Below are 57671 nucleotides of genomic sequence, written 5' to 3'. Positions count from 1 at the left end.
AATCGACGTCGTCCAGCTCGACGGGCACGCAATCGTCCACGCTCAGGCCGAAACGCAGGTACAGCAACTGGTTCAGGCCCAGGCGGAACGCGTTCCACTCGTCGATGTCGGCGCACGGCGGCAGGTCCAGCGCGCCCTGCTCCAGCGCGCTGCGCACGGCGCCCTCGACGGCGGCGCCCAGCGCCGCCAGGTCGACGCGGCCGTCCGCTTCCGCCGCGAGATACAGGTCGAAGCGCTTGCCGGCCGGCGCCGGGTCGAGCGGGTCGATGGCGAACGTGGTGCGCAGGCCGATCTCGGGCGCCTGCGCGAACGGGACGATGGCGATCGTGTACGGCCCCGGGTGGAACGCCCACGCCAGTTCGCCGGGCCGCAGCTCGACCTTCTTGCCGGGCGGCGTGGTGGCGCGGCGCGGACGGCCGTCGGCGTCGACGATCACGATGGGGCAGCCCGGCGGCGTGCCGCAGCCGGGCTGCAGGGGCACCGCGACGGCCGTGCGTCCGAGGCTGCACGCGTCGTGGGCGGGTGCGGCGCGCTTGAAGAATGGGATCATGGTGTGTCCGCCTCCAGCGGTTCGACGGTGAAGCGGGCGCCGTGCGCCTGCAAATGGTCGCCCGGCGCGGCCGCGAACGGCCACGGGGCCTCGCACTCGCCGTCGGCATCGAGTTGCGCGGCCAGGATCGTGGCGCCGGCGCCGTCCGCCACGCGCAGCGGCGCGCGCGCCACCAGCAGCGCTTCCGCGAACGGGGCCTGCGGCGCCAGTTGCAGGATCGCGCGCCAGGCGCCGCCGGCGTCCACGAAATGGAGCGTCCACCAGCCGTCTTCGGTGACGAGGGCGGCCGGCGTGCCGCTGCTGGCCGCGCGCAGCACGCCGCGGCTGCCGCGCCATGCGACGGCCGCCGCGCGCCGTTCCAGCGCCAAATGGCGCAGCCGGCGCGCCGTCAGCGGCGACGCCTGCAGCGCGGCCCGCTCGCCCGCCGTCAGCGGCCGGCTGCCGTCCAGCGCGGCGGCCAGCGTGGCGTCGTCCAGCATCAGCCGGTCGCCGGCCCTGCGGCGCTCCAGCAGCAGGGCTTCCTGCAGCCGGCGGGAGGTGGTGTCGTCGCTATGCATCGCTTCCTCGCTTGTCGTTGATGGCCGCGCCCAGGCGGGCGATGGCCGCGTCGCGCCGCTTGCGCAATGTCGGCAGCGAGACCTCGGCCAGCGCCGCCAGCTGCTGCATCGTCGGCAGCGCGCCGGTGGCCGGGTCGCGCCACGCGTCCGGATAGACGTCGTCGTCCTGCCCCAGCAGCCGCGCGAACACGGCGAGGCGCACGGGCAGGCCGTCGGCGGCCAGCAGGCGCGCGACCTGGCCGTCCGCCGGCGCGGCCGCTGCCGCCTCCCGCAGATAGCCGGGGGGCAGTGAAACGCTCAGCGCCAGCGTTTCCAGGCGCGGGTCGGCCGGAGCCTCGGGGGGCACGGGGTCCGGTTCCGGTTCTTCCAGGTCGAGCGCGTCCTGGCGCGCCTCGAGGATGCGGTCCGGGCCGGGCGTGGCGGCGCTGTCCGATTCCTGCAGCACGCGCCAGTAATCCTCGACCCAGGCCGAGGCGTCGTCCAGGTCCTGCAGCCAGTCCTGGTCGCGGTTCGCGGACAACTGTTCGTAGTCGCCGATCTCGCGCAGCATGGCGGCGATCTTGTCGGGGCTCGTCTTCAGGCTCGCGAAGCGCTTGGAGCGGGTGTGCAGCGGCCCGGGGCCGCCGCCGAACGCTTCCAGCGACGCGCTCCAGCGCAGCACCCACTCGGGCCGGCAGTCCGCGATGGTGCGCAGCTGGCGCACTTCGATGGGCGCGGCGCCGTCGTCGATCGCGCGGCCGAGGATGGCGCCGACCTGCGCCCGGTGCGCGCGCCAGCCGGCGAACAGGCGCGCGACGTCGTGGTAGGCGGTATCCAGCATGCGGTAGGCGTACATGCGGTTCGGGCTGCAGGGGCGGCCGCAGGCGGCCTGGTAATTGTCGGCGTCGACGCGGTCGCGCAGCACGGCAAACATATCGTTCACCTTCTTGCGCAGCAGCGCGTCGCCCGCGGGTTGGCCGGCCAGCGCGGCGCACAAGGCGTCCCAGTCGGCCGGACGGGCGCGCAGTTCGACGACGAGGGCCACGGCCAGCTCGTACACGGTGTCGCCGTAGCCGTTGGCGGGCGCGCGGGCGCGGGCGCCGTGGCGCTGGGCCAGCAGCTGCGCGGCCATGCACTCGACGTAGTCGTCCAGCCGGTCCGGGCGCGCGCCGCCCTCGCCGCGCAGTGCGGCGAGCGAGCACTGTCCCAGCAATTTGCGCACTTCCTCCCACCCCGGTTCCTGGTACCGGGTCCCCGGCAAACGCATAAATCCTCTTCGATGGCTCGATCCCCAATGACAGGACCGTAATAGATGATGCCATAGAAACACACCGGGGAGGCGCCCAGCTGAGTGGAAAATACCCCTTAATTCAACGCGTTGGCGGATTCCGGCGGGCCAGCGCGCCCAGCACGGCCGCCGCGACGGGCGCCGCGTGCGCGCCGCCGGTCGCTTCCGAGCGGCTGACGAAGACGGCGACGGCCAGGCGGTGGTCCTGCCCCGGCACGCTGTGCGGCTCCAGCCAGCCCGTGAACCAGACCGTGGCGAGCGTGCCGTCGCCCACCGGCGCCGTCCCCGTCTTGCCGGACAGGCCACGGCGGATGCCGGCCAGTTCCGGGGCACGGAACGCGCCGGATGCGGTGCCTACGTCGACGACGCCCTTCATGCCGGCGCGGATGCGGTCCAGGCGCACGCCCAGCGCCGGCCCGGCGACGGGCGCCGCCGCGACGCCGTCGAGCTCTCCCAGCAAGTGCGGCACGATCACCCGCCCCTGGCCGACGGCGCCCGCCGCGAGGGCCATCTGCAGCGGCGTCGCCTGCATGCGCAGCCCGATCGCCATCTGGCGCAGCTCGTGGCGCGTGTGGATCGGGTCGATGCCGGCCGGCGTCGCCTGCAGCGCATCCCATGCCGACCACGGGTAGTCCGCCGGCAGCAGCCCGCCGTCGAGGCGCAGCGCCTGGCCGAAGCCGAGCCGGCGCGCCATCGCGACGATCGGCCGCACCGCATCCAGCGCATCCGGCGCCAATGGCTGCAGGTCGGGAACGCCGCCGTCGGGCCGGCCGCGCAGGCTCCGGTCCGACAACTCGCCCATCCATGCGAACCACGTGTTCAGGCTGTACGTCAGCGCCTGCGCGACGCCGAGCCGGCCGTCGTGCGCGCGCCGGTCCAGCCCCTGGTCGCGGAAGTTCGTGATGTGGGCGCGGCCGTCCAGCGGATAGGTGGGCGCGTCGGTGCGGAACGCGAAGCCGCGCGCGCGCGCCACGGCGTTGATGCCGGCCAGCGGCAGGCCGTCCAGCAAGGCGTCCAGTTGCTGGTCGGAGCGCGCCGCAAGCTCCAGGCCGAGGGCGCTGACGATCTTGAACGTCGACCCCGGCGCCCGTTCCGCGCCGCCGTCGTGCTGCAGCGCGGGCAGGCGCAGCGGGCTCGCGGCCGGGTCGACGCGGTCGAAGTCGCGCGCCTCGCGCCAGTTCGCGGCATCCACCGCCGGCATGCCCGCCCCGGCCGCCGCGAGGATGGCGCCCGTCTCCGTGTCGAGCAGGACGACGCCCGCCTGCCGCCCGGCCGGCACGGCGCCGGCGCCGCTGCACGCCGCGCCGTCCCACCGGCCGCGGCGCATGGCGATGCACTCCAGCGCGGCCTGCGCGGCCGCCTGCAGGCCGGCGTCCAGCGTGAGGCGCGCCGCGTGATGGGCACCCGGAAGCCGGCCCAGCATCGCGGCGACGCTGCCGGGCTGGTTCGCCCGCACGCCCAGCAAGGTCGCCAGGCCGGCCGCGCGCGCCGCATCGGTCGGGGCGCCGGCGCGCCACAGCGGGACGCCGGCGCGGTCGGCCAGCACGACGTCGGCCAGTGGCGCCGGCGCGCGGGCCGCGGCCGGGCCGAGCGCCTGCCAGGCGAGGCGGCCGGCGCGCACGACGAGGTGGCGGTAGCGCGCATCGCCCGGCGTGGCGAGGGCCGCGGGCGGCAGCGGGTCGGCGTCCAGCACGATCTCGCCGGCGCCCGCGTCCGGCAGCAGGTCGAGCACCTGCACCTCGTCGGGCGCACCGCACGCGCGGCCGTCGCAAGCGGGCTGCGGATCGCTACGCAGCCGCGCGCCCGCCACGTGGCGCAGGCGGCCCGCGAGCATCAGCCGGATGCTGTCGCCGGCACGGGCCGGCGCCGCCAGATGCAGGTGCACGCGCGCAGCAAAGGCGCCCGCCGGCCACGCGTCCACGCGCTGCCACGGGGCCCAGCCCTGCGGCAGCCGCGCGAACAGGCGCGCCATCGAGGGCGGCATGTCGTCCGCCAGCGGCACCGGCGCCGTCGTCGCCGCCGTTGCCGCGCCCAGCACGGCGTCGGCGCGCCAGGTGCCGGGCATCCTCGCGGCGTCCGCGCCGGGCACGCGCCAGGCGAGCAGGCGCCGTTCGGCATTGAAGATGCGTACCTGCTCGCGCACGAAATCGCCGTCGGCGCGGCGGTACAGGCGCTCCAGCAGGCGCAGCGCGTCGCCGTCGAGCGTGACGCCATCCCACGGCGTCTTGCCGGCCGCGCGCCACGCGGCCAGGTCGGGCGGGGCCAGCTCGGCCAGGCCGTTCGCGCCGAGGCGCACGAGGCCGCGGGCGCTCAGTTGCGCGAACAACTGCTCGTCTTCCAGCGCCGGCGCGGACGCCGCCGGCACGCGATAGTCGCCCGGCGCCAGCAGCGCCTCGACGGCCGGGCCGTCCGCAGGCAGCGCGACGACGAGGGCGCGCCGTGCGGGCGCCGGACTATAGGGCTGCACGAGCAGTTCGCCGGCCAGCGGACACGCGCCGCTCGCCCGGCGCTGCAGGCGCAGCGCGCCGCCCTGCCACGTCAGCCAGCCGTCGCCGCGCAGCGCGGCCTGGCCCGTCGCCCCGCCCACCGGCCCGGCGCCGGCGGCCAGCCACTGCGCCTGGCCGTCCCAGCGCAGGCTCAGGTCGGGCGCATCCGGCGCGGCGCGGCCGTCGATGCGCACGCGCGGCATCGGCCGGTCGGTCAGCAGCACGTTGCGCGGCGCTTCGAGGCCGGCCAGGTCGGCGAACGTCCAGCCGATACGCAGCGGCAGCAGGCGGCCGGGGCGCGTGCGGTCCGCGAGCTGGCCGCACAGGTCGACGCGGTGCACGGGGCCGGCGCGCATGCCGGACAGGATGAGCAGCGCCGCCGCGCCGCGCGTGCGCACCGTTGCGCCCTCGGCTTGCGGCACGGTGAACGCGAGGCCCGGCAGCACAGACTGGAAGCGCGCGGCGCCGTCACCGGGCGCAATCGCGCCGGCCGCGGCCAGCCAGCGCGCGTGCACGACGATGAGGACGGCGCCCGCCGCGGCCATCAGCACGCAGCCGGCCGTGAGCCAGCGCAGCGGTGCCGGGCCGGCCACGCGCGCCCGTGCGCGCGCGGGCGCCGGCGGGCGCTTGGCGGCGCGCAGGTTGCGCGCGCGCCGCCAGCGCGTCCGGTTTGCCGCAACGGCCTCGACGAGCGCTCCGATCATCGGTATTCCCCCTCTGTTGTGCCCGTGCGCACCTAGCCGGGGGCGGGTGAAAGGAACGGCACGCCGGTCGCGATTTCGTGCGCTTCATCCCGCGTTTCTTGCGGTCCGTCGCACGCCGCTGGAGACCGGGAAGCCTTGTGGCTACAGTACACACATCGACAAACGCTTCATCCACCCACCACCCCGAGGAGAACATCATGAACGTCATCAAGCACATGGAAGCCGCCTTCCTGGTCGCACTGAGCCTGGCCGGCGTCGCGAGCGTCGCCGCCGACAGCGTCAAGCCCGCGCAAGCGACCGCCCCGGTCTACGCGACGACGGCCGGCATCCCGGTCGTGCACGTCACCGCCAAGCGCCTGACGCCGGTCGAAAAACAGCAGATGCTGGCGCTGGAACGCGTGCGGAGCCGCGCATGACGTGCACCGTGGACGGCCGCGCGCCCGCGCCGCCGTCCGCACGTTCCTCGACGTAATCTGTTTCAGATGTAAGCATCTGCTTCAACTGCTGAATCCAGCAGCACCCCGCGCTATATTGGTTTCATCCGCAGTCCGGATTGGAGACCAACATGAAACACCTCACTCTTGCCGCCCTGATCGCCATCGGCGCCGCCGCAGCACCGCTCCCTTCGATGGCTTACAGCAACGTCAGCCTCTACATCGGCACCGCGCCGCCGGCCCCGCTGTACGAACGCGTCCCCGCGCCGCGCCACGGCTATGTGTGGGCGCCCGGCCACTGGGAATGGAACGGCCGCCGCCACGTCTGGGCGCCGGGGTTCTGGGTGGTCGAGCGTCCGGGCTATGTCTACCGCGCACCCGCCTGGTATCAAGGCAATGGCGGCTGGTATATGCAGCCGGCCGCGTGGGCGCCATACGGCCGTGACCGCGACCGCGACGGCGTGCCCGATCGCTTCGAGCGCCGCGGCGACCGCTACTACGGCGACCGCGCCTACTACCGCGACCGCGACCGCGACGGCGTCCCCGACCGCTACGAACGCGGCGGCCGGCGCCACGACGAAGACCGCGACGGCGTGCCGAACCGCTACGACCGCGACCGCGACGGCGACGGCGTGCCGAACCGCCGGGATCACCGGCCGGACAATCCCTACCGCCGTTGATGCACCATGAAAACAGCACCGCCCGGTGCTGTTTTTCTTCGCGGACACGACGTCAGCGAAAAGCAGGTATCCTCACGGCATGAACGACTTCCCTGACCTGGACCGGATCGCCTATAAAGCCGAGCGCGCCGCCAGCCGCCGCCTGGCGCGCGCCGCCGGGTTGCCGGCCGACCAGGCGCTGCGCCGCACCCTGGAAGCAGCGGCCGGCACCCAGGGCCTCGCCGCCCTCGTCGCCGCGCGCACCGGCATGCTGGCCGCCCAGGCGGCACGCGACGCCGCCCGCGCCGCCGGGAAAGCCGCCGCCGACGCGCGCCGCGCGGCCCGCCACGACGGCCCGCCCAGCGCCTGGCGCGGCTGGTTCGACGGCTCCGCCAAGCCGAACCCGGGCCGCTGCGGCATCGGCGCCCGGCTCGACGGGCCCGCCGGCATCCGGGTCGAGATCGCCCGCCCGGCCGGCCACGGCAACAGCAGCGAGGCCGAATACCGCGCCCTGATCGCCCTGCTGGAAGCGGCCGTCGCGCACGGCGCGCGCGACCTCACGATCCATGGCGACAGCCGGGTCGTGATTGACGACGTCGCCGGCCCCGACCTGTACGCCGCGCCGGCGCTGGCGCCCTACCGCAGCCGCGTGCATGCCCTGCTCGCCGGCCTGCCCGACGTGCGCCTGCGCTGGGTGCCGCGCCACAAGAACACCGATGCGGACGCGCTGTCGCAGCGTGCGCTCGCGAACTTTTCCTTCGACGAATCCGATGCAGACGACGCACTACGAACGCCCTCCTGAACTCGCTGCCTGGCAGGCGCGCCTGGCCGCGCTGGCCGCCGCCGCGGTCGCGGAACAGGGCCCGGACGGCGCCCACGACCTGAACCATTTCGAGCGCGTGTGGCGCAATGCGCAGGCGCTGCTGGCGCATTACCCGCAGGCGGACGCGCTCGTCGTGCTGGCGGCCTGCTATCTGCACGATCTCGTCAACGTGCCGAAGGACGATCCGCGCCGCAGCGTGGCGTCGCGGCTGTCGGCGGAACTGGCCGGCGAGAGATTGGCCGCGCTCGATTTTCCGGCCGATAAACTGGCGGGCGTCGCCCACGCGATCGAGGCGCACAGCTTTTCCGCCGCCGTGCCCGCGACGACGCTGGAGGCGCGCATCGTGCAGGACGCCGACCGCCTGGACGGCCTTGGCCTGGTCGGCCTGGCGCGCATGTTCTACATCGCGGGCCGGATGGGCAGCAGCCTGGCCCACGGCAGCGATCCGCTCGCGCACGACCGTCCGCTCGACGACAAAGCCTATGCCCTCGACCACATCGAGGCCAAGCTGGCGCGCCTCCCGGCCATGATGCAGACGGTGGCCGGCCGCACGCTCGCCGAGGCGCGGCTGGCCGCGTTGACGGACTTCCGCGGCGCCTTCGCCCGCGAATGGAGCGGCATGCCGCAGGCCGGCGTTTGACGGGACGGCCGGTGTTGCCGGCAGGGCAATCGGTGCTACCATAAGCGCTTTCCGCTTCATTCCGGGAAGGCCATGACCAGCAGCACGACTCTTGCCAGGACCCCGTCCGGCAACCTGAATTTCGTCCTGATCTGCGTGTTCATCGACATGCTCGGCATCGGCCTCATCGTGCCCGTGCTGCCGAACCTCGTCGGCACATTCGTCGCCGACCGCGAGCAGCAGGCGCTGTGGTACGGCGTGCTCGGCTCCACGTTCGGCCTGATGCAATTCCTGTTCATGCCGCTGGTCGGCGCGCTGTCCGACCGCATCGGACGCCGTCCCGTGCTGCTGTATTCGATGGGCGGCATGTGCATCAACTTCCTCGCCACGGCGTGGGCGCCGAATCTCGCCTGCCTGTTCATCGGCCGGATCATCGGCGGCGCGTCGTCGGCCAGCATGTCGGTGGCGTCGGCGTACGCGTCGGACGTGTCGACGCCGGAGAACCGCGCGAAAAGCTTCGGCAAGATCGGCGCGGCGTTCGGTTTCGGCTTCATCTGCGGCCCGATGCTGGGCGGCCTGCTGGGCAATATGGGACTGCACCTGCCGTTCTACCTGGCGGCCGCGCTGTCCGCCGCGAACTTCGTGTACGGCTGGATCGCCGTGCCGGAATCGCTGCCGCGCGAACGCCGCACGCCGTTCCTGTGGGCGCGCATCAATCCGTTCGGCGCCCTGCTGCGCCTCGTGCGGCGGACCGACATCCGGGGCCTCATCGTCGTCTACGCGCTCGTCGCCTTCGCCCAGATGACGCTGCAGACGACGTGGGTCCTGTACACGACGTTCCGGTTCAACTGGACCCCGGGCGACAATGGCATCGCCCTGTTCTGCGTGGGCGTGTGCTCGATCGTCGTGCAGGCCGGGCTGCTCGCACGGCTGATCCGGCGCTTCGGCGAAGTGCGGCTGTCGCTGATCGGCCTCGCATCCGGCGCCGTCACCTATTTCCTGTACGCGGTCGCGACGCACGGCTGGATGATGTACGTCTTCATCGTGTGCAACCTGCTGTCGTTCGCCGCCGGCCCGGCGCTGCAGGGCATCCTGTCGAAATCGTCGTCGCCGCGCGAACAGGGCGAGTTGATGGGCTCCCTGCAATCGGTCAGCAGCATCGGCCTCGTCATCATGCCCCTCGTCGGCACCGAGCTGCTGCGCGCGGCGAGCCACCTGCCGCCGCTGGACTGGCGCATGGGCGGGCCGTTCTTCCTGTGCGCGGCGATGCAGGCCGCGGCGCTGCTGGTCGCGCACCGCTACTTCCGTCGCCACGGCATACCGGAGACGGCACCGGTCGCCGAGCAGGCGTGACGCCGGACGCCGCCATCGCCTGGCGGCCGTCGCCCTCATCGCCTGCGGGGCCGTCGCGATGCGGCTGGCCTGAAGTCGTGAATTCGGGGTCAGAGCCCTTTTTCGAGACTTTGCTCGCAGGCCATGCCGCTTGAAATTCCAGTCAAGCTATTGCTCAAAAACGGGCTCTGACCCCGGTGGTCAAGCGGGATGGCGTCATCACGATATGCATGTCAGAATGGCAAAAAATAGCACGGCCGCCATTGTCCACCAGATTTCCGACGCATTGTTGCCTAAGCGTAAATATTTTTGATATGCATAAGCGAAGCATTCCGGCCACTTTGCCGAATAATTAATGCTTTTTGGCAAAACCATTTTCGCGAACGCCCGCGCCGCTATAATGGCGCGTCTTTATTTCGAGGTTCACCGTGTCCGATCGCCTGAAAGTCCTGCCCCAGTATCTGCTGCCGAAGAGGCGCCTCACGACCTTCGCCGGCCGCGTGGCCGGTGCCAAGGGCGGCACGATCACGACGCGCCTGATCCGCTGGTTCGTCGCCAAATATGGCGTCAACATGGCCGAGGCCGAGAATGCCGATATCGCGAGCTATAAAAGCTTCAACGAATTCTTCACGCGGCCGCTGAGGGAAGGCGTGCGTCCGCTGGCCGACGCCGACTTCGTCTGCCCGGTCGACGGCGCCATCAGCCAGTTCGGCGCCATCGACGACCACCACATCCTGCAGGCGAAAGGCCACCGCTTCACGACGACCGAACTGGTCGGCGGCGACGCCACGCTGGCAAGTCAATTCCGCCACGGCTGCTTCGCCAACCTGTACCTGTCGCCGAAGGATTACCACCGCCTGCACATGCCGTGCGACGGCAAACTGATGCGGATGATCTACGTGCCGGGCGCCCTGTTCTCCGTCAACCCGACGACGGCGCGCGGCGTGCCGAACCTGTTCGCGCGCAACGAACGCGTCGTGTGCGTGTTCGAATCGCCCGAGCACGGCCCGTTCGCGCTGGTGCTCGTGGGCGCGACGATCGTGGGCAGCATGGCGACCGTCTGGCACGGCGTCGTGAATCCGCCGCGCATGCAGAAGGTGACGGAATGGACGTACGCGGACCGCGAGATCGTCCTGAAAAAAGGCGAGGAAATGGGCCGCTTCCTGCTCGGCTCGACGATCGTCATGCTGTTCCGTCCCGGCACGATCCGCTTCAACCCGGACTGGGCGCCGGAACGTGCCGTGCGCCTGGGCGAGATGATGGGCAACCGGCCGGCGTAAAAAAAGATATTGTACTGACAACTGTTTCGTGTCAGCATGGCATTTCTCTTTCACGGAGCACGCCATGCACGCCACGCCATCACCGCCTCCCGCCTCACTGACGTTCGCCGCCGCGCAGCAGGACATGCGCACGGCCTACCTGGGCGGCGCGCCCGGCCTGTTCGTGTCCGGGTCGGTCTGGGCCATCGCCGGCGCCGTCTGCCTGACGCGCTCGCCGCAAGCCGCCGTCTGGGCGCTGTACGCGGGCGGCGTACTGATCCATCCAGTCTCCGCGCTGCTCACGCGCGCGCTGGGCCGCTCCGCGCGCCATGCGGCCGGCAACCCGCTGGGCATGCTGGCCTTCGCGACGACCATCTGGATGATCATGATGCTGGCCCTCGTCTACGGCATCTCGGTGTGGCGCATCGATCTGTTCTTCCCCGCGATGCTGTTCGTGATCGGCGGCCGCTACCTGACGTTCGCCACGCTGTTCGGCCGCAAGCTGTTCTGGGTGTGCGGCGCCGTGCTGGCGCTGGCTGGCTATGCGCTGGCCGCGCGGCACGCGCCGCCGGCCGCCGTCGCATTCACGGGCGCGGCCGTCGAGATCGTGTTCGGCTGCATCCTGCTGGCCGGCATGCGCGGCACGAAGGGCACGGCGCACGTATCCGCCTGACGCTCAGGCCGGCTTGTCCTGGTCCTTGCAGAACATCTCGTCCATCATGTCGAGGAACGCCCGCGTCTTCGCGGGCATCAGGCGCCGGCCCGGAAACACGGCCCAGCCGGTCGCGACCGGCATCTCCCATTCCGGCAGCACCCGCACCAGCTCGCCCCTGTTGACGTGTTTCGCCACGATGAAATCCGTGCTCGCCGCAATGCCGACCCCGCTGCACGCGATGCGCGCCAGCAGCTGGGGTGAATTGGCCGTCAGCCGCGCCGTCAGTTCCTTTTCCCACCGCACCTTGCCGCGCTGCAGGACCCACGGCGCGGCGCCGCCCGTGCGGCTGAGGATGCACAGCAGGTCGTGCCGCAGCAGATCGTCCGGCTGTTCGGGCAGGCCGCGCCGCGCGAGGTAGGACGGCGCCGCGTACAAGCCGAAACGCTGCAGGGCGATGCGGCGCGCGGCCAGGGTCGAGTCTTCCGGCAGGTCGCCCATGCGGATCGCGATGTCGAAGTTCTCCGCGACGAGGTCCACGCGCCGCGGCGACAGGTCCAGTTCCAGCGACACGGCCGGATAGCGCTCGACGAAGCGCGGAATCATCTCGACCATGACGACGTTGGCGAAATCCTGCGGCATCGAGATGCGCAGCTTGCCGCTGGGTTCGGCCTGGCGGTGCTGCGCCAGCGCGCCGGCCGCCTCCACTTCTTCCGCCACCTTGCGCGCGTGCTCCAGCAGGCTCGCGCCGAACTCCGTCAGCATCAGGCGGCGCGTCGTGCGCTGCAGCAGGCGCTCGCCCACGCTCGCCTCCAGCATCGCGATGCGGCGCGAAACCGTCGACTTGGGCAGGTCGAGGCGCTGCGCCGCCATGCTGAAACTGCCTGCCTCGACGATGCGGGCGAACAGCAGCAAGTCGTTCGGTTCGACGTTCATGGTGTTGATTGTTCCATCGGTTGAATAATGTTATCCATTCTACCGCCTTCCGCTCGATATATGGACCCGCTAAAGTGACTCCATCGCAACACAAACCGACACGAAGGAATACCACCATGAACATCCTGCAGATCAACTCGAGCTTGCGCGGCACCCAATCCGAATCGACCCGCGTGGCCAACGCGATCGTCGCCAAGCTGGCCGCCGCCAATCCGGGCGCGACGGTCACGGTGCGCGACGTGGGCGCGAACCCGCATCCGGTACTGGACGAAGCGGCGCTCGGCGCCCTGTTCACCCCGGCCGACCAGCGCACGGCCGCCCAGGCCGCCCGCGTGGCCCTGGACGACACGCTGATCGCCGAAGCGCAGGCCGCCGACGTGATCGTGCTCGGTGCGCCGATGTACAACTTCGGCATGCCGATCCAGCTGAAGGCCTGGTTCGACGCGGTTGCCCGCGCCGGCGTGACGTTCCGCTACACGGAGAACGGTCCGGAAGGCCTGCTCAAGAACAAGAAAGTATACGTGGCCACCGCGCGCGGCGGCGTCTACCCGGCGGACGCCGACCCGCAAGTGCCGCACATCCGCATGCTGCTGAACTTCCTGGGCCTGGCGGACCACGCGTTCATCTACTCGGCGGCCCAGGCGATGGGCCCGGAAGCGGCCGCGCAGGGCCAGGCCGACGCCGATGCCGCAGTGGCGGCCCTGGCCTGAACGCTTTCATATCCCGGGAACGCGCACCGTAAGGAGAACATCATGACCCAGCAAGTGCAAACACAGACCGTGGCCACGAGCCGCGGTGTCGAACGCCTGGTCGGCGGCCAGTTCGTCATGGACGGCGCGGGCGTCAAGATCAACCGCGTGCTGACGCAGCCGCTGCAGCGTCGCCTCGACCCGTTCCTGATGCTGGACGCCTTCGGCAGCGACAAGGCGGGCGACTACATCGCCGGCTTCCCGGAGCACCCGCACCGCGGCTTCGAGACCGTCACCTACATGCTCGAGGGCCGCATGCGCCACCGCGACAGCGCCGGCCACGAAGGTTCGATCTCGAGCGGCGGCGTGCAGTGGATGACGGCCGGCCGCGGCGTGGTCCACTCGGAGATGCCCGAGCAGGACGAGGGGCTGATGGAAGGCTTCCAGCTGTGGCTCAACCTGCCCGCGCAGGACAAGATGCGCGCGCCCTGGTACCGCGACATCCCGGCCGCGGACGTGCCGCGCTTCACGCTGGCCTCCGGCGCGGCCGTGCAGGTGATCGCCGGCAGCACGCACGGCGTCGACGGCGCCGTCCGGCGCGACGTCACCGAGCCGCTGTACCTGGACATCGAGCTGCCCGCCGGCGCCGCGTTCGACCAGCCGCTGCCGGCCGGGCACAACGCCTTCCTGTACGTGTTCCGCGGCGACGTCATCGTCGAAGGCAAGGCGGTGCCGCAGGCGCGCATGGCCATCCTCGACAACGCCCGGGATGCCGACGGCGTGCGCATCAAGGCCGGCGCGCCCGCCCGCCTGCTGCTGATCGCGGGCCGGCCGCTGAACGAGCCGATCGCACAATACGGCCCGTTCGTGATGAACACGCAGGCCGAGGTGTTCCAGGCCGTCGAGGATTTCCGCAACGGGAAGTTCACGGACAGCACGGCGGCTGCTGCGGCGGCGGCTTAAAACCTGTGCCGGTTGGGTGGGCACCCCGTGCCCACGCGGACGCGTGCGAACCACGTGCGTTACGCGTGGGCGCGGGGCGCCCACCCTACGGCTTGTGCCTATGCGGACGTTCGCGCACCATGTGCGTTACGCGTGGGCGCGGGGCGCCCACCCTACGGTTTGTGCCTATGCCGACGTTCGCGCACCATGTGCGTTACGCGACGGCGCGGCGCGCCCACCCCACGGTCTGTGCCTATGCCGAATGTCCCGGTAGGGTGGGCACCCTGTGCCCACGCGGACGTTCGCCCACCGCGTGTGTTACGCGTGGGCGCGGGGCGGCCACGCGACGGCCGCGCGTTTCCGCTTCTTGGTCTACACTAGCGGGATCGCACTTCGCCTTTCATCCACGATGCCGCTGCTTCCCGTCCTGTCGTCCCTGCTGTCCCGCGCCAGCCGCGCACTCGGCCTGGAAAGCGTCGACGCCTTCCCGCCCGGCCACCGGTACGCCCGTACGCGCTGGGACCGCGCCTATTTCGACATCGCCTCCGACCTCAAGCCCGAACAGATGGAGACGGCGATCTGCGAAGCCATCGCCAACACGCCTACCGTCTTCGCCCACATCACCCACCCGACGCCGCGCATGCAGCGCGCGCTGCTCGGCGTGATCCACGCGCGCCTGCGCCGCGGCGGCACGGCGCCGACGGACCTCGTCGCCATGCTGATCGACGCCTGCGACAGCCCGCACACGCCGGAAGCCCTGCCCGGCCTGCGCGCCGCGCTGGCGTCGACGGCGGGCTACGACCCGTCGATGCGCATCGCCCACCTGCAGGCATGGCTGGCCGACATGCCGGTCGCCTTCGACGTCATCGAAGCGCCGGTGCGGGTACGGGGCTGAGCGCGCTGTCCCACCGTGCGAGCAGCCGCATGAACGGCGTCTCGACGCAGACGAACAGCAGCCACCCGGCCAGCAGCGACGCCAGCAGGCACGCGGCGATCGTGGCCCCGTCCCCGGCCCCGAAGCCCGCGCGCGCCATGCGCCCCGCGACGAGGATGCTGACGGATTTGTGCGTGAGGTAGATCGCGTACGACCACAGGGCGAGGCTGGCCGCGCCCGGCACCCGCACGCGGTGCAGCAGCGAGTCGGGCGCCAGCGCCGCCAGGATCAGCAAGGAACAGCCGAGGGCCAGCAGCGGATAGCCGGCAACGGTCTGTGCGAGGCCATAATGATCGCCGAGGAACCACGCCCAGGTTCCGGCGGTGACGCACAACCCGGCCGCCAGGAGCGCATTGCCGTGCGCGAGGAGGCGCCGCCACGATCCGGGCGCGCGGCGCCTGAGCAGCGCGAGCGCGACGCCCGCCAGCAATTCGTCGCAGCGGCACCAGCTCGAGTAATAGATGTACTGGTAGTAGTAGCCGAGCCGGTTCGCGGCGTGCTGCCCGTCGTGCCAGATCGTCGCGCGGGCCAGCATCCCGCCCGCGACGGCCAGCAGCAGCGCGATCCACGCCCAGCGCAGGCGCACGCCCGCTCGTCCGAGCGCGGCGCCGGCGATGGCGGCGGCCGGCAGCAGCATGTAGAACTGCTCCTCGATGCACAGCGACCACGCATGCGAAAACGCGGTGCCCGGCTGCAGATGGATATTCTGCGTGAAGGTCAGGTACTGCCACAGCGGGAGCATGGGCGTGGCGCCGCGCCAGGCCGGCCACAGCGCGTACAGCGCCAGCACGACCCAGAAGTTGGGGAGCGTGCGCAGCAGGCGGCGCGCGTAAAAGCGTCCGAGCCCGAATCCGCGCGCGCTGCCGAGCGCCCCGAAGATCTGGTTGCCGATCAGGTAGCCCGACAGCGCGAAGAACAGGTCGACGCCCGCCCAGCCCATCGTGCCGATCCAGCCGAAAGTCGGGGCGTCGCTGACGAACAGCGTGTAGTGGTGCAGCACCACGAGCGACACCGCGAGGGCGCGCAAGGTGTCGAGGCCGTGGATGCGCGGCGGGCCTCCCGTATTGACGCCGTCCATGTTGGCATTCTTTTACGAAAACACGGATGATGCCACGCCGGGGGCCGGCACGCTACAATGCCCGCATTCATTTTTTTTGGAACAAGACGCATGATCCCCGCCAGCCAGCTGCACTTCAAGTCCGTCAACTACACCGGCCAGGGCGCCGGCCCCAACGTCATCATCATGGGCGCCACGCACGGCAACGAGAAGTGCGGCACCCAGGCCATCCAGCGGATCATGGCGGAGATCGACGCCGGCACCCTCCGCATCGTCAACGGCGGCGTGACGTTCGTCCCCATCGTCAACCCGCTGGCGTACGCGAAAGACACGCGCTCGGGCGACCGCAACCTGAACCGCGACCTGTCCCCGAAAGCGGAACCGCACGACTTCGAGGACCATGTGGCCAACTGGCTGTGCCCACTGCTGGCCCGGCACGACGTCCTGCTCGACCTCCACTCGTTCAATGCCGCGCACGGCGAGCCGTTCGTGATGGTCGGCCCCCTCGACAACGACGGCCCCCTCGAACCCTTCGCGCACATGCGGGCCGAACGCGCGCTGGCGCGCCGCCTCGGCGTGCGCCGCTTCGTCACGGGCTGGATGGCCGCGTACGGCGGCGGCGTGCAGCGCCGGTCGCGCGGCAACGCGGCGGAACTGGAAACCGTGCTGCGCTACGGCATGGGCACGACGGAATACATGCGCAGCACGGGCGGCTATGCGCTGACCCTCGAATGCGGCCAGCACCTCGACCCGCGCGCGCCGGACGTCGCCTACACGGCCATCATGAACACCCTCGCCTTCCTGAAGATCATCGATGCGCCGGAACCGCAGCCGGTGCCGTTCGACGAGATGGAAGCGCTGCAGATGGTCGTCGTGCACGACAAGCTGCATGCGGACGACCGCTTCACGCGCCAATGGGCCAGCTTCGATCCCGTCGCGGAGGGCGAGCAGATCGGCGTGCGCGCGGACGGCACGCCCGTCGTCGCGGAATTCGCGGGCCGCATCCTGTTCCCGGACGTGAACGCCGCGCCGAACCACGAGTGGTACTACCTCACGCGCCCGAACCCGGCTTTCGGACGCGAATAACGCGGCGGCCTGCGGCGCGGCCGGGACGGTGCTACGATGTCCGGCACCGTCCACCACGCCGCCGCACCGACCGCCATGACGCCGAACACCCTGCTGCTCATCCTGAGCATCCACGCACTGGCCCTGATCTCGCCCGGGCCCGACTTCGCGGTCGTGACGCGCACCGCCATCGTCTCCGGCCGCCGCGCCGGCCTGTGGGCCGCCGCCGGCGTGGCGACGGCAATCGGCATCTATGTGCTGATCTCCGTCCTCGGCATGTCGCTCGTGCTGGCGGCGCTGCCGGGCCTGTCCCGCATCCTGGCCGTCGTCGGCGCGCTGTACCTCGCCTGGCTGGGCATCCAGTGCCTGCGCTCCAAGGGCCAGCTGCCGGACGCGCAGGCGGCGCAGGGCGGGGGCAGGACGTTCGTCAGCGGCTTCCTCACGAACCTGCTCAATCCCAAGGCCATGCTGTACTTCGGGTCGGTGCTGTCGCAGGCGCTCAAGCCGGGCCTGGCGGCGGCCGACGTCGCCCTCCTCTGGACCCTGCTCGTCGCCGAGTCGCTGCTGTGGTTCGCGCTCGTGGCGCTGCTGTTCTCGTCGCGTCCGGTGCTGGCCTGGCTGCGGGCGCGGCTCGTCTGGCTCGACCGGACGGTGGGCGCCGTGCTGCTCGTGCTGGCCGCCAAGGTCTCGATCCTGGCCGTGCGCTGACCATGCGCTGACCATGCGCTGACGCGCCCCGCCGCCGCTCACTCCGTGCGCAGCGCGTCGGCTGCGCGCGCGCGCCGGATCAGCTGCAGGTTGCGCAGGTAGATCGCGACCGCGATGCCCTGTCCGGCGACGAACACCGGATCGCGCCGGTGCAGCGCGTAGACGAGCAGGACCAGTGCGCCCACGATGCTCAGATACCAGAACGACACCGGGATCACGCTGCGGCGATAGCGCTCGCTGGTTATCCACTGGATGACGAAACGGCCCATGAACACGGCCTGTCCGCCAAACCCCACCAGCAGCCACCCGTCCTCGTCAGCCATCGTTCCTCCGTTGCTGATCGCGCTGATCGCGCTGTACGCGCTGCACGAGCCGGGCGACGCCCAGCCGGCCAGCCCACCAGGCCCGCGCCATCCCCACCGCCCGGGCCAGCGCGGCGCGCCACGGCGGCGCCTGGGCCGCGTACGGCGCCGTACCGCGCGGCGCAAGCGCCCCGGCGCCGCGCATCCGGCCCAGGCAGCGGATCTCCCACGCGCCCCACGCGAGGCAGACCGCCGCGACCAGGCGCTGCGCCGGCATCACGGCCGGGATGCCGATGTGGCGGCTCACCAGCAGGCTCGCCGTCACGGCCAGCAGCACGGCGCCGGCCAGCCGGCCGCCCCGTCCCGCCGTCGGCCAGCGCCAGCGCGCCTGCAGTGCGAGACCGGACCATGCGCCCAGCCAGCCGCCCGCCATGCCCCAGACGACGTCGAGCGGCCAGTGCACGCCGATCATGATGCGCGACAGCCCGACGAGCCCGGCCAGCACGAACAGCAGGCCGCGCCACGGCCGCCGGCCCTCGACGCCCAGGATCCAGATGCCGGCCAGCGCGAACGCGGCCGCGGCGTGGCCGGACGGGAACGACACGTGGCGATAGGCCGGCCCCGCCAGGTGGAAGGCGCCGGGCGCGAACACGGACAGCGGCCGCGGCACGTCGATCACCTGTTTCGTGCCCTGGGTCCAGAGGCCCGCCACGACGGCCGCCAGCAGCGCCGCCCAGAACAGGCGCGGCGCCCGCCGGATGCAGGGCAGCACGAGCGCAAGCGCCATGGCCCCGTCGCCCAGCATGGTCAGGTGGAACCAGACGAGATCGCCGACGGCATGGCCGCCATGGTTCAGCCACAGGAACAGCGCGCGGTTGCTGCCGGTCGCGAGGATGGCAGCCACGAGCACCAGTGCGGCCGCGGGCGGCAGCCAGGCCCAGGGGGAACGGAGCGAAGCCGGCATGACGATTCACCCGCCGATGCGGACCAGCAGCACGCCGCCCTCGCGGAACAGCACGCGCGCCGGCGGCAGGCTGTCCAGCGCATCGCTGCGGGTGAGGATGACGTCGCCCGCGCGCGGCACGTCCGCCGCCGGCGTGACTGCGGCGCGGTACACGGAAAAACTGGGCGCGTCGATGCGCCAGCTGCGCACCGGCCACCCGGCCTGCCTGGCCAGCAGCGCGGCACGCTTGACGGGCCCTTGCTGGAGCTCGGCCGCGGCCGGCAGCAGCAGGCCGCCGAGCGCGTACGAGCAGGCCAGCGCGGCCGCGGCGAGGCGGGGCCAGGCACCTTTGCCGGCGTCCGCGGCGGCGCGGCGGACGGGGTCGGCGTCCGTCCATGGCGCCGGCGCCGCGCCGGTGCAGCCGGTACGCGGCCGACCGGGCCACAGCACGAGCGCCAGCACGGCGGCGGCCGCCACGAGCGCCTGCGCCTGCCATGCCGGACCAAGGACGTCGCCCCTGGACAGCGCCTCGCGCACGTACGCGTTGCGCGCGCCCGGCGCGGCATGCCGCAACACCAGCGGCAGTGCGGCGACGGCGCCGCACGCGAGCAGCGCGGGCAACAGGGCCCACACCCGGAAGTGCAGCGCGTGGCGCCGGCGCGCCATCAGGATGAACAGGGGCGTCGCGCCGTACAGCAGGTAGTGCGGCAGCTTCGTGCCCGCCAGCGTGAAGAAGCCGAGCACGAACAGGAACCAGCACCACAGCAGCGTGTCGAGGGGCGTCGCGCGCAGCCGGCGCAGTCCGGGCAGCGTGGCGAGCAGCAGCCCCGTGTACGGCAGGACGAGCAGCAGCAGCGCCGGCAGGTAGTACAGGGCGCTGCCCCCATGGCCCTGCAGCGGGACGAGGAAGCGCTCGACGTTGTGGCGCATGAAGAAGCCGGCCAGGAACGCGTCGCCCTGCCGCGCGTACTCCAGGACGTACCACGGCCCCGCGACGGCGAGCAGGATCAGCCAGCCGACCGGATCGCGCACGGCGCGCCACCAGCCCGCCATGCGCCGCTGCAGCAGGAACGCGATGGCGCTGGCGGCGCCCGGCACGAGCAGCGCGACGGGGCCCTTGGTCAGCACGCCCAACGCAATCCAGAGAAAGGCGCGGCGGCGCCAGCGCGGGCGCGGATCGACGAGTTCGCGGTAGACGTCGAACATCGCCAGCGCCAGGAACAGGTTCAGCAGTGCGTCGGCGATCGCGCCGCGGCCGATCACGACGACGCCGGCGCTCGTGGCGGCGATGAAGGCGGCGGCGCGGGCCGTGCCGCGGTCGACGGCGCGGCGCGCGAAGGCGTGGATGGCGCCGATCCAGGCCGCGGCCGCGAGCGCGGACGGCAGCCGCAGCGCGAACTCGTCCAGGCCGAACAGCCGGATGGACGCGGCCTGCAGCCAATAGGTCAGGATCGGCTTGTCGAAGCGCGGCTGGCCGTTCAGCCACGTCGATACGTAGTCGCCGCGGGCCAGCATTTCCCGCGTCGCTTCGCCGAACGCGCCCTCGTCCACGTCGAACAGCGGGATCGCGCCGAGGCCGTGGAACAGGCCGAGCCAGACCGCCGCCGCGAGCAGCAGCGGCCACGTCCACGGCGTCAGCGCGGCACGCAGGCGCGACCAGCGCCCGGGCGCCCCCTGCGCGCGCAGCTGTGCCGTCACCTCGGCATCCGGTCCGCTGCGCGCGGTGCTCATGGGCGCTCCCGCACCGCGCGCGGGCGCCGGTGGGACGGCGCGCCGTCGTCGTCGCCGCCGCCACCGCCGACGGTTTCGCCCACGAGATAGGCGGGCGCGGCGCCGGCCTCGAACCAGGTGCGGGCGAGCATCTCGGTCAGGATGCCCGTGCAGACGAACTGCACCCCGATCACGACGAGCAGGATGCCGAGCAGCAGCAGGGGCCGGCCGGCGATGGCGGCGCCCTCGCCCAGCTTCAGCCAGCTGAGCCAGGCCAGTACGAGCAGCCCGCCGCCCCCGCACGCGAGCCCGATGCGCCCGAAGAAATGGCCGGGACTGGCGCGGAAGCGCACGAAGAACGCCATCGTGAGCAGGTCCAGCAAGACCTTCACGGCCCGCGACAGGCCGGACGCGCCGTATTTCGACCGCCCGTGGCGGCGCGGATAATGGCTGACTTCTTCCTCGGCGATGCGGTCGAGCGACGTCAGCGTGGCCATCCAGCTCGGGATGAAGCGGTGCATCTCGCCGTACAGCCGCACCCGCCGCAGCACGGCGGTGCGGTAGACCTTGAGCGTGCAGCCGTAGTCATGCAGCGGCACGCCCGTCAGCACGCCGATCAGGCGGTTGCCCAGCCGCGACGGCAGCCGCCGCAGCAGCCCGTCGCGACGGGCGCGGCGCCAGCCCACCAGCAGGTCGAGGTCGTCGTCGAGCAGGCGGCGCACCATGCGCACGATGTCGTGCGGACTGTTCTGCAGGTCGCCGTCGAGCGTGGCGATGACGGTACCGCGCGCGAGGTCGATGCCGGCCTGCATGGCGGCCGTCTGGCCGAACCCGCGCCGCAGGATGGCGCCGCTCAGGTGGCGGGGACTGGCGGCCACGGCTTCGCGGATGCGCTCGCCGGTGCGGTCGCGGCTGCCGTCGTCGACGAGGATCAGTTGCCACGGCCACGGCGCGCCGGCCAGCGCCGCCTGTACCTGGGTCGCCAGCGGCAGCACGTTGTCTTCCTCGTCGCGCAGCGGCACGACGACGGACAGGAAGTGCCCGTCGGACTCATGCATGGCAAGCCTCCCGGCCAGTCGCGCTGATGACCATCATCCCATTCTCCTTGTCGGTGCCGGCCGCGCCGGACTGGCAGCGGTATCTTCGCGTGCGGACGGGATGCGACGACGATGCAGGTCAAACGTGCGCGGGTACGCGCCCGTTGCCGAATCGACACGCGGCCGCGCCCGGTTGGGAAAACGGGGCCGGATCGTGCGACAATCGGCCCCTGGCACGAACGACAACAACAACACCAATGGGGAAATACGCAAGAACGGTGCGCTGCGCGCTGCTGGCGCTCGCGTTCGCGGGCAGCGGCGCACGGGCGCTGGAAGTCCGCGTCGCGTCGCAGGAAGTCCTGGAACCCAAGTGGATCCATGAGGACGGCCGTGTCACCGGGATCTGTCCGGACATCATGGCCGCGATCGAACGGATCGAACCGCGCCTGCACTTCACCGGCTACCGCCACAGCAGCCGCTCGCTGTCGGGCATCGAGGCCGGGCTGGAGACCGGCTCGCTGGATGCCGCCTGCGGCCTGGTGTCGTCGCCGCACCGGCTGGCCATCGGAGAGCCGGTGGGCAAGCCGATCTATCTGGTGCGCCACTACCTGGTGGTGCGCAGGAACGACCCGGTCACGATCGAGTCGACCGAAGACCTGGCCCGGCTGGGCGACCTCGTCACGTCGCAGCGGGCATCGGTGTTCACGGAGCGGCTGCGCGACGCCGGCGTGCGCGTCGACGACGCGACCGACGACAACCGCGTGAACCTGCGCAAGATCCTGGCCGGCCACGGCCGCTTCGCCTACATCAACGACCTGACCGTGCGCTACCTGATCCGCAAGGACGGGCTGGAAGACCGCGTGCGCGTGCTGCCGGTCGTCCTGGCCGACGAGCCGACGTATTTCTGGGTCGGCCGCCGGGCCGATCCCGCGCTCGCGCCGCTGCTGGGCGCCGCGCTCGACAAGCTCAAGGCCAGCGGCGAACTGGATCGCATCCACGTGCGCTGGGCCGAGATGCCCTGATCCGGCATCCGGCCGCTACCCAACCCTCCAGTATAGCATCAGCGCCGCCCGGTCACGCCGGCAGGCGGAAATCGCGGCGTCCTCTGCAGGATTTCCGGCGCTGCTTTAAGATGCCCTCTCTTCGCCGCGACAGTGCGGCGGACCAACGAGAAACAGGAGTACCAATGACGACTTTGTTTGACCCGATCAAGGTCGGCAGCCTCGAACTGCCGAACCGCATCATCATGGCGCCGCTGACCCGCTCGCGCGCCGTGGGCGCAGGCCGCGTGCCGAACGCCCTGATGGCCGAATACTACGCACAACGTGCGTCGGCCGGTCTGATCCTGTCGGAAGCGACCTCGGTGACGCCGATGGGCGTGGGCTATGCCGACACCCCGGGCATCTGGTCCGACGAGCAGGTCGCGGGCTGGAAGCAGGTCACCGGCGCCGTGCACGAGGCCGGCGGCCGCATCTTCCTGCAGTTGTGGCATGTGGGGCGCATCTCCGACCCGCTGTTCCTGGACGGCGACGTGCCCGTCGCGCCGTCGGCCCTGCAGCCCCAGGGCCACGTCAGCCTCGTGCGCCCGACGAAGCCATACGTCACGCCGCGCGCACTGGCGCTCGAGGAAATCCCGGGCATCGTCGCCGCCTACCGCAAGGGCGCCGAGAACGCGAAGAAGGCCGGCTTCGACGGCGTGGAAATCCACGGCGCCAACGGCTATCTGCTGGACCAGTTCCTGCAGGACAGCACCAACCGGCGCACGGACGCGTACGGCGGCCCGATCGAAAACCGCGCGCGCCTGATGCTGGAAGTGACGGACGCGTGCATCGCCGTCTGGGGTGCCGACCGCGTCGGCATGCACCTCGCGCCGCGCCGCGACGTCCACGACATGGGCGATTCCACGCCGCTGGAAACGTTCGGCCATGTGGCGCGTGAACTGGGCAAGCGCGGCATCGCGTTCATCTGCGCCCGCGAAGCGATCGGCGACGACCGCCTGGGCCCGCAGCTCAAGCGTATCTTCGGCGGCGTCTACATTGCCAACGAAAAGCTGACGAAAGAGAGCGCGGCGCAATTGCTGACGAGCGGAGACGCGGACGCCGTCGCCTTCGGCCAATGGTTCATCGCCAACCCGGACCTGCCGGAGCGGCTCAAGCGCGACGCCCCGCTGAATGCGCCGCGCCCTGACAAGTTCTACGCCCCGAACGCCGAAGGCTACACGGATTACCCGGCCCTGCAGGCCAACGGCTGACGCCGTCGCGTTTTACGGACGCGTCCGCACCGCGCGGACGCGTTCCGGCGGCAGAGTACCCCCTTCCTTCCGCATGCATATAATCCAGTAAAAAAAACCTTCGTCAGCGCGCCTCACGGGTACGAATGCTATTGCTGACATGATATTCTTGTGAGATTCCTACTGGGCGTGGCCACAAGCCGCCGCCTTCGTTCATCGTCGCAAGGAGTCCCGTGAAGACCTGCCTGTTTCGCCTGATGCCGCTCGCCGCCGCCACCGCGCTGGCGTTTGCCGCTACCCCACTCGTCCACGCCGCCACGACCGCCACCGCGGCACGGGCCGAGGACGCTTTCCTGTCGCAGGCCGACGCCGCCGCCCGTTCGGCGCGCGTGTCCAACGTCGACTACGCGCTCGATTTCACGCTCACCGGCAAGGAAACGTTCAGCGGCACGACGACGCTGACCTTCGACCTCAAGGACGTGAACAGTCCGCTCACCGTCGACCTCGACAAGGCCACGATCAAGTCGCTGACCGTCAACGGCAAGACCGTCACGCCGCAGTACAACGGCTGGTTCATCACGCTGGCGCCGCACGACCTCACCCGTGGCCGCAACACGGTCGTCGTCGCGTACGAACGCCCGCACAGCACCAACGGCGAGGGCCTGCACCGCATGGTCGACCCGGTCGACGGCCGCGTCTACACGTATTCCCACTTCGAGCCGGCCGCCGCGCACCAGATGTTCGCCGTGTTCGACCAGCCCGACCTGAAAGCCACGTACCAGGTGACCGTGAGCGTGCCGGCCGACTGGCAGGTGATCTCGACGACGCGCGAGACGAACGTCGCCCCCGCCGGCGACCTGCGCCGCTGGACCTTCGCCCGTACCAAGAAACTGAGTCCGTATAATTTCTCGATGCACGCCGGGCCCTACAAGATGTGGGAAGACAAGAGCGGCAAGTACCCGATGCGCCTGTTCGCGCGCCAGTCCGTGGCCGCGCAGATCAAGCCGGCGGAATGGTTCAAGTACACGAAGGCCGGCCTCGCCTTCTTCGACGACTATTTCGGCATCCCTTACCAGTTCGAAAAATACGACCAGGTCCTCGTGCCCGACTTCCTGTACGGCGCGATGGAAAACGCCGCCGCGATCACGTTCGCCGAGCGCGGCTTCATGTACAAGGCCGAGATGACGGCCGAGCAGCGCGCGCGCCTCGCCTACGTCATCATGCACGAGATGGCGCACCAGTGGTTCGGCGACCTCGTCACGATGCAGTGGTGGAACGGCCTGTGGCTGAACGAAAGCTTCGCCTCGTTCATGGGCACGCTCGCCACGGCCGACGCGACGGAATTCAAGGACGCCTGGCGCGCCTTCTATTCCGAAGGCAAGCAGCGCGCCTACGACCAGGACCAGAAGACCACCACGCACCCGATCGAAGTGCCGGTGCCGTCGACGCGCAATGCCTTCGACAACATCGACGCCATCACGTATGCGAAGGGCGCATCGACACTGATCCAGCTGCGCCACCTGCTGGGCGCCGACGTGTTCCGCAAGGGCGTGCACGACTACCTCGTCAAATACCAGTACCGCAACGCGAAGCTGGAAGACTTCATCGGCAGCCTCGGCCACGCCGCCGGTCGCGACCTGAAGGGCTGGACCAACGAATGGCTGTACCAGCCGGGCGTGGACACCATCGCCGCCAACTACACCTGCAAGGCCGGCAAGATCGCCGGCTTCACCCTCGAGCAGAGCGTGCCCGGCAAGGCCTTGCCGACCCTGCGCGAGCAGCGCGTGCAGGTGGCCGCGTTCCGCCTGGACGGCAAGGACTACAAACTCGAGCGCAACATTGCCGTCACCTACAAGGGCGCGAAGACGGCAGTGCCGGCCATGAACGGCGCCGCCTGCCCGGACCTCGTCTACCCGAACTACGACGACTGGGGCTTCGTCAAGGTACGGCTCGATCCGCGCTCGTTCGACAGCGCGCGCACTCACCTGGCCGCGGTGGCCGATCCGCTGCTGCGCGCGATGCTGTGGCAAAGCCTGTGGGACGGCGTACGCGACGGCAAGCTCCCGCTGAACGATTTCCTGGCCACTGCACTGAACAACGTACCGCAAGAAAAAGACTACACACTGCTGGGCGACGTGTCGGGCAAGGTCCTCGCGGCCAAGCGCTACCTCGACCTGATGGACCCGCAGGCCGCCTACGCGCAGGCGGTCACGCGCCAGCTGGAAGACATGGCCTGGACCGGCGCGCTCGCAAGCAAGGGCGACGACAACTTCCAGCGCCGCTGGTTCGGCACCTACGTCGACGTCGCCAGCTCGCCGGCCGCGCTGGCCCGCCTCGCCGCCATCCTCGACGGCAAGGAACACGTCGACGGCCTCGCGATCAACCAGGACCTGCGCTGGGCGATCATCGGCCGCCTGAACCGCTACGGCTATCCGGGCGCCGCAGCCCTCGTCGACGCCGAACTGGCGCGCGACAAGTCGGACACGGGCCAGGACGCCGCCCTGGCCGCCGTCGTCAGCCGCCCCGACCCGGCCGTCAAGACGCAGTGGCTAAGCACCGTGCACGACCTGCAGACCAGGCTGCCGTTTTCGAAGGTACGCACGGCGATGGGGCACCTGTACCCGGCCGAGCAGCATGGCCTGGGCGAACAGACCGCCGACGCGCGCCTCGCACGCCTGCCGCAACTCGACAAGGCGGCCGGCCCCGTCTACATGCGCGCCTATGGCCCGGCGCTGATCCCGGCCGGCTGCACGGCGGCCAGCGTCCGGCGCCTGCAGGCGGCCGCCGACGCCGACAAGGACCTCTCCGCCGGCACTCGCCGCGCCCTGCTCGACGCCGTGCAGGAAGACCAGCGCTGCGTGGCCATCCGGCAGGCCATGACGGCGCACTGAGCGCGTCGCGCCGGGCATGCTTGATGCGCATATGACCGGGACGGCGGCGCCGGCTACCCCACGGCAGCCGGCACGCCCGCCGCACCCGCACCCGCGGCGGTGCCCGGTGGAGCGCGGATGACGCCCGGCGCCACCTTCGCACCGGCCCCGGACACCCGGCGGCGCGGCGTGCTGGCCTTCACCTGCGCCGTCCACCTGCTGGCACTGTGGTTGTGGACGCAGGAACGGCGTCCGCAGCCCGCCCGGCCATCCCGTGTCGTCACCTTCTTCCTGCAAACCGCTGGCGGCCACACTGCACGGCCGCCGGCGCGGAACGATCCGCATCCGCATCCGCATCCGCATCCGCGTCCCGCGCCGTCCCGCCCGGCCCCGGCGCCGGCCGCACCTGTCCGCGCCGCGCCCCCGACGCAGGCCACGCCCATGCCCAGGCCGGACGACCTCACGCGCGCCCACGCCGGCACGCAAGCTGCGGCCGTCCCCGCGCCGGCCGCCGCCGCATCGGTGCCCGACGTCTTCGACACCGCCAGGCCGGCGGACACGGCACCGGCGTCGACACGAGGCGGCTTCGCGGTCGGCCTCGCGCAGCATCAGGCCGGACGCATCGACCACGAACTGCGCAAGGGCAAGCCGGGTGTGCCCGACGAGGCCGACACACCATGGGCCCGCTTCCGGCGCGGCGTCGAATCCGCCCACATCGACCGCACGCTGACCTTGCAGACGGACACCTACACGTCACCGGACGGTGTCGTCATCTATCGCTTCCGCCAGGGCGACCGGGTCCGTTGCCGCCGGTCGGGCAGCGCGGGCATGCCCCTGCGCGGGATGCCCGACGGCGCCGCGTCCACCATGCCGGGCGTCGGCTCGGCCGCGGCGAGCGACTGCCCGAAAGGCGTCACCTGGAACCGCGACGATCCCTGACCGGCGCTGCGTCCGGCAGCCGCCGCTCATCGCCCTGCCAGCCGCGTCGATCGCCCCGCGCCGCTGCCACGCCCACAGCTAGCGCCCCGCCGACCTGGCAGGCGTGTCGCCCGTGCCGCTTGCGCCGCCGCCCTCGCCGGTGCCCGGCGGTTCAGGCGCACGGCACAGCTCGGCCACCCTTTCCCACGCACCCTCCGCCTGGCAATGCAGGGGCGCGTACGCCTGCAACGCCTTCGACAGGTCGACCGGCTTCATGCCGTTGACCCGGACGTTGGTGTTCACCTTGATGCACATGACGTCCTGCCAGGCCGCCGAGTAATTGCGGGGAATGGGAACCGGCCCGCGCAGCCTGCGCGCTGCCGTTTCGCATTCGCCCTGCTTCATGTACTGGCCGCGCAGATTGGCCTGGTCCAGCGTCACGTCCAGGCCCTGCTGCAGGTACAGCAAAAGAATCATCGTGTACATCGCCGCCTCCATCATTTGCATAGACCGTGTGCCGATCGCGCGGTTCGCCGCGCACGCCTGACCTGCATCAGACCGCGCCACCGGTGCCACGCTAGCCTGTGCTTCTCGAAAGGACCGCCATGCTACGCCCGATCACCTCGAACATGCAGTGCGCCCGCACGCCGGAGGGAGGAGCCGACCTCGACCGTGTCGTCGAACGGCTGCCCGGATTCGACTGCCACGCGCGCCTGAAGGCCGAACGTGCGCGCGGTACGCGTGGCCGCGGACGCGACCGGTTCCGATCACCAGCCGCTGCTGCCGGAGCCGGCATGAGCCCCCGCGTAAAGACCCCGCTTCCCATGCCTCGACGTAAAATGGACGCCCCGCGCCCGCGCGGCACGCATCCACCCGCAGCATCCGGAAGGAACCACCTTGGATTGGGATTACCCGCACCCGTTCACCCTGCCCCGTGTCCCGCAAGCGGCCGACATCGACGGACTGAACCACACCAACAATGCCGTCTACGTCCGCTGGTGCGAACAGGCCGGCTGGGCGCATTCGGAGGCGCTCGGCCTGTCGCTGGACGACTACCGGCGCCTCGACCGGGCGATGGCCATCCGGCGCGGCGAATACGACTACCTGCTGCCGACCGGCGCCGGCGAAGCGCTCGTGCTCGGCACGTGGCTGGTCGCGGGCGACGGCAAGCTGGCGATGGAACGGCGCTTCCAGCTCGTGCGCGAACGCGACGGCGCGACGGTGCTGCGCGGTCGCTGGGACCTCGTCTGCATCGAGCTCTCGAGCGGCCGGCCGCGCCGCATGCCGCAGGAATTCCTCGCGGCGTACATGACGGCGGTGGTGTCCGACCTGTCGACCGCCTCCTGACAGAGCAGCTGTTCGTCGCCTACCAGCCCGTCGTGGGCCTGGGCGCGGACGGCGCCACCGACCACGCGGCCGGCGTCGAAGCGCTCGTGCGCTGGCGGCATCCGGTGCGCGGCGTCGTGCCGCCCATCGAATTCATCCAGGTGGCCGAGGAATCGGGGCTCATCGGGCCGCTGGGCGACTTCGTGCTGCGCCGCGCCTGCCGCGACTTCGGCGCGTGGCAGCGCGACCTGGGCGCGCGCGCCGCGGCTGCTGGCCGTGAACCTGTCGCGCCCCCGACTGGCGGAGCCGGGATGGCCCGACGTCGTGCGCGACGTGCTGCACGAGAACGGCATGCGCGCGGACCAGCTGCAGCTCGAAGTGACGGAAAGCCTGGCCGCGCAGGACCAGCAGGTGCAGCAGCGCCTGCACGAACTGAAGGCGCTCGGCGTCGCGCTCGCGCTGGACGATTTCGGCACCGGCTATTCGTCGCTCTCCAGCCTGCACCAGCTGCCCGTGGACACGGTCAAGATCGACCGCTCGTTCGTCTGCCAGGCCGACACGAGCCATCACCACCGCGTGCTGATCGAGGCGACGGTGAAGGTGGCGCAAAGCCTCGGCATGGGCACCGTCGCGGAAGGCATCGAGACCGAGGCGCAGGCCGCCGCCGTGCGCGCCCAGGCGTGCGCCAAGGGACAAGGCTATCTGTTCAGCCGCCCCCTCGCCGCGGGCGACCTGCTGCACTGGCTAAGCACCCACTGAGCACCCGCTGGGCACCCGCTGAACACCTGCCGCCGCTCAGCGCATCGCCAGCGGCCGGCGCCGGCCCGGCGGCGGAAAGCCTTCGTCCAGCAGGGCCATGTCATCGACCGTCAGTTGCGGCGCCAGGTCGAGCGCCGCGCGGTTGGCGCGCACGTGGGCCGGCTGCACGGCCTTCGGAATCGTGACGACGCCGTCCTGGCGCAGCAGCCAGGCCAGCGCCACCTGGGCCGGCGTCACGCCGTGGCGGCGGGCCACCTCGCCCAGCTGCGGACGGGCCAGCAGCGGCCCCTGTTCGGCCGGCGTCGACTCCAGCGGCGAATACGCCATCACGGGGATGCCGCGTGCGCGGCACCACGGCAGCAAGTCCCATTCGATGCCGCGCTGGACCAGGTTGTACAACACCTGGTTCGCCGCGATGGCGCCGCCTTCGGGCAGCGCGGCCGCCTCCAGCATGTCGTCCGCGTCGAAGTTGGACACGCCGTAGTCGCGGATCTTGCCCTCGGCGCGCAGGCGCTCGAAGGCCTCCAGCGTCTCCGCCAGCGGGACGCCGCCGCGCCAGTGCAGCAGGTAGAGGTCGAGGTGGTCGGTGCCGAGGCGGCGCAGGCTGCGCTCGCACGCGGCGCGCACGCCCGCGCGCGAGGCGTTGTGCGGATAGACCTTGCTGACCAGGACCACGTCGTCGCGGCGCCCGGCGATGGCCTCGCCCACCACTTCCTCGGCACCGCCCTCGCCGTACATCTCGGCCGTGTCGATCAGGGTCATGCCGAGGTCCATGCCGAGCCGCAGCGCGGCCACCTCGGCCGCGCGCGCGGCCGGGTCCTCCCCCATGTTCCAGGTGCCCTGGCCGAGGATGGGGATCGTGCGGCCGGACGGGAGGGGAAGTTGTTTCATCGCGGTCTCCGTGGTCAAAAACACGACGATACCGCAAAACAAAAACACCGTCGTCCCCGCGCAGGCGGGAACCCGGTAACGCCGCTTGCCACGCACGCAAAACTGGATCCCCGCCTGCGCGGGGATGACGGGTCAAGGTAGCCGATTCAGGTTACCTTGCCGCCCTGGCCGTCGCGATCTGGTCGAGGATATGCTTCGGCACCGCCGCGTAGTGCTTGAACTCCATCGTGTACGTGGCCCGTCCCTGCGTCAGCGAGCGCAGGGTGGTCGAGTAGCCGAACATCTCGGCCAGCGGCACGACCGCGTCGATCAGCTTCCCCCCGCCGCCCGGGATCTCGTCCATGCCCTGCACGACGCCGCGCCGCGTCGCCAGGTCGCCCATGACGTTGCCCGTGAATTCCTCCGGCGTCTCGACCTCGACCTGCATCATCGGTTCGAGCAGTTCCGGCGCCGCCTTGCGCATGCCGTCCTTGAACGCCATCGACGCCGCGACGCGGAACGCGTTCTCGTTCGAGTCGACGTCGTGGTACGAACCGAAGGTCAAGGTCGCGCGCACGTCCACGACCGGGTAGCCGGCAAGCACGCCCGCCTGCAGGGTCTCCTGGATGCCCTTGTCGACGGCCGGGATGTACTCGCGCGGCACGACGCCGCCCTTGATGGCGTCGACGAATTCATAGCCCTTGCCCGGTTCCAGCGGGTCGAGCTTCAGCACGACGTGGCCGTACTGGCCCTTGCCGCCGGACTGCTTGACGAACTTGCCCTCGATGTTCTCGACGGTCTTCTGGATCGTCTCGCGGTACGCCACCTGCGGCTTGCCGACCGTCGCCTCGACGCCGAACTCGCGCCTCATGCGGTCGACGAGGATTTCCAGGTGCAGCTCGCCCATGCCGGACATGATCGTCTGGCCCGATTCCTCGTCGGTGCGCACGCGGAACGACGGGTCTTCCTGGGCCAGCCGGCTCAGGGCGATGCCCATCTTTTCCTGGTCGGCCTTCGTCTTCGGCTCCACGGCCTGCGAAATCACGGGCTCGGGGAACGTCATCTTTTCCAGCACGATCACCTTGTCCGGGTCGGACAGCGTATCGCCCGTCGTGACGCCCTTCAGGCCGACGGCCGCGGCGATGTCGCCCGCGAACACCTCCTTGATCTCCTTGCGCTCGTTGGCGTGCATCTGCAGGATGCGGCCCAGGCGTTCCTTCTGGCCCTTGGTCGGGTTGTACACGGTGTCGCCCGAATTCACGACGCCCGAATACACGCGGAAGAACGTCAGCTGGCCGACGAACGGATCGGTCATGATCTTGAAGGCGAGCGCGGAGAACGGCTCGTCGTCGGACGGGTGCCGTTCGAGCGGACGGTCGTCCTCGTCGTGGCCCGCGATGGCCGGCACGTCCACCGGCGACGGCAGGTATTCGACGACGGCGTCCAGCATCGCCTGCACGCCCTTGTTCTTGAAGGCCGAACCGGCCAGCATCGGCACGATCTCGCCCGCGATCGTGCGCGCGCGCAGCGCCGCCTTGATTTCGTCTTCCGTCAGCGCTTCGCCGTTCAGGTATTTCTCCGTCAGCTCGGGCGTCGCGTCGGCCGCCGCTTCGATCATGTGCTCGCGCCATTCCTGCGCCAGCGGCTGCAGGTCGGCCGGGATGTCTTCGTAGGCGAAGCGCACGCCCTGGCTGGCGTCGTCCCAGCGGATGGCGCGCATCTTGACGAGGTCGATCACGCCCTCGAAATGCTCTTCCGCGCCGAGCGGGATCTGGATCGGCACGGCGTTGCCCTTCAGGCGGTCCTTGATCTGCTGCTGGACGCGGAAGAAATCGGCGCCCACGCGGTCCATCTTGTTGACGAACGCGATGCGCGGCACCTTGTACTTGTTCGCCTGGCGCCACACGGTCTCCGACTGCGGCTGCACGCCGCCGACGGAATCGTAGACCATGACCGCACCGTCGAGCACGCGCATCGAGCGTTCGACCTCGATGGTGAAGTCGACGTGGCCCGGCGTGTCGATGATGTTGATGCGGTGTTCCGCGAAGTTGCCGCCCATGCCCTTCCAGAAGGCCGTCGTCGCGGCCGACGTGATCGTGATGCCGCGTTCCTGTTCCTGCTCCATCCAGTCCATCGTCGCCGCGCCGTTGTGCACCTCGCCGATCTTGTGGTTGACGCCGGTGTAGAACAGGATGCGCTCCGTGGTGGTGGTCTTGCCGGCATCGATGTGGGCGCTGATGCCGATGTTGCGGTAACGCTCGATGGGGGTCTTACGGCTCATCACAATCTCCTGTGGATACGGAACGCCAATGTAAGTGTATATACCCGTATTTTCAAGGCCGGGCGGCGCGACCTGGTCTACATGCAGGGCGTGCCGCACAATGTAACTGAAGTGCGGAGTTTGTGCTGGAGACGACGCTCTTTGCGGAAATCCTCCCGCATCGATCTTGCCGTCGCCCCCGCGCAGGCGGGGGCCCAAGTTTGCATGCGCGGCGACTGCCCGCACCCGGGTTCCCGCCACGGCGGCCGGCCAGGCCGGGAACGACGGCGCATGCACTACGGATGAATCAACCGACCACGGTCTGGATCGCCCGCGCCGGAATCTCGACCGCCACCTCGCGCCGGTCGACGAACAGCCGGTAGCGCACCGGCTGGTCGCTGCGGTTCATGACGACGACCGCCAGGCGCCCGTCGGCATTGCGGAATGCCGTGGCGTCGAGGGTGCTGCGGCTCGTCGCGGCGCTCACCCGGCGCGCGCCGGGACGGATGTAGCGGCTGAAATGGCCGATGGCCGTGTAGATGGGCGTGAACACGAGCTGGCCGTCGTCGCTCGCATGCAGCGGCGCGAAGCAGAAATTGTTCTTGTGGTTCGGGCCGCCGCGGCTGTCGAGCAGCATGTTCCAGTCGACCCAGCCGACGCCGCCGGCGTTCAGGTCGGCGATCATCTGGCTGCCGTAGCGCTCGCCATTGGCCCAGTCCTGCAGGCGCGCCGGATCGAATTTTTCGATGCAGCCTTCCGTCATCAGGAGGTTGACGTCGGGCCAGGCCTCGTGCACGGCGGCGACGTTGCGGTGCATGGGTTCGCCCCCGGCCCACGTCTCGTACCAGTGGTAGCCGACGCCCCAGATGTAGGGCCGCGCCTTCGGATCGCGCAGGATGTGCGCGGCGCGCTGCGGCAGCAGGTCGCGGTTGTGGTCCCAGACGATGATCTTCCTGCCGCCCAGGCCCGCCGCCTTCAACGCCGGTCCGAGATGGTCGCCGAGGAAGCGGGTTTCGTCCTCGGCGCTGAACATCATCGATTCCCACGTCTGCTTCGCCATCGGCTCGTTCTGCACACTCAGGCCCCACAGCGGGACGCCGGCCGCCTCGTACGCCTGCACGAACTTGACGACGTAGCGCGCCCACGTGTCGCGGTATTCCGGCAGCAGACTGCCGCCGCCGACCATACTGCCGTTCGACTTCATCCACGCCGGCGCGCTCCAGGGACTGGCGAACACGCGCACGGCCGTGCCGTGCGCGCGCCCGGCCGCCAGCGCCGCGCGCAGCAGCGGCACGCGCAGCTTCAGGTCGGGGGCGATGCTGAACGAGGCGAGCGCGCGGTCGCCGTCGCGCACGTACGTGTAGCTGCCGCTGCCGAAGTCGGAACTGTGGATCGTGGTGCGCAGCACGCTGTAGCCCAGGCCGGCGCGCGGGTCGAAGTACGCGGTCAGGAAAGCCTGCTGCTGCGCCGGGGTGAGCGCCGCGTGGACCTCGGCGACGGCGTCGGTGACGGCGCCGCCGAAACCGAACACTTCCTGGAACCGCTTCGTGGTGTCGACGAACACGTCGATGTCGGTCTCGGGCGGCTGGCCGGCCGGCTGGAACGCGCCGAGCGGGCGCGCGACGAAGCGCCCGGCGCCCGGGGCGGACGTGACGGCCTGCCAGCCGGCACCCGGCTCCGCCGCAGCGCCGGCGCCTTGCGCGGGCGCCGGCGCTGCCGCGGATCGGCCGGCCACGGCCATCTGCCCGCCCGCCAGGGTCGCGGCACCCAGCAGCCGCATTGCGTCTCGTCTCGTCGTCATCGTGTCTCCCGTTGTTGATGTTCGGCGCGCGATTGGAAACGTTACCAATCGAAGCCGGACGACTATACCACCCGTGCTTTCCCGATGTCAAAACGAATCTGATCCATTGCGCAGCGGCAAGCGATATCGCACCGCCGCCGCCCGCGCGCGTCCGGTTTAAGCGGCATCAAACGTTCGATTGAGGCAGACAGCCGCGCCGCCGGGGATGTACGGCAAACTTGCGCCGTTAGCGACCGTCCCGGGCCCCGCCATGACACCGATCCGCCACCTGCGCACCTTGCTGTACATGTTCGCCTGCGCCCTGCTCGCCGCCTGCACGATGAAGGACGCGCCCGCCGTGACGGTCGCGCCCGAAATCGTCCCCACCGAGTTGTACGTCGCGCCGGACGGCCTGGACACGAATCCCGGCACGCGCGCCGCGCCGCTGCGCTCGCTGGCACGCGCCGCCCAGCTCGTGACGCCGGGCACGATCGTCAACGTCCTGCCCGGCACCTACCGCGGCGGGTTCCGCACGGCGGTCGACGGCCGGGCCAATGCCCGCATCGTGTTCCGCGCGACCGAGCGCTGGCGCGCGCGCATCGTGCCGCCGCCCGTGTCCACCACCGCGCAGGGCTGGGACAACCGCGCCAGCTACGTCGACATCGAAGGGTTCGACGTCGACGGCAGCTCCGGGCTGGACGGGCCGGAGGCCAGCGCCGGCATCCGCTGGACCACGGGCATCTACAGCGGCGGGTCGTACAACCGCATCGTCGGCAACCACGTCCACCACGTCGCCATCACCGTGCCGTGCACGAGCGCGGGCGGCTCCGGCATCGGCGTGGACAGCTATTACAAGGGCACCCATTCCGACGTGATCGGCAACAGCGTGCACGACATCGGCCCGCCCGGCTGCCGCTGGGTGCAGGGCATCTACGTGAACACGCCGGCCACGATCCGCAACAACGTCGTCTACCGCGTCGCCGAGGCGGGCATCCACCTGTGGCACGACGCCCACGACGTCGTCGTCGCGAACAATACGGTGACGGCGTCGAACACGGGCATCGTCGTCGGCGGCGGCGATTTTTATCACACCGAGGGGCCGAACGACCACACGCGGGTGGTCAACAACATCGTGTACGACAACCGCTACGGCATTTCGGAACAGGGCGCGACGGGCCCCCACAACATCTACCGCAACAACCTCGTGTTCGGAAACCCGGAAGGCGACTGGCACCTGGCCGACGGCATGACGCACAGCGGCACGGTGGACGCCCCGCCCCGCTTCGTCGCATACACGCGCGACGGGACACCCGATTTCGCCCTCGAGCAGGATTCGCCGGCGATCGGCAAGGGGTTGCCGGAGGGCGATACCGGGCCGGATTTCTACGGCAAGGTACGCCCCGCGAAGGAGCCCGTGGATATCGGCGCCGCCCAGCACTGAACGGACCGCGCGGGCGCGAGCCTGCCGGAACGGTTCCCGGCGAGCGCGAGCCTGCCGCGACGCGCCTTGGCGGGCTCGCTTACAGGATCTCGCGCACCAGCTCGGAAGGCCGGCACAGGCGCACGCCCCTGGGCGTCACGACGAAGGGCCGGTTGATGAGGATCGGATGCGCGACCATGGCGTCCAGCAGGGCGTCGTCGGTCGTCGCGGGATCATCCAGGCCCAGTTCCGTGAACAGCGCTTCCTTGCTGCGCGCGGCGGCGCGCACCGTCAGGCCCGCACGGGCGATCATATCCCTGAGTTCGTCCCGCGAAGGCGGCTGCGCGAGGTAATCGACCACACGCGGCTCGACGCCGGCCGCGCGGATGGTTTCCAGTGTCGTGCGCGACGTGCCGCAGCGTGCGTTGTGAAAAATCGTGATGTCCATCTTGAAAATCCTTGTTCGAGAGGCAAGGATGATACCGACGGGACCGCAACGCTTCCAGTATTTTCGCTTGTCCCTCGTTTGGTAGCGCTATAAAATGCCCGGTTTGCTTGCTGGGGCGCAATCGATATTGCGCGGAGACGCCCCGGTTGAAACACTGTCAAGCCCAGACCAGAGGCCGCATACGGCCCGCCCGCATGGAGAGAACATGGAAGAATACCTGATGCGCCCCGAGGCGATGCCGACCTGGGGCCAGCGCACCGCGCTGCGCATGCTGAACGCGATCGGCTGGAATCTCTACTTCAAGCCCCTGCCCGGCCCGCACGGCATCGCCGTCGTGTATCCGCACACGTCGAACTGGGATTTCTTCGTCGGCCTGCTGGCCAAATGGGCGGTCGGCCTGCAGTTCCGCTGGCTCGCCAAGGATTCGCTGTTCCGCGGCCCGATGGGCGCCATCATGCGCTACTGGGGCGGCGTGGCCGTCGACCGCAGCGCGCCGCAGGGCGCGATCCTGCGCCTCGCGCAGACGATGCACGCGTCGAACTGGTTCTGGCTGGCCATCACGCCGGAAGGCACGCGCGGCTACCGGCCGCACTGGAAGAGCGGCTTCTACCGCATCGCGCTGGCCGCGGACGTGCCGGTGCTGCTGGTGTCGCTGGATTATGGCCGGAAGATCATCGACGTCACCCGCACGCTGACGATGACGGGCGACGAAGCCGCCGACATGGCCGCCATCGCCCACGTCTATGACGGCGTGCGTGCGCTGTACCCGCAGGACGCGGCGCCGATCCGCCTGGGCGACCCGGCGCAGCGGGCGGACGGCGCGCGCAAGCAGGCATAGGCCGGCCTCGGCGCCGGTCAATTTCTGAGGGATGCAATAACGGCAACACGAGCGTGAAGCCGCGGGACGGTCGCGCGCGGCGACGAGGGAAACCCGGAGCGTGCCGGCGAGCCCGGCCGGCAGCGGATACCGGTCAGGCGGGCGGAGGAAGGCCGGCGCCGATCAGCGGCGGCGCAGTGGCCGGGCCACGCGGACGGGGCGCAGGGCGCGCGCGCGGTCGGCGTCGCGTTTGGAAGCGGCCAGTTCGAACGTCAGCGCGAGGGCGATGCCGGCCGGGACGGCGGCGGCGAAACCGAGGGCGACCAGGACGACGGTTGACAACAGAATAACGATAGTGCTGGGGCGCGGCATGATATCCACCTTTTCTCTAAAACCTTGGTTCCATCCTGCCACAGCTGGGATTTGCTTGCAATCATGTGTCGTGCCGTGCGAGGGCATCCCAGGCATTGGCTGTGCTCAAAAAGAGACGGCCGCTGAGCTCACGCAAGAGTGTCGACGCGCGCAGGCGGTCGAGCACCGGCCCCTTGACTTCGGCCAGGTGCAGGCGGATGTGGCGCCGGGCCAGCACCCGGTTCAGGTCCAGCAGGCCGAACAGCGCCGAACTGTCGATGGCGTTCACGGCCGACAGCACGAGCACGAGCTCGCGCGCGTCGCCATGCGCCGCCAGTGCTTCCTCGATGCGCCGGGTGACGGCTTCGATATTGCCGAAGAACAGGCCCGCATCGATGCGCAGCAACAGTACGCCGCGGTCCGTGTCGACCGTGTAGCGGTCGACATTGCGAAAATGCTCAGTGTGCGGAATCCGGCCCAGCACGGCGATGTGCGGCCGGCTCTCGCGCCAGATCATGGTCCCCAGCGACAGCAGCAGGCCCAGCACGACACCCGCCTCCACCCCGAGCAGCAACACGCCGCCGGCCGTCGCCAGCAGCGCCAGCGCGTCCGCGCGGTCGTAGTGCCATGACGTGCGCAGCGTCGACCAGTCCAGCAGGCCCAGCACGGCGACGATGATCGTCGCGGCCAGTACCGGCAGCGGCAGCAGCGCGAGCCATCCGGTCTGCAGCACGAGCGCGCCGGCCAGCAGCGCCGCCGTCACGACGCCCGCCAGCCGGGTGCGCGCGCCGGCCGCGAAATTCACGGCGGAACGCGACAGACTGCCCGTCACGGGAAACCCGCCGGACAGCGCGCTGCCGATATTGGCGAGGCCCAGGCCCACCAGTTCGCGGTTCGTGTGCAGCTTTTCCGCGCGCTTGAGCGCCAGCGCCTGTGCGCCCGACATCGCGATCAGGAAGCTCATGAAGGCGATCAGGGAGGCCGGCTTGACGAGCGCCTGCCAATGCACGGCGGACGTCGCCAGGGCCAGGCGCGGCAGGCCGGCCGGCACCGCGCCGATCACCTGCACGCCCATGCGGTCGAGGCGCAGCGCCGCGACGAGTGCGATACCGCCCAGCACCAGCAGCATCGGCGCCAGCTTCGCCGCGACATCGGCCGCGCCGGGCGGCATGCCGAGCCGGCGCAGCAGCGGCGCCAGCCAGCGGCGTGCGAACAGCAGCAGCGCGATGCTGCCGACGCCCAGCATGGCGCTGGGGCCGTGCACCTGCGGCGGCACCGCGCCCAGCAAGGTCCGCGCCTGGCCCAGCGCGATCACGACGGCCGAGCCGAGCGTGAAGCCGCTCATCACGGGGCGCGAAAAGAAGTTCGCGAGGAAGCCCACGCGCAGCAGGCCGCACGCGAGCAGCACGGCGCCGGATACGAGCGCCAGCTGGGCCGCGAGCACGCCGTACAGCGCACTGCCGGGGACCGCCAGCGGCGCCAGCGCGGACGCCGTCATCAGCGAGATGATGGCCATCGGCCCCACGGACTGCGTGGAACTCGTGCCGAACAAGGCGTACAACAGCGGCGGCACGATACTGGCGTACAGCCCCGCCACGGGCGGCAGGCCGGCCACGAGGGCGTACGCCATGCCCTGCGGGATCATCATCATGGCGACGACGATGCCCGCGCCCACATCGCCGGCCAAGTCGGCGCGGCGCGGCGCCGGCACACCGCGGCCGCTCACTGCATCGCCAGTTCTACGCAGTTGCGCCCCGCGCGCTTGGCGCGCGCGAGGGCGGCGTCGGCGCGCTGGGTCAGCGAATCGCCGCTCTCCTGGTCCCCCAGCTGGGCCACGCCGAGGCTCACCGTCACGTGGTCGCAGCCGGGGATCTCGGCCTGCTCGATCGCCACGCGCACCTTTTCCGCCATCTTGAGGCCGTCGATGGCGCTGGTGTGCGGCGCAATGATGTGGAATTCCTCGCCGCCCGAGCGCACCAGGATGTCGCTGGCGCGCAGCACGGCGCGCGCCGTGTCGGCCACGGTGCGCAGCGCCACGTCGCCGACCGGATAGCCATAGGTGTCGTTGACGGCCTTGAAGCGGTCGATGTCGAACGACAGCAGCGCGAGCGGCACGCGATAGCGGCGCGCGCGCTTGATTTCCTTGTCCAGCAATTCCTCGCCGTGGCGGCGGTTGGCCACGCCGGTCAAGGCGTCCGTCGTCGAGATGTAGGTCAGGCGCGCCAGCAGGTGGTCGTTTTCCTGGCCGAGGGCGGCGTGGCGCAGGCCCAGCGCGGCCAGGCGCGCCACGTCGAGCAAGGTGTTCCACTCGTCGATGGAGAATGCGCGGGCGGCGCCGAACAGCAGCGACAGCGCGCCGCGCGGCGCGCCGGGACCGTCGGCCGGAATCGGCAGGCCCAGCGCCTGCGCGACGCCGTGCGCGCGCAAGCCCGCCGCCAGCGCCGGTTCGCCCGGCTGTTCCGGCGCCTCGACGAGCGCGGCGACGCCGCCGGCGGCGGCCAGCAGGCCCGGGAAGGCGTGGCGCAGCGGCGCCTGCAGCAGGCGGTCCGTGCGCTGCAGCAGCGCGCCGAGCAGCAGGCCGTCGGGTCCCTGCTGGGCGACCAGCTGCAAGTCGTTGCCGTCCTTGAGCAGGAACACGCCGGCGTGCAGCACGCCCGGCCACGCGCACAGGGCGGCGCACAGGGCTTCGGACAGCGTGTGCGCATCCTCCGCATCGATCACGGCGGCCTGCACGCGGGCGCGCAGGTCGAGCAAGGTGCGCAGGTCGACCGCATCGGCGGCCGCCCCGGCGGCGTCCGGCGCCGCCAGGCGCACCTCCACCGCCGCGCGCAGCGCGGCCGCATCGAGCGGCGTGACGGCATAGCCGACGGGCCCGCGCGCCATCAGCTCAGGCAGCCACCCGGCGCCGCCGAAGGGACACAGCAGCAAGGTGGGCAGGCCGGCGCGGCGGGAGACGAGGTCGCCCAGCGCATCCAGGTCGATGCTCGGTTCGAAGCGGTCGAGGTCGATGACGAGCAGGTCCGGCTGCGCGCGCGCCAGCAGGCTGGCGGCGACGTCGGCGCTGTCGGCCAGGTGCAGGCGCGCGAACAGGGACGCGCACGCATCCGCGAATTCGGCGCGCCGCTGCGCCATCGGACTGAGGTAAATCCCGGTCCGCCCTGCTTCCTGTTCCGTTTGCTCCACCATCATCCACCCCTGGCACTGTTACGTAACAAGTTTGCCACAAAGCACCTGTAACGCCTAGCAAATGCTCGCAATGTGTGGAAGCGCACCGTCAGCGTCCGGCCGGCGCGGGAATACTGGCGGGATCATGCACAAGGAGAGGACCATGGCAACACAGGACGATGCAGCGAACAAGCAGAAGGCGATCCAGAACCGCCAGGACCAGCGCGACGCCAGCATGCAGAAGGGCGACCAGGGCAGCGGCGCGGGCGGGAGCAATGCGGCCCAGACCGGCATCCAGCAGCCGAGCGGCGACTTCCCCGCCCAGCACCTGGCCAAGCCGGGCCTCGAGGCGCAGATGGAGCTCAAGCCCAGGTTCATGGCCGAGCAGTACAAGGGCAGCGGCAAGCTGGCGGGCCAGGTCGCGATCGTGACGGGCGGCGATTCCGGCATCGGCCGCGCCGTCGCCGTCCTGTTCGCGCGCGAAGGCGCCGACGTGGCCGTCCTGTACCTGAACGAACACGAGGACGCCGCCGAGACCCAGCGCTACATCGAAGCCGAGGGCCAGAAGTGCGTGACCATCGCGGGCGACGTCAAGGACATGGAATTCTGCCAGCAGGCCGTCGACCAGATCGTCGCCAGGTGGGGCCGTCTGGACGTGCTGGTGAATAACGCCGCGTTCCAGGAACACGCCGAGTCGCTGCTCGACCTCACCGAAGACCGTTTCGACGAGACGATGCGGACCAATATCTACGGCTACTTCCATATGGCGAAGGCCTGCCTGCCGTACATGAAGCGCGGCGCGTCGATCGTCAACACCGGCTCCGTGACGGGTCTCAAGGGGTCGAAGAAGCTGCTCGATTATTCGACGACGAAGGGCGCGATCCACGCGTTCACGATGTCCCTCGCCGCCAACCTGCTCGACAAGGGCATCCGCGTGAACGCCGTCGCGCCGGGCCCCGTGTGGACGCCGCTGAATCCGGCCGACCAGTCGCCGGAAGACATCACCAAGTTCGGCCAGAGCACGACGTTCGGCCGTCCGGCCCAGCCGGAAGAGCTGTCGCCGGCATACGTCTATCTCGCGTCGAACGTGTGTTCCGGCTACGTCACCGGCGTCGTCCTGCCGATCACGGGATCGGTGGGCGAATAACCTCGAGGAGAGCCAGATGGCACGCAGCATGTGGAAAGGTGCGATCAGCTTCGGGCTGGTGCACATCCCGGTCGAGATGTATCCGGCGGCGAGCGACCAGGGGCTCGACCTGACGATGCTCGACCGGCGCGACTTCGCGCCGATCGGCTTCAAGCGCTACAACAAGGCGACCGGCAAGGAAGTGTCGTGGGACGACATCGTCAAGGGCTATGAATACAAGGAAGGCGAATACGTCGTGCTGACGGACGAAGACCTGCGCCGCGCCAATCCGGAAGCGACGCAGTCGATCGACATCATCGCGTTCGTGAACGCCGAGCAGGTCCCGCTGATCTACTACGAGCAGCCCTACTACCTCGCGCCCGGCAAGGGCGGCGACAAGGTCTATGCGCTGCTGCGCGAGACCCTGCGCGAAGTGGGCAAGATCGGCATCGCCAACGTCGTCATCCGCGTCAAGCAGCATCTCGCCGCCCTCGTGTGCGTGGGCGACACGATCGTGCTGAACACGCTGCGCTATCCGGACGAGATCCGCCCCATCGACGAGCTGAAGATCCCGGGCGCGGACTCGAAGGCGGCGCAGGTCACGGACAAGGAACTGCAGATGGCCAAGGCGCTCGTCGAAGGCATGAGCGAGAAGTGGAAGCCGCAGCAGTACCACGACACCTACCGCGAAGACGTGCTGGCGCTGATCAAGAAAAAGGTCGCCGCCAACCAGACCAAGACCCTGACGGAACCGGAGCCGGAGGAAGAGAAGCCGGCGAAAACGAACGTCATCGACCTCGTCTCGCTGCTGCAGGCCAGCCTGGGCAAGAAGCCCGCGCGAGCCGCGGCGGACGACGACGGCGACGACGGCGACGACGAACCGCCGCCGGCCAGGGCGAAGAAGCCGGCGCGCGCCGCCGCCGACGACACGGACGACACCCCGCCGCCGCGCGCGCGCAAGGCCCCCGCGCACGCGGCCACGCATGCGGGTGCGAAGCGGACGACGGCCGCGAAGTCCACGTCGGCAAAGACGGCGACGAAGACAGCGGCGAAGACGGCCGCCAGGGCTGCGCCGAAGACGGCCGCAAAGACGGCGCCGGCGCGGCGCAGGAAGGCCGCCTGAGTGGATGTCGACACGCTGCTGGACCTGCTGCAATGGCCGGCGATGGCCGTGACGCTGGCGGCCGCCTTCCTCGTCGGCGCGCGCCACGCCAGGAAGCGCGTCGTCGGGTTCTGGACCTTCATCGCGAGTAACGTCCTGTGGATCGTGTGGGGCCTGCACGACGGCGCATGGGCGCTGATCGCGCTGCAGGCCGGGCTCGCGGCGATGAACATCCGCGCCATCGTGCGCAACGAGCGGGGCGACCCCGTGGACGACAACGGAGTGACGCATGGACGACATTCGACGTGAGCGGCGCGGTTTCCTCGTCCTGGCGGCGGGCGGCATCGCCGCGGCCGCGGGTGCGGCCGAGGACAGGAGCAAGGACGTCGGCGCCGCCGAAGACCTGATGCGCGAGCACGGCGTGCTGCGCCGCGCCCTGCTCGTCTACCGCGCCGCGGCGGCGCGCCTGCGCAGCGATCCGGCCCGGGTGCCGGCCGACGCCTTGACGCAGACGGCGCAGCTGTTCCGCACGTTCGGCGAGGACTACCACGAACGCAAGCTGGAGGAAGAGCACATCTTTCCCGCCGTGCGCAGGACGAAGGGCCCGGCCGCGGGCTACGTCGATGTGCTGCATGCCCAGCACGACCGCGGCCGCCAGCTCACGGCGTACGTGCTGCGCGCAACGGCCCGGGGCCGGATCGCGAGCGGCAACGCGCTGCCGCTCGCGCAGGCGCTCGAGGCCTTCGAATTGATGTACGAACACCATGCGGCGCGCGAGGACACGATCGTCTTCCCGGCCTGGAAGGATGCCTTGTCCGGCAAGGCCTACGACGAGATGTCGGAACGGTTCGAGGAGATCGAGAAGCGGATGTTCGGACACGACGGCTTCGAGGATGCCGTCAAGCGGATCGCGGCCATCGAGACGCGCCTCGGCATCGACGACCTGGCCCGCTTCACGATGCCGGCGCCGCCGGCCCCCTGAGCCGCGCCGCTCAGCCCACCGGCTTCGCGCCGAACGCCGCGGGGCCGATGCCGGACGGCCTGTGCATCCGCTGCATTTGTTGCATTTGTTGCATCTCCTGCATCTGCCGTATCTGGTCCGGCACCTGGCCGGGCGTCCTGGCCAGGTTCGGATTCATGACCGGCGGCGGCATCGGTCCGCCGGACCGCGCGACCGTGACGGGTGTGCGCGGCGCCTCGGCGCGCGCGGGCGCGGACGCGGACGTGTCGGACAGCGGCGCCGCTGCCGCGACGAGCGCCAGGCCGGCGATCGCGCTGTCCGGCAGGTCGAGGCGCTTGAGCGCGCCGCCGTCGTCGAGCAGCACGTAGCGCTGGTGGATTTCCCGCACGCGCACGCCCGGTGCGACCTCCCTGCCGATGCCGACCGCCTGCGCCGGCTTGCCGTCCATCGCGAGGATCGCCACGCCTTCCGGCCCGGCGTCGATGACGCCCTTCAGCTGGAACGCGCTGGCCGCCGCACCGGCCGGCGCGCCGCCGAAGAGTCCCGCGGCGGCGTCGATGGAGGGTGGTGCCACACCCGCCCGCGATGCCGCCACGACCGCCCGCACGGGCGGCTGGAACCATGGCAGCCCCCAGTAGGCGCCCGATGCGCACGCGGCGCTGAACAGGGTGACGGCGGCGGCGAGGGGCAAGTGTTTCACGTCTGTCTTTCGAGATTCGTTGCGGTGAGCGGGCACGGTGGCAGACAGCATACCACCGTGCCGCGCACCGTCAGTTCGCCGAGGTGCCGTAGATGATGCCCCGGCCCATGCCGCCCGCGACATTCAGGTAGACCGTACCGAAGGTCCGCATGTCGCCGACGACCTGGCTGATGCCGCTCCACTGGTGGTTGCCGTCGTTGATCTTCGTCCACGTCGTGCCGCCGTCGATGGAGCGCATCAGGCCCGTCGTGCCGTCGGAGAACTGCCCGCCCGAGTAGATGGCCGGGTAGCTCGCGCCCGCGGCCGCCTTGCCGAAGCCGATGGACGTCGGGGTGAAGGCGTAGCCGAAATAGGTGATCGTGATGGGCGCATTCCACGACGAGCCCGAGTTGGTGCTCTTGTACAGTCCCGAGCCGGCCGCCATCCACACTTCGCCGCCGCGGCCCGGCACAGCCGTCACCTGCGTCGGCGCGACCGGCAGCGCGGCCGCCTGGTACCAGCTCGCGGCGCCGTTCCCGACGTAGAAGTTCGTCGTGCCCGACTGCCACGCGTAGAACACGTTCTGCGCGCCGTCCGACAGGACCTTCGCGCCGACGGGCAGCGTGTTACCCCAGAACGAGATGGTGGTCCACGACGCGCCGCCATTGGTCGTGTAGACCGGGTGCAGGTTGTCGTCCGTGTGCGGCGACCAGACGATGGAGTTGCCGTCGAAGCTGACGGCGACCGAGCCTTCGCCCTTCTTCATGCCGGCCGGCAGGGTCGGGAAAGCGGTCCAGCTGCTGCCGCCGTTGGAGGACACGACGCCGACGGGCACCGGGCTCGAGTACGGATTGCTGCCGACCATGACCATCTTGGCCGGATTGCCCCGGGCGAAGTCGATGCCGCTGCCGAACGTGCAGGCGCCGCCGACGCCGGTGCCGCTGGTCGTGGAAATCATCGAGTTGGGCGGCGTCGTCAGCGAATTGAAGACGAAGCCGCACACATCGGCGATCGCGGCGATCAGCGGCGCGCCCGACGTCGGCGACGCGATCGTCTGCGGCACCGTCTCCTCGATCCCCTTGGCGGCGACGGCCCAGTTGGTGGCCAGGCCGCTGTCGGCGGCGGTCAGGTTGGTGGTGCCGAAGATGCCGCCGCCCGTGCCGTAGAAGGCGTTGTTCGAGTTGAACGGATCGATGACCGGATTCATCCAGCCCTGGAAGCCGGTGGGATGGCCCCACGGCGCCCACGGCGATTGCGTCCAGCTCATCGTGGCCTTGGGTTTCAGGTCGATCCAGCTGCCGGAGTTGCCGCTGTTCGTGGAACGGAAGATCGTGTCGCCGTTGGAGTAGCGGTCGACCGTGGTGACGATGAGCGTACCGGACTTCTTCGCGTCGAGCGCCAGGCCGTCGTAGCCGAACGAATCGGACGAGGTGGGAGCGAGCGGCGTGATGTTCTGCCAGGTATTCTGGCCGACGCTGTACTTCCACACCTGGCCGCTGCTCATGCCGTAGGGGCCGGGCGAATTGCCATAGGTGATGTAGAGGTTGCCGTCCGGGCCGATCAGGCCGTGGTTCGGATACATGCCGCCGGCGCTCGTCGCGCCCGGCCCGCCGCTGACGGCGCTCCAGTGGGCGCCGGCGTCGGTGCTGACGTACAGGGTCGACGGCGCCTTGCTGTCGGAGACGCCGGCGAAGATGGTCTGCGTACGGCCGTTGGCCAGCGACGGCTTGTAGAACGCGGTGAAGACGATGCCGGCGCCGGTGCCGTCGCTGGACAGCGGCGGGGCATTGCCGGCCGCGACCTGGGTCCACGTGGTGCCCTTGTCGGTGCTGGTCCACAGCCCGTTCATGCCGTTGTTGTACGGCGTCGGCAGGTTGTCGTTGCGGGTGCCGTAGAACAGCACGTTGCCGTTGTTCGGGTCGACCTGCAGGCGCTCGCCGGCGTCGCGGCCCGTGTTGTTGGAGCCCATCGGGAACGGCATCTGGTGGGCGGTGAAGGTGGCGCCCTGGTTGGACGACACGAGGATCGCGCCGGCGGGGACGTACGCCCAGCTGTCGTAGGCGCCGACGGACATGAAGACCATGCTGGGATTGCTCGGGTCGACGGCGATGCTGTCGACGCCCATCCAGTTATTGTTGGCGCTCGGCGTCCAGTCGTTCAGCGGGACCCAGGTGGCGGTGGCCGCGTTGTAGCGGTAGGCGCCGCCCACGTCGGTCTTCGCATAGAACAGGCCCTGCTGTCCGGGATGGGCGATGATGCCGTCGACATAGCCGCCGCCGACCATCTGCACGTTTTGCCAGGTGTAGCCCTGGGCCTGCGCGGGTGCCGCGATCAGCCCGGCCATGAGGACGCCGCCGAACACGCTCCCGATGAGCGCCTTTGTGCACCGATTGATTTTCATTCCAGTTATCTCCGTCGTAGTTCGTATTTTTGATCGAATGAAGTGAAGTTGGACGACCCCCACGCCGAAGACATTCTGTGAGTTTTAATGGAAGAGCAGCAATTCGCAAAATCACCAAACCGACAAATGAAATTTGCCAGCGAATTAACAAATGGACAGGTAGTCCCGTGCGGCGCGGGAATCTGGTAGCCGGACCTGTACGCGGCTCCGCCGCCGGGGAGGCGTGCGGCGGGCCGCCCGGGCCCGCGCCGCCGTTCGGTGGGTTACTGCTTGCCGGGCTTGAACCCGAGCGCCTTCATTGCCTTGGTGAGGGTGGTCGCGCTCCTGGCGTAGTCCGCCCACGGCGCATTGCCTTCGTCGAGCCGCGTGTGCACGGTCTTGACGGTCCAATGGCTGCCCGACTTCAGGCCGGGCAGCTCTTCCCAGCGCACGGGCACGGAGATGCCCAGGCCGGGGCGCGCCCGCGCCGACCACGCGGCGACGGTCGTCGCGCCGCGGCCGTTGCGCAGGTAGTCGATGAAGATGCGGCCCACGCGGTTCTTCGCGCCGCTCTTGGCCGAGAAGCGTTCGGGCAGCGTCCGCGCCAGGTGGTCCACGATCGCGTGCGAAAAATCCTTCACCGTGTCCCAGTCGAGCTTCGGCTTGAGCGGGACGACGACGTGCAGGCCCTTGCCGCCGCTGGTCTTGAGGAACGGGTTCAGCCCCAGCTCCTGCAGGAAGGCGCGCACGAGCTGCGCCGCTTCCTGCACCGCCGGCCATTCGACGCCCTCGCCCGGGTCGAGGTCGAACACCATGCGGTCCGGCGTGTCGTAGTGGCCGGCCGTCGCGTTCTGGCTGTGGATCTCGACGACGTTCCACTGGGCGCTCGACAGCAGGCCCTCGGTCGTCGCGATCGCCGTCATGCTCGGGTGGTCGGGATCGAGCGCCTGGTCCATCCGCACGACGCCGGGCATCTTGCGCGTGTCGCCGACGTGCTTCTGGAAGAACAGCTCCCCGCCCACGCCCTCGGGCGCACGCACGAGCGAGACGGGCCGGCCTTTCAGGTATGCCATCATCAAGGTGCCGACGAGGGCGTAGTAGCGCACCATCTCGACCTTCGTGACGCCGCTCTCGGCATCCATCACGCGCTCGCCGTGCGTGACCTTGAACGTGGCGGGCAGGTTGCCGGGCAACGCGTCGTCCGCGGCCGGGGCCTTCTTCGCCGCCCGCTTGCGCGCGGGCTTCGCATCCGCCGGCGGCGCCTCGGCCTGCATGTGCTTCGGCAGCTCGCGCACGACGCTCCGCGCCGGCTTGTCCTTGCGCAGGCCCTGGAACACGGGGTGGCGGATGGAGTCGGTGGCGGTCCATTCCGAGAAGCTGACCTCGGCGACGAGCTCCGGCCTGACCCAGTGGTTCGTGCGGCCCGGCACGGCGCGCGGCGGGAACGGGCTCTTGTCCGTCGCGATCTGTTCCAGCGCGGCGCGCATGTGGCGCAGCGACGCGCCATTGAATCCGCTGCCGCAATTGCCCGCGTAGCGCAGCACGCCATCCTTGTCGTAGTAGCCGAGCAGCAGCGAGCCGATGCCCGTGCGCGAGCCCTGCGGATCGGTATAGCCGCCGATGACGAATTCCTGGCGCTGCCCGCATTTCAGCTTGATCCACTCGGGCGAGCGGCGCGTCACGTAGCGCGAGTCGCGCCGCTTGCCGATCACGCCCTCCAGCCCGATCTGGCACGCGGCGACGACGAGCTGCGCCGGGTCGGTCCCGAACTCGGTCGAGAACCGGACGATGTCGGACGGCTTTGCCGCCAGCACGTCCTGCAGCAACGCACGGCGCGCATCGAGGCGCACGTCACGCAGGTCATACCCCTTGCAGTACGGGACGTCGAACACGAAGTAGACGATGCGCGCCGTGTTGGAGCCGTCGAACGCGAGCTGCAGCAGGTTGAAGTTCGGCTTGCCGTTCTCGTCGTGCACGACGATCTCGCCGTCGTACCAGCCGTCCGGCAGCTTCATGCGCCGGACCTCCTGTTGCAGCGGGCCGAGCTTGGCGGTCCAGTCGTTGCCGTTGCGGGTGACGAAGCGGATGTCCTTGCCCTGCACGCGCGTGAGCATGCGGTAGCCGTCGAACTTGATTTCGTAGATGTAGTTTTCGGTGTCGGCCGGCGGGCCGTCGACGAGCGTGGCCAGTTCCGGCGCCAGCGTCGCCGGCAGGTCGGCCTTGACGGCGCCGTCGGGCGGCGCGCCGCGCTTCGGCTTGGCCGCGGCCTTGCGCGCCGGCTTCGCGGCCGCGGCGGCGCCCGACGCGGGCATCGGCAGGTCCCTGACGCTGTCCGGCATCTCGTCGACGACGGAGAATCCGGCGGCCGGACGGGCGTACTCGTCGTTCTCCTTGATGAGCAGCCAGGGCTCCTGCCTGTCGTCCTCGTGGCCGCGCAGCCGGACGAGCACCCAGCGTCCGTGCATCTTGTGGCCATGCATCTCGAACTTGATCTCGCCCTTCGCGAAGCCCTTGCGCGGGTCGCCGACGGGTTCCCACGTGCCCTTGTCCCAGACGATGACCTTGCCGGCGCCGTACTGCTGCGGCGGGATCGTGCCTTCGAAGTCGGAATACGAGATGGGATGGTCTTCCACGTGCACGGCCATGCGGCGGTCGTGGGTGTCGAAGCTGGGGCCCTTGGGCACGGCCCAGCTCTTCATGACGCCGTCCAGTTCCAGACGGAAATCGTAGTGCAGACGGGTGGCCCAGTGCTTCTGGATCACGAAGGTGAGAAGCCCCTTGCTGGCCTCGCCGCCTTCCTTGGGCTCGGCCGTGATCTTGAAATCGCGCTTGGCCTTGTACAGCTTTAATGGGTCGGGCATGGCATCACCTCGGCATCTATTTGCCTCAGTGTAGGCAAGCGGTGCGGACGCGACTGTTCGCCAGTTAACCGTGTGGTGGTGCGCTCGTGGGCACGGGGTGCCCCCCCTACGGATGCCGCAGCTCGTAGGGCGGGCTCCCCGAGCCCGCGTTTCTCACCGTGTGGTGGTGCGCTCGTGGGCACGGGGTGCCCACCCTACGGATGCCGCAGCTCGCAGGGCGGCCCCACGAGCCCGCGTTCGCCGCAAATTACTTGCGTTCGGCGGCGCTCGCGTCACGCGCCGCGCGGAACTCGGAGTCCTTGGACCAGTTCGGCCACGCCGACGAATCCGCCAGGTCGCGTCCCACCGAATACAGGACGCCGAGGTCGCGCGCCATGCCCGTGAACGGCCACGCCGCGCTCCACTCGTCCGCCGGCTGGTGGTAGGCGACCGCCACGTATTTCTCCTCGGCCGCCTTGCCCGCCGCGACGCCGCCCTGCTCCCAGTCCTCGCCCGAACCGAACGAGACCGCCGGCACGCCGTGCTTGGCGAACGAGAAGTGGTCGGAGCGGAAGAAGTGGCCCGCTTCCGGCTTCGGATCCGCGGCATAGCTGATGCCGTTCTGCTTCGCCTTGGCGACGAGGCGGTCGAGCAGGTCGAGCTTGGCGCTGCCGGAGATGGTGAAGTCGCGCGCCGGACCGTACGGGCTCAGCGCATCCATATTGATCACGCCGGCGGTCTTCGCCAGCGGATAGACCGGGTTGTTCGCATAGTATTCCGAACCCAGCAGGCCCTTCTCTTCCGCCGTCACCGCCAGGAACACGACGCTGCGTTGCGGCGCCGGTGCCTTGGCGTAGACGCGCGCCAGCTCCAGCAGCGCGGCGATGCCGGTGGCGTTGTCGACGGCGCCGTTGTAGATCTTGTCGCCCTTCGCGTCCGGCAGGCCGACGCCCAGGTGGTCCCAGTGCGCGCTGTACATCACGACCTGGTCCGCGTGCTCGCTGCCCGGACGGATCGCCAGCACGTTCTTCGACGTGATGACCTTGGCGTCGACGGCGTAGTGCGCGGACATCGTCACACCCTTCAGTTCGACCGGCTTGAACGCGCGGGTCTGGGCCTGTTTCTTGAGTTTGTCGAAGTCCAGGCCGGCGTGCTTGAACAGGTCGACGGCAACGTCGCGCTGGATCCAGGCTTCGACCGGCGCATGCGTCTCGAGCGGGTTCTTGCGCACGATGTCGTACTGGACGTTCGTGTTCGAGTTCTTCACCGTGGCCCAGCCGTACGAGGCCGGCGCCGTCTCGTGGACGATCAGCGTACCCAGCGCGCCGCGGCGTGCCATCTCCTCGTATTTATAGGTCCAGCGGCCGTAATAGGTCATGGCCTTGCCGCCGAAATCGCCCTTGCCCGTCTCGAAGTCCGGGTCGTTGATCAGCACGACGGCCAGCTTGCCCTTCAGGTCCTGGCCCTTGAAATCGTCCCATTTGCGTTCCGGCGCGGTCACGCCGTAGCCGACGAACACCAGCGGGGCATTCTTGAAATCGACGGTCTTCGCGCCCGTCATCGCGGCGCGCACGGCGACTTCGTTGCCTTGCGCATAGGTCTGCGTCTTGCCGCCCGCGTTCACGGTCATCCGGACCGGGCCCTGGATCTCGAAGCGGCCCAGCGGCACGTCCTGGGTCCAGCCGCGCTTGCCGTTGACGAGGTCGCCGCCCGGCTGCAGGCCGGCGGCCTTGAACTGCTCGACGAGGTAGTTGACGGTCTTGGTCTCGCCGGCCGTGTTCGGGCCGCGGCCTTCGAACGCGTCGGAGGACAGGACCTTGACGTCCTGCGACAGGTGCTGCGGATCGATGTGGACGGTGTCTGCGGCCTGTGCCGCCAGCGCCGCGGTGGCGAGCGCGATGGCGGTCAGGGTCGTACGGAGGGAGTGTTGTGTTCTCACGGGCGTCTCTGTGGTGTCGATGTTGTTGGGGTGCACTGGTAGTGCCGCCAGAGTATCGTTGGAATAATTTCCAGTGTCAAACCGCATGCTGGCAAACGTATTGCCGTACGTACTTTGTAACCGGATGTAAAGGATCGTCAACGGGTCGTGGACGGGCCGCGTTTCTCGCCCAGTAGCACGGGAATCATCCCTCTCTCAACAAGCCCTGAAGGACACATCGCCATGAGCAAAATCGTCGCCACCCTGATCGCAGGCCTGTTCGCAACGTCGGTGTACGCCCAGACCACGGCCACCCCGGCCACGACGATGACGCCGGCCACCAAGGCCGAGGTCAAGGCCGACAAGAAAGCCGCCAAGGCCGAAGCCAAGGAAGAGAAGGCCGACGTGAAAGCCGACGCGAAGCTGGAGAAAAAAGCCGCCGAAGCCAATTCCGACGTCGCCGTCGCCAAGGCCGACGCCGCGAAGAAGAAAGCCAAGGCACACAAGAAAGCCACCAAAGCCAAGGTGGACGCCGCAGCCGACAAGGCCGCGGCACACGCAGACCAGAAAGCCGACGCCGCCAAGTAATCCGCCGGCGGCGCAGAACCGGCTCAAGCCCCCCATCCTCGGAAGACAGGGTTCGCCCTGTCTTTTTTTCGTCTGCGTTCTACAATGGCGGTCCCTCCTCATCCGGGCCTACCATGCACGACATCGTCTTCCTCGACCGCGACAGCCTGATCGCCGACATCCGCAAGCCCGCCTTCGACCACCGCTGGCGCGACTACCCCGCCACGAACGCCGCCGACGTCGTGGAGCGCCTGCGCGGCGCCGCCATCGCCATCACGAACAAGGTGCCGCTGCGCGCGGACGCGATCGCGCAACTGCCGGACCTGAAGATGATCGCCGTGGCCGCCACCGGCACCGACAACGTCGATCTCGCCGCCTGCCGCGAACGGGGCATCGTCGTCGCCAACATCCGCAATTACTCGCTCGTCTCCGTGCCCGAGCACTGCTTCGCGCTGATCCTGGCCGTGCGCCGCAACCTGCGCGCCTACGCGGCCGACGTCGAGGCGGGCCGCTGGGAACGGTCGACGCGCTTCTGCCTGCTCGACCACCCGATCGGCGACCTGGCCGGCAGCCGCCTCGGCATCGTCGGCTACGGCGCGCTGGGGCGCCGCGTGGCGCAGATCGGGCGGGCGTTCGGCATGGAGGTCGCCGTCGCGTCGCGTTCTGCGGTCGCCGACACCGACGTCACGCCGCTGCCGCTGGCCGAGCTGCTGGCCACGTCGGACGTGGTGAGCCTGCACCTGCCGTTGACGGACCAGACCCGCCACATGATCGGCGCGCGCGAGCTGGCCACGATGAAGCGCAGCGCCATCCTGATCAACACGGCGCGCGGCGGCCTCGTGGACGAAGCGGCGCTGGCGCGGGCGCTGACGGACGGCACGATCGCGGGCGCCGGATTCGACGTCCTGAGCAAGGAGCCGCCGGTGCCGGAGAATCCGCTGCTGCAGCTGCGCCTGCCGAATTTCGTGCTCACGCCGCATGTGGCGTGGGCCAGCGCCGGGGCGATGCAGACCTTGGCCGATATGTTGGTCGACAACCTGGAGGCGTGGGCGGCCGGCAGCCCGACCAACGTCGTTTGATGTTGCGTGCGCACGCCGTGCCCGCGCGTGACGTTCGCGTGGTGCCGGCGTCCGCGTGGGCGGAGGCCGCCCACCCAACGCAAGTACGTTGCGCGGGCGCCCCGCGCCCAGTGCGCATTACGCGCCGCCGGGCGCCGCGCGCAGCGGCAGCTCGAGGATGAAGGCCGTACCCTGGCCGGGCGCGCTCTCGACCCGGATCGTCCCCTGCAATAGCGTCGTCACGAGGTTGTAGGCGATGTTGAGACCCAGGCCCGTGCCGCCCTGCCCCATCCGCGTGGTGAAAAACGGATCGAAGATGCGCGACAGGTGCTCCGGCGCGATGCCGCGGCCGTCGTCGCGGAACTCGATGCGTACGCGCTCGCCGTCCAGCGCCTTCGCTTCGAGCAGCATGCGGCCGCCCGGCGCGTCGAACCCGTGCAGCAGCGCGTTGTTGATGAAGTTGATGACGACCTGGCCGAACGGCCCGGGATAGCTGTCCATCGCGATCCCCGGCGGGACGCGCAGCTCGAGCGTGTGGCCGGCGCGGCGCACCTGGTTCATCATCGTCGCCGCGATCTCGTGGCAGGCCTGGCCGAGGTCGAAGCGGCGCCGCTGCGTGCTGGCCTGGTCCACCGACACCTGCTTGAAACTGTTCACGAGGTCCGCCGCCGCGTTCAGGCTGCGCACGATGAGGCTTGCCGCTTCGCGCGCCGCCGCGATCCACGTTTCCAGGTCCGATTTCTTCAGCGCGTTGCGCGTGAAGCGATCGGCCAGCGCGTCGGTCTTTTCCTCCAGCGTGCTGGCCATCAGCAGGCTGTTGCCGATCGGCGTATTCAATTCGTGCGCGACGCCCGCGACGAGGGACCCGAGCGACGCGAGTTTTTCGCGCGCCGCCAGCTGGGCCTGGGTTTCCTTGAGCTGGCGGTAGGCGTCGGCGTTGTCGAGCGCGACGCCGACGTACGACGCAAGGGTGCTGAGCATGTCCAGCTGCACGTTCTGGTAGGCGCCGGGACGGCCGCTCTGCACCGTGATCACGCCCAGCACGCGGCTGCCGACGAGGATCGGCACGATCAGCAGGGAACGCGGCGACGGCAGCGTTGCGCCGTCCGTGCCGGCCGCGTCGCCCCCGAGCACGTCGCGCACGAGGCCCGCGAAACGGGCGTAATCGCGGGCCAGGTCGCCGATCAGGATCTCCTCGCCGGTCGCCAGGCAGTACTCGGCGAGCCCGCGCACGCGCGCCGGGAAGCGGCCCGCCGCGGGCACGCGGCGCCCGTCCTCGACGACGTACGGATAGTCCGGCGGCCCGTCGGCGCGCGCCATGCCGATCGCGAACAGGGGCGCGTCCATCAGCTGGCGCACCTGGCCGAACACATTCGCCATGATGGCTTCGCTGTCCAGGTTCGCCGTCAGCTCGCGGCCGATGTCGGACAACAACGCGATGTTGCGCCGCGCCTGCTCCACCGCTTCCTTCTGCGCCTCGGCCTCCTGCTTGCGCCGCTCCGCGTGCTCCTTCTGCAGCACGAGTTCCGCCGTGCGCGCGCCGACCTGGCGCTCCAGGCGCTCCTTCTGCTGCACGAGCACCCGCACGCGCAGGCGGTACAGGGCGACGGCGCACCCGGCCAGGACACTCGCCGCGAACAGGCGGAACCACCACGTCATCCAGAACGGCGGCGGGATCGAGATGGCGAGCGTGGTCGGCTTGTCGCTCCACACGCCGTCCTTGTTGGCGGCCCGCACCTCGAACACGTAGTCGCCCGGATCGAGGTTCGTGTAGGTGGCGAAGCGCTTGCGGGCATCCGTCTCGGTCCAGTCCCGGTCGAAGCCGCGCAGCCGGTAGGCGTAGCGGTTCGCTTGCGGGTCGGCGTAATGCAGCGCGGCGAATTCCAGCGTGAACACGGTGTCGCGGTAGCTCAGGCGGATGTCGTGCAGGCGGTCGACGGCGACGGGCAGCGCGCGCGGCCGGTTGAACACGAGGAAGTCGGTAATGACCACCGTGGGCGGAAACGGATTGTCGCGGATGTCCTCCGGCTGGAACGACGTCATGCCGTTGATGCCGCCGAAATGCAGTTCGCCGTCGGCGCCGCGCGCCGCCGAACCGACGAAGTACGAGCCGTCCGTCAGGCCGTCCTTCGCGCTGTAATTCTTGTAGCGCCCCGTCTCCGGGTCCACGCGGGTCAGGCCGACCGTCGTGCTGGCCCAGATCTGGCCGTTGCCGTCTTCGAGGATGGCGCCGATCGGCACCTGTTCGCGCGCGGGCGTGACCGGAAACAGGCGGAACGTCACCTTGCCGCCGGCGTCCCGCTCCACGCGCTGCAGGCCGCCCGCCGTGCCGACCCACAGGTCGCCGCGCGCCGATTCGTACAGATAGTAGATGCGGTTGTGGCCCAGGCTGGCCGGGTCGCGCGGATCGTGGCGGTAGTGCGTGAAGGTGCCGGTCGCGCGGTCGTAGCGGTCGAGGCCATTCTCGGTGCCGATCCAGATCGCCCCGGCGCGATCCTCGAGCACGTCGAACCCGAAATTCTCGCCCAGGCTGCGCGGATCGGCCGGATCGTGGCGCCAGCCGTGCAGCGTGTGGCCGTCCGGCTCCACCATGAACAGGCCGCCGCGGGTGATGATCCACAGCGCCCCGGCGCGATCGAGCGTGAGCGACTGGATCCAGTTCGCGCCGGCCTCGCGGCCCAGCGGCATCGGCGTGAAGCGGCCGGTCGTCGGGTCGCGCCAGGACAGGCCGCTCGGCGAGCCCACCCACAGCCGGCCGCGCCCCGGCAGCACGCTGTTGACGACGTCGTCCGGCAGGCTGGCCGGATTCGCCGGGTCGTGGCGCAGCACGCGGGCGCGGCCGCTGTCCGGGTCGAGATGCAGGATGCCGCCGCCCGTCGTGCCCAGCCACAGGCGGCCGTCGGCGCCGATCGCGATGCTGCGGATCTTGCGCGCGCTTCTGACGTCGTCCACCTGGCCCTGCAGCATCGAGAAGCGGGAAAAGCCGCCGCTGGCCAGGTCCGCGCGATTGACGCCGCCGAACATCGTGCCGGCCCACAGCGTGCCCGTGCGGTCGACCCAGATCGACGTGATCTGGTTGTCCGACAGCGTGTGGCGGTCGAGCGGCTGGCTGGTGTAGGCGACGAAGCGTCCGCTCGTCGGGTCGCGCCATTTGAGGCCGTCGAGTTCCGTGCCCACCCAGAGGTTGCTGCCCTGGTCGTGATAGAGGGTGCGCACGCGGCCGTCGTTCATGCCTTCGTCGGCGCCGACGTGGTGGCGCTGCGGCGGCCCCTGGCCGATGCGCCATGCGTCCAGGCCGGCGTCGGTGCCGATCCAGAGCGTATCGCGCGGCCCCATCGACAACGCGACCACGGCGTTGCGCTTGCTGCCGCCGGCGGCGTCGATGTCGAAATGGTCGAAGCGGACGGCGCCTGCCGCCAGGTGGTCGAGGCCGACGCCGGTGCCGATCCACAGGCCGCCGCGGGGGTCGAGGGCGAGCGCCGTGACGCGGTCGTCGCGCAGGCTGCCGGCGTCGGCGCCGTCGTGGCGCAGCGGGTGGAAGCGCCCGGTGGCGGGATCGACGTGCACGAGGCCGTCGCCGGTGCCGACCCACAGGCCGCTGGCGCCATCGCCGATGATCGCCGTGACGGCGCTGTTGCGCGCGGTGCGCTCGCTGCCGGCGAGGAACGGCAGGCGCACGAATTTCCGGGTCGCGGGATCGAACCGCACGAGGCCGCCGCGGGTACCGAACCACAGACGGCCCTGGCCATCCTCGTACGCGGCCTGGACGAAATTGTCGGCCAGGCTGGACGGGTCATTGGGATCGTTGCGGAAGATCTGGTTGCGGTAACCGTCGAAGCGGTTCAGGCCGGCCTGGGTGCCGAACCACATGAAGCCGTCGCGGTCCTGCAGGATCGCGAGCACGGATTCCTGCGACAGCCCTTCTTCCAGGCCGACGCGCTCGAAGCGCAGGCTGCGCGGCCCGCTGGCCAGCGCCGCCGAACACAGGCACGCCAGCACGACGCCGCAGACCATGCGCAGCAACGCCAGCGCGTACGCCGGCGGACGTGGCCCTCGGCTCACGGGCTGCATGATTTCGGATTTCCAGGACACGGGCCCTAATCTACCAGAACACCCGAAAATGTTGAGAAAAATTAAGACTTCCTCATTCGGGATGCCACT

The 57671-nt window shown here is 70.2% G+C and carries 49 protein-coding genes and 1 pseudogene (1 of these 50 running past the window's edge); 27 read left to right on the top strand and 23 right to left on the bottom strand.

The window, feature by feature from the left end:
* From ASC93_RS18735 to ASC93_RS18720, 4 genes are all read right to left on the bottom strand, one after another.
* Positions 1-550 carry the 5' portion of a hypothetical protein gene (locus ASC93_RS18735; RefSeq protein ID WP_056445663.1) on the bottom strand. The gene continues 506 nt to the left of window position 1, outside the view, so the window shows 550 of its 1056 coding nt (coding positions 1-550); its start codon is at positions 548-550; its stop codon lies off the left edge, out of view.
* Entirely contained in the window at positions 547-1107 is a 561-nt protein-coding gene (locus ASC93_RS18730) for a hypothetical protein (RefSeq protein ID WP_056445659.1), read from the bottom strand. The genes ASC93_RS18735 and ASC93_RS18730 overlap by 4 nt, the downstream gene beginning before the upstream one ends.
* Positions 1100-2353, bottom strand: a complete 1254-nt coding sequence (locus ASC93_RS18725; RefSeq protein ID WP_056445655.1) for a hypothetical protein — start codon at positions 2351-2353, stop codon at positions 1100-1102. Before ASC93_RS18725 ends, ASC93_RS18730 begins: the two co-directional genes overlap by 8 nt.
* 103 nt (positions 2354-2456) lie before the next feature.
* Complete coding sequence (locus ASC93_RS18720) at positions 2457-5564, bottom strand: penicillin-binding transpeptidase domain-containing protein (RefSeq protein WP_056445652.1); 3108 nt, start codon at positions 5562-5564, stop codon at positions 2457-2459.
* A gap of 197 nt (positions 5565-5761) precedes the next feature.
* On the opposite strand from ASC93_RS18720, the gene ASC93_RS18715 reads away from it, so the two are divergent.
* From ASC93_RS18715 to ASC93_RS18685, 7 genes are all read left to right on the top strand, one after another.
* Complete coding sequence (locus tag ASC93_RS18715) at positions 5762-5980, top strand: hypothetical protein (RefSeq protein WP_056445649.1); 219 nt, start codon at positions 5762-5764, stop codon at positions 5978-5980.
* A gap of 149 nt (positions 5981-6129) precedes the next feature.
* Positions 6130-6678, top strand: a complete 549-nt coding sequence (locus ASC93_RS18710) for a YXWGXW repeat-containing protein (RefSeq protein WP_056445646.1) — start codon at positions 6130-6132, stop codon at positions 6676-6678.
* Between the two features lie 79 nt (positions 6679-6757).
* The gene (locus ASC93_RS18705; RefSeq protein WP_056445643.1) at positions 6758-7459 is read left to right on the top strand and encodes a ribonuclease HI family protein; all 702 of its coding nucleotides are present in this window, start codon (positions 6758-6760) and stop codon (positions 7457-7459) included.
* Positions 7428-8120 (top strand): HD domain-containing protein, encoded by a 693-nt coding sequence (locus ASC93_RS18700; RefSeq protein ID WP_056445640.1) that lies wholly within the window; start codon positions 7428-7430, stop codon positions 8118-8120. The genes ASC93_RS18705 and ASC93_RS18700 overlap by 32 nt, the downstream gene beginning before the upstream one ends.
* Positions 8121-8192: 72 nt before the next feature.
* A complete protein-coding gene (locus tag ASC93_RS18695; RefSeq protein ID WP_056445637.1) occupies positions 8193-9452 on the top strand; it encodes an MFS transporter in 1260 nt (419 codons plus the stop codon).
* A gap of 407 nt (positions 9453-9859) precedes the next feature.
* Positions 9860-10711: an archaetidylserine decarboxylase gene (asd, locus tag ASC93_RS18690; RefSeq protein ID WP_056445634.1), complete on the top strand. Its 852-nt coding sequence runs from the start codon at positions 9860-9862 to the stop codon at positions 10709-10711.
* 64 nt (positions 10712-10775) lie between these two features.
* Positions 10776-11363: a hypothetical protein gene (locus ASC93_RS18685; protein ID WP_056445631.1), complete on the top strand. Its 588-nt coding sequence runs from the start codon at positions 10776-10778 to the stop codon at positions 11361-11363.
* A 3-nt stretch (positions 11364-11366) separates the two neighbouring features.
* Here ASC93_RS18685 and ASC93_RS18680 read toward each other — a convergent pair whose 3' ends face one another.
* Positions 11367-12278: a LysR family transcriptional regulator gene (locus tag ASC93_RS18680; RefSeq protein WP_056445628.1), complete on the bottom strand. Its 912-nt coding sequence runs from the start codon at positions 12276-12278 to the stop codon at positions 11367-11369.
* Between the two features lie 116 nt (positions 12279-12394).
* Between ASC93_RS18680 and ASC93_RS18675 the strand changes: the two genes are divergently transcribed.
* The 3 genes from ASC93_RS18675 to ASC93_RS18665 all read left to right on the top strand — a co-directional run bounded on the left by ASC93_RS18675 (position 12395) and on the right by ASC93_RS18665 (position 14804).
* Positions 12395-12988, top strand: a complete 594-nt coding sequence (locus tag ASC93_RS18675) for an FMN-dependent NADH-azoreductase (protein WP_056445625.1) — start codon at positions 12395-12397, stop codon at positions 12986-12988.
* Positions 12989-13030: 42 nt separating this feature from the next.
* Positions 13031-13930, top strand: coding sequence for a pirin family protein (locus ASC93_RS18670; RefSeq protein WP_056445622.1), 900 nt, complete (start codon positions 13031-13033; stop codon positions 13928-13930).
* A 388-nt stretch (positions 13931-14318) separates the two neighbouring features.
* A complete protein-coding gene (locus ASC93_RS18665) occupies positions 14319-14804 on the top strand; it encodes a hypothetical protein (protein WP_157202004.1) in 486 nt (161 codons plus the stop codon).
* Here the strand turns inward: ASC93_RS18665 and ASC93_RS18660 are convergent.
* Positions 14773-15921: an acyltransferase gene (locus ASC93_RS18660; RefSeq protein WP_056445618.1), complete on the bottom strand. Its 1149-nt coding sequence runs from the start codon at positions 15919-15921 to the stop codon at positions 14773-14775. The genes ASC93_RS18665 and ASC93_RS18660 overlap by 32 nt on opposite strands.
* A gap of 90 nt (positions 15922-16011) precedes the next feature.
* Here ASC93_RS18660 and ASC93_RS18655 point away from each other — a divergent pair, with 90 nt between their 5' ends.
* Both ASC93_RS18655 and ASC93_RS18650 read left to right on the top strand, forming a co-directional pair.
* Positions 16012-16986 (top strand): succinylglutamate desuccinylase/aspartoacylase family protein, encoded by a 975-nt coding sequence (locus ASC93_RS18655; RefSeq protein WP_056445615.1) that lies wholly within the window; start codon positions 16012-16014, stop codon positions 16984-16986.
* A gap of 36 nt (positions 16987-17022) precedes the next feature.
* The gene (locus tag ASC93_RS18650) at positions 17023-17673 is read left to right on the top strand and encodes a LysE family translocator (protein WP_056445603.1); all 651 of its coding nucleotides are present in this window, start codon (positions 17023-17025) and stop codon (positions 17671-17673) included.
* Positions 17674-17711: 38 nt separating this feature from the next.
* Here ASC93_RS18650 and ASC93_RS18645 read toward each other — a convergent pair whose 3' ends face one another.
* From ASC93_RS18645 to ASC93_RS18630, 4 genes are read right to left on the bottom strand one after another with little or no spacing between them, the layout of a single operon-like run.
* Complete coding sequence (locus tag ASC93_RS18645) at positions 17712-17996, bottom strand: lipid-A-disaccharide synthase N-terminal domain-containing protein (RefSeq protein WP_056445600.1); 285 nt, start codon at positions 17994-17996, stop codon at positions 17712-17714.
* Complete coding sequence (locus ASC93_RS18640) at positions 17989-18939, bottom strand: phosphatase PAP2 family protein (RefSeq protein ID WP_056445597.1); 951 nt, start codon at positions 18937-18939, stop codon at positions 17989-17991. Before ASC93_RS18640 ends, ASC93_RS18645 begins: the two co-directional genes overlap by 8 nt.
* Positions 18940-18945: 6 nt before the next feature.
* Entirely contained in the window at positions 18946-20649 is a 1704-nt protein-coding gene (locus ASC93_RS18635; protein ID WP_056445594.1) for a glycosyltransferase family 39 protein, read from the bottom strand.
* Positions 20646-21686 carry a glycosyltransferase family 2 protein gene (locus tag ASC93_RS18630; protein ID WP_082548155.1) on the bottom strand — a complete coding sequence of 347 codons (1041 nt, stop codon included), beginning with the start codon at positions 21684-21686 and terminating at the stop codon, positions 20646-20648. Before ASC93_RS18630 ends, ASC93_RS18635 begins: the two co-directional genes overlap by 4 nt.
* A 236-nt stretch (positions 21687-21922) precedes the next feature.
* Here ASC93_RS18630 and ASC93_RS18625 point away from each other — a divergent pair, with 236 nt between their 5' ends.
* The 4 genes from ASC93_RS18625 to ASC93_RS30930 all read left to right on the top strand — a co-directional run bounded on the left by ASC93_RS18625 (position 21923) and on the right by ASC93_RS30930 (position 27704).
* On the top strand, positions 21923-22687 hold the full coding sequence (locus tag ASC93_RS18625) for an ABC transporter substrate-binding protein (RefSeq protein WP_082548154.1): 765 nt from the start codon (positions 21923-21925) through the stop codon (positions 22685-22687).
* A 164-nt stretch (positions 22688-22851) separates the two neighbouring features.
* Positions 22852-23916 (top strand): alkene reductase, encoded by a 1065-nt coding sequence (locus ASC93_RS18620; RefSeq protein WP_056445588.1) that lies wholly within the window; start codon positions 22852-22854, stop codon positions 23914-23916.
* A 212-nt stretch (positions 23917-24128) separates the two neighbouring features.
* Positions 24129-26786, top strand: a complete 2658-nt coding sequence (gene pepN / locus ASC93_RS18615; RefSeq protein ID WP_229412784.1) for an aminopeptidase N — start codon at positions 24129-24131, stop codon at positions 26784-26786.
* Between the two features lie 117 nt (positions 26787-26903).
* Positions 26904-27704 (top strand): hypothetical protein, encoded by an 801-nt coding sequence (locus ASC93_RS30930; RefSeq protein WP_056445584.1) that lies wholly within the window; start codon positions 26904-26906, stop codon positions 27702-27704.
* A 78-nt stretch (positions 27705-27782) separates the two neighbouring features.
* Here the strand turns inward: ASC93_RS30930 and ASC93_RS18605 are convergent, their stop codons facing one another.
* A complete protein-coding gene (locus ASC93_RS18605; RefSeq protein WP_200958361.1) occupies positions 27783-28169 on the bottom strand; it encodes a hypothetical protein in 387 nt (128 codons plus the stop codon).
* Between the two features lie 411 nt (positions 28170-28580).
* On the opposite strand from ASC93_RS18605, the gene ASC93_RS30925 reads away from it, so the two are divergent.
* The 3 genes and pseudogenes from ASC93_RS30925 to ASC93_RS30920 all read left to right on the top strand — a co-directional run bounded on the left by ASC93_RS30925 (position 28581) and on the right by ASC93_RS30920 (position 29768).
* Positions 28581-29030: a thioesterase family protein gene (locus tag ASC93_RS30925; RefSeq protein ID WP_056445581.1), complete on the top strand. Its 450-nt coding sequence runs from the start codon at positions 28581-28583 to the stop codon at positions 29028-29030.
* 32 nt (positions 29031-29062) lie between these two features.
* Positions 29063-29197: pseudogene (locus ASC93_RS32630) on the top strand (EAL domain-containing protein); the annotation flags it as partial.
* 88 nt (positions 29198-29285) lie between these two features.
* Positions 29286-29768 (top strand): EAL domain-containing protein, encoded by a 483-nt coding sequence (locus ASC93_RS30920; RefSeq protein WP_307189013.1) that lies wholly within the window; start codon positions 29286-29288, stop codon positions 29766-29768.
* 36 nt (positions 29769-29804) lie between these two features.
* Here the strand turns inward: ASC93_RS30920 and ASC93_RS18590 are convergent, their stop codons facing one another.
* The 3 genes from ASC93_RS18590 to ASC93_RS18580 all read right to left on the bottom strand — a co-directional run bounded on the left by ASC93_RS18590 (position 29805) and on the right by ASC93_RS18580 (position 34699).
* Positions 29805-30659 carry an aldo/keto reductase gene (locus ASC93_RS18590; protein WP_056445578.1) on the bottom strand — a complete coding sequence of 285 codons (855 nt, stop codon included), beginning with the start codon at positions 30657-30659 and terminating at the stop codon, positions 29805-29807.
* 151 nt (positions 30660-30810) lie between these two features.
* Complete coding sequence (gene fusA, locus ASC93_RS18585; protein ID WP_056445575.1) at positions 30811-32919, bottom strand: elongation factor G; 2109 nt, start codon at positions 32917-32919, stop codon at positions 30811-30813.
* 286 nt (positions 32920-33205) lie between these two features.
* Positions 33206-34699: a glycoside hydrolase family 30 beta sandwich domain-containing protein gene (locus ASC93_RS18580; protein WP_200958360.1), complete on the bottom strand. Its 1494-nt coding sequence runs from the start codon at positions 34697-34699 to the stop codon at positions 33206-33208.
* A gap of 250 nt (positions 34700-34949) precedes the next feature.
* Between ASC93_RS18580 and ASC93_RS18575 the strand changes: the two genes are divergently transcribed.
* Complete coding sequence (locus tag ASC93_RS18575) at positions 34950-36119, top strand: DUF1565 domain-containing protein (protein WP_157202002.1); 1170 nt, start codon at positions 34950-34952, stop codon at positions 36117-36119.
* 79 nt (positions 36120-36198) lie between these two features.
* On the opposite strand, the gene arsC is transcribed toward ASC93_RS18575, so the two are convergent.
* Positions 36199-36546, bottom strand: coding sequence for an arsenate reductase (glutaredoxin) (arsC, locus tag ASC93_RS18570; protein ID WP_056445567.1), 348 nt, complete (start codon positions 36544-36546; stop codon positions 36199-36201).
* Positions 36547-36751: 205 nt separating this feature from the next.
* Between arsC and ASC93_RS18565 the strand changes: the two genes are divergently transcribed.
* Positions 36752-37384, top strand: coding sequence for a 1-acyl-sn-glycerol-3-phosphate acyltransferase (locus ASC93_RS18565; RefSeq protein ID WP_056445564.1), 633 nt, complete (start codon positions 36752-36754; stop codon positions 37382-37384).
* 162 nt (positions 37385-37546) lie between these two features.
* On the opposite strand, the gene ASC93_RS30915 is transcribed toward ASC93_RS18565, so the two are convergent.
* The 3 genes from ASC93_RS30915 to ASC93_RS18555 form a co-directional block, all read right to left on the bottom strand.
* The gene (locus ASC93_RS30915) at positions 37547-37705 is read right to left on the bottom strand and encodes a hypothetical protein (RefSeq protein WP_157202001.1); all 159 of its coding nucleotides are present in this window, start codon (positions 37703-37705) and stop codon (positions 37547-37549) included.
* A gap of 91 nt (positions 37706-37796) precedes the next feature.
* Positions 37797-39440 (bottom strand): SulP family inorganic anion transporter, encoded by a 1644-nt coding sequence (locus ASC93_RS18560; RefSeq protein WP_229412783.1) that lies wholly within the window; start codon positions 39438-39440, stop codon positions 37797-37799.
* Positions 39437-40900: a diguanylate cyclase gene (locus ASC93_RS18555; RefSeq protein WP_056446015.1), complete on the bottom strand. Its 1464-nt coding sequence runs from the start codon at positions 40898-40900 to the stop codon at positions 39437-39439. The genes ASC93_RS18560 and ASC93_RS18555 overlap by 4 nt, the downstream gene beginning before the upstream one ends.
* Positions 40901-41042: 142 nt before the next feature.
* Here ASC93_RS18555 and ASC93_RS18550 point away from each other — a divergent pair, with 142 nt between their 5' ends.
* Genes ASC93_RS18550 through ASC93_RS18535 form a run of 4 tightly spaced genes read left to right on the top strand, consistent with a single transcriptional unit; the run spans position 41043 to position 44089 of the window.
* Positions 41043-42026, top strand: coding sequence for an SDR family oxidoreductase (locus ASC93_RS18550; RefSeq protein WP_082548151.1), 984 nt, complete (start codon positions 41043-41045; stop codon positions 42024-42026).
* A 16-nt stretch (positions 42027-42042) separates the two neighbouring features.
* Positions 42043-43128: a Ku protein gene (locus tag ASC93_RS18545; RefSeq protein WP_056445557.1), complete on the top strand. Its 1086-nt coding sequence runs from the start codon at positions 42043-42045 to the stop codon at positions 43126-43128.
* Positions 43129-43416: a hypothetical protein gene (locus ASC93_RS18540; protein ID WP_307189012.1), complete on the top strand. Its 288-nt coding sequence runs from the start codon at positions 43129-43131 to the stop codon at positions 43414-43416.
* Complete coding sequence (locus ASC93_RS18535; RefSeq protein WP_056445555.1) at positions 43397-44089, top strand: hemerythrin domain-containing protein; 693 nt, start codon at positions 43397-43399, stop codon at positions 44087-44089. The genes ASC93_RS18540 and ASC93_RS18535 overlap by 20 nt, the downstream gene beginning before the upstream one ends.
* Positions 44090-44099: 10 nt before the next feature.
* Here the strand turns inward: ASC93_RS18535 and ASC93_RS18530 are convergent, their stop codons facing one another.
* From ASC93_RS18530 to ASC93_RS18515, 4 genes are all read right to left on the bottom strand, one after another.
* Positions 44100-44768 (bottom strand): type II secretion system protein N, encoded by a 669-nt coding sequence (locus ASC93_RS18530; RefSeq protein ID WP_162251923.1) that lies wholly within the window; start codon positions 44766-44768, stop codon positions 44100-44102.
* A 70-nt stretch (positions 44769-44838) separates the two neighbouring features.
* Complete coding sequence (locus tag ASC93_RS18525) at positions 44839-47148, bottom strand: sialidase family protein (protein WP_056445549.1); 2310 nt, start codon at positions 47146-47148, stop codon at positions 44839-44841.
* Positions 47149-47411: 263 nt separating this feature from the next.
* The gene (gene ligD, locus ASC93_RS18520) at positions 47412-49988 is read right to left on the bottom strand and encodes a DNA ligase D (RefSeq protein WP_056445546.1); all 2577 of its coding nucleotides are present in this window, start codon (positions 49986-49988) and stop codon (positions 47412-47414) included.
* A gap of 247 nt (positions 49989-50235) precedes the next feature.
* On the bottom strand, positions 50236-51906 hold the full coding sequence (locus ASC93_RS18515) for a M28 family metallopeptidase (RefSeq protein ID WP_229412782.1): 1671 nt from the start codon (positions 51904-51906) through the stop codon (positions 50236-50238).
* Positions 51907-52128: 222 nt separating this feature from the next.
* Between ASC93_RS18515 and ASC93_RS18510 the strand changes: the two genes are divergently transcribed.
* Both ASC93_RS18510 and ASC93_RS18505 read left to right on the top strand, forming a co-directional pair.
* A complete protein-coding gene (locus ASC93_RS18510; RefSeq protein ID WP_056445543.1) occupies positions 52129-52473 on the top strand; it encodes a hypothetical protein in 345 nt (114 codons plus the stop codon).
* 113 nt (positions 52474-52586) lie between these two features.
* Entirely contained in the window at positions 52587-53531 is a 945-nt protein-coding gene (locus ASC93_RS18505) for a D-2-hydroxyacid dehydrogenase (protein ID WP_056445536.1), read from the top strand.
* A gap of 117 nt (positions 53532-53648) precedes the next feature.
* Here the strand turns inward: ASC93_RS18505 and ASC93_RS18500 are convergent, their stop codons facing one another.
* Complete coding sequence (locus tag ASC93_RS18500; RefSeq protein ID WP_082548148.1) at positions 53649-57581, bottom strand: two-component regulator propeller domain-containing protein; 3933 nt, start codon at positions 57579-57581, stop codon at positions 53649-53651.
* Between the last annotated feature and the right edge of the window lie 90 nt (positions 57582-57671).

Origin of the sequence: Massilia sp. Root335 (assembly GCF_001425685.1) — a bacterium.
GTDB classification, from domain to species: Bacteria; Pseudomonadota; Gammaproteobacteria; order Burkholderiales; family Burkholderiaceae_D; genus Telluria; species Telluria luteola.
This window is presented reverse-complemented; position numbering and strand designations above follow the sequence as displayed.

Coding starts and splice junctions, on each gene's coding strand:
- ASC93_RS18555 (WP_056446015.1), bottom strand. CDS start 40,900: ATGGTGGAGCAAACGGAACAGGAAGCAGGGCGGACCGGGATTTACCTC.
- ASC93_RS18605 (WP_200958361.1), bottom strand. CDS start 28,169: ATGTACACGATGATTCTTTTGCTGTACCTGCAGCAGGGCCTGGACGTG.
- ASC93_RS18685 (WP_056445631.1), top strand. CDS start 10,776: ATGCACGCCACGCCATCACCGCCTCCCGCCTCACTGACGTTCGCCGCC.
- ASC93_RS18575 (WP_157202002.1), top strand. CDS start 34,950: ATGACACCGATCCGCCACCTGCGCACCTTGCTGTACATGTTCGCCTGC.
- ASC93_RS18650 (WP_056445603.1), top strand. CDS start 17,023: ATGTCCGGCACCGTCCACCACGCCGCCGCACCGACCGCCATGACGCCG.
- ASC93_RS18715 (WP_056445649.1), top strand. CDS start 5,762: ATGAACGTCATCAAGCACATGGAAGCCGCCTTCCTGGTCGCACTGAGC.
- ASC93_RS18500 (WP_082548148.1), bottom strand. CDS start 57,581: ATGCAGCCCGTGAGCCGAGGGCCACGTCCGCCGGCGTACGCGCTGGCG.
- ligD (WP_056445546.1), bottom strand. CDS start 49,988: ATGCCCGACCCATTAAAGCTGTACAAGGCCAAGCGCGATTTCAAGATC.
- ASC93_RS18525 (WP_056445549.1), bottom strand. CDS start 47,148: ATGAAAATCAATCGGTGCACAAAGGCGCTCATCGGGAGCGTGTTCGGC.
- ASC93_RS18670 (WP_056445622.1), top strand. CDS start 13,031: ATGACCCAGCAAGTGCAAACACAGACCGTGGCCACGAGCCGCGGTGTC.
- ASC93_RS18730 (WP_056445659.1), bottom strand. CDS start 1,107: ATGCATAGCGACGACACCACCTCCCGCCGGCTGCAGGAAGCCCTGCTG.
- ASC93_RS18695 (WP_056445637.1), top strand. CDS start 8,193: ATGACCAGCAGCACGACTCTTGCCAGGACCCCGTCCGGCAACCTGAAT.
- ASC93_RS18510 (WP_056445543.1), top strand. CDS start 52,129: ATGAGCAAAATCGTCGCCACCCTGATCGCAGGCCTGTTCGCAACGTCG.
- ASC93_RS18625 (WP_082548154.1), top strand. CDS start 21,923: ATGGGGAAATACGCAAGAACGGTGCGCTGCGCGCTGCTGGCGCTCGCG.
- ASC93_RS18710 (WP_056445646.1), top strand. CDS start 6,130: ATGAAACACCTCACTCTTGCCGCCCTGATCGCCATCGGCGCCGCCGCA.
- ASC93_RS18545 (WP_056445557.1), top strand. CDS start 42,043: ATGGCACGCAGCATGTGGAAAGGTGCGATCAGCTTCGGGCTGGTGCAC.
- ASC93_RS18660 (WP_056445618.1), bottom strand. CDS start 15,921: ATGGACGGCGTCAATACGGGAGGCCCGCCGCGCATCCACGGCCTCGAC.
- ASC93_RS18700 (WP_056445640.1), top strand. CDS start 7,428: ATGCAGACGACGCACTACGAACGCCCTCCTGAACTCGCTGCCTGGCAG.
- fusA (WP_056445575.1), bottom strand. CDS start 32,919: ATGAGCCGTAAGACCCCCATCGAGCGTTACCGCAACATCGGCATCAGC.
- ASC93_RS18680 (WP_056445628.1), bottom strand. CDS start 12,278: ATGAACGTCGAACCGAACGACTTGCTGCTGTTCGCCCGCATCGTCGAG.
- ASC93_RS18580 (WP_200958360.1), bottom strand. CDS start 34,699: ATGACGACGAGACGAGACGCAATGCGGCTGCTGGGTGCCGCGACCCTG.
- arsC (WP_056445567.1), bottom strand. CDS start 36,546: ATGGACATCACGATTTTTCACAACGCACGCTGCGGCACGTCGCGCACG.
- ASC93_RS18565 (WP_056445564.1), top strand. CDS start 36,752: ATGGAAGAATACCTGATGCGCCCCGAGGCGATGCCGACCTGGGGCCAG.
- ASC93_RS18645 (WP_056445600.1), bottom strand. CDS start 17,996: ATGGCTGACGAGGACGGGTGGCTGCTGGTGGGGTTTGGCGGACAGGCC.
- ASC93_RS30930 (WP_056445584.1), top strand. CDS start 26,904: ATGACGCCCGGCGCCACCTTCGCACCGGCCCCGGACACCCGGCGGCGC.
- ASC93_RS18655 (WP_056445615.1), top strand. CDS start 16,012: ATGATCCCCGCCAGCCAGCTGCACTTCAAGTCCGTCAACTACACCGGC.
- ASC93_RS18720 (WP_056445652.1), bottom strand. CDS start 5,564: ATGATCGGAGCGCTCGTCGAGGCCGTTGCGGCAAACCGGACGCGCTGG.
- ASC93_RS18630 (WP_082548155.1), bottom strand. CDS start 21,686: ATGCATGAGTCCGACGGGCACTTCCTGTCCGTCGTCGTGCCGCTGCGC.
- ASC93_RS18550 (WP_082548151.1), top strand. CDS start 41,043: ATGGCAACACAGGACGATGCAGCGAACAAGCAGAAGGCGATCCAGAAC.
- ASC93_RS18675 (WP_056445625.1), top strand. CDS start 12,395: ATGAACATCCTGCAGATCAACTCGAGCTTGCGCGGCACCCAATCCGAA.
- ASC93_RS18590 (WP_056445578.1), bottom strand. CDS start 30,659: ATGAAACAACTTCCCCTCCCGTCCGGCCGCACGATCCCCATCCTCGGC.
- ASC93_RS18725 (WP_056445655.1), bottom strand. CDS start 2,353: ATGCGTTTGCCGGGGACCCGGTACCAGGAACCGGGGTGGGAGGAAGTG.
- ASC93_RS18505 (WP_056445536.1), top strand. CDS start 52,587: ATGCACGACATCGTCTTCCTCGACCGCGACAGCCTGATCGCCGACATC.
- ASC93_RS18635 (WP_056445594.1), bottom strand. CDS start 20,649: ATGAGCACCGCGCGCAGCGGACCGGATGCCGAGGTGACGGCACAGCTG.
- ASC93_RS18535 (WP_056445555.1), top strand. CDS start 43,397: ATGGACGACATTCGACGTGAGCGGCGCGGTTTCCTCGTCCTGGCGGCG.
- ASC93_RS18665 (WP_157202004.1), top strand. CDS start 14,319: ATGCCGCTGCTTCCCGTCCTGTCGTCCCTGCTGTCCCGCGCCAGCCGC.
- ASC93_RS18705 (WP_056445643.1), top strand. CDS start 6,758: ATGAACGACTTCCCTGACCTGGACCGGATCGCCTATAAAGCCGAGCGC.
- ASC93_RS18620 (WP_056445588.1), top strand. CDS start 22,852: ATGACGACTTTGTTTGACCCGATCAAGGTCGGCAGCCTCGAACTGCCG.
- ASC93_RS18640 (WP_056445597.1), bottom strand. CDS start 18,939: ATGCCGGCTTCGCTCCGTTCCCCCTGGGCCTGGCTGCCGCCCGCGGCC.